A 57,671-nucleotide genomic window follows, 5' to 3' on the forward strand; every position below is an offset into this window, starting at 1 on the left:
ATGGCTTCTTGAAGAGCGTTCCAGCTCGCTTCTGTATACTGGGTTTCTACCAGGTTCTCGGCTGTAATCTCGTCAACCTTTTTTTGCAGTGCCGTTTTATCTACTACTACAAATTGTCTATTCACAGTCTCCGACTGATTTTTATTTATGCTGGCTGTAACATTGATCGTATATGCACCTGAACTTAGGGCCTTATCAACTGGGAGCTCCCAGTTCCCATTCTCGTCGGCGGTCCTCTCCTCAGTGATAACGATGGATGAGTCTGCTGCACTAACGATCTTAATCGTTACCTTCGCAAAAGGTACTGTTACACCGCTTAGCGTCGGTTTTGTCCCTGTAATCTCACCATTGGTACTCGGTTGGCTCAATTCATTCTTAAATAATTTCCATACCAAATCATTATTACCTTCACGATAACTTGCAAGAAGATGACTGTTATCGGAAAACAGATTCTCCAGTCCCACCAAACCGGCTTTGGCTGCTACTCCAAACTTATTCCCCACATTCATTCGATTATGCGCGGTAATACCTGCTTCTCCAGTAAAATCATCGTTTAGAGTAAGGAGCGTATTGCCTTGTAAAATAACGTTTCGCTCGGGTTGGTTCGATCCTTTATTCCCCGTGATATGTGCTGTACCGGAGAGAACGAACCGAGTATTAGTATTCGTACTGAGATCAACCCCTCCGCCACTATTGTCAGTGATTTTTCCTCCGGACATAATGAACTCTGCATTATCAACAATTAAGACCGCACTTGAACCTGAAGACGAATGCTTATTACCTGTGATTTCTCCACCTTTCATTTCTATGGTCGCAACCAATCCACTACTACCGTCGAGATAGATTGCGGTTCCTCCAAATGCGGAAGGACTGTTACGTAAAACAGCGCCTTCTTCAATGATCAGTTTTGAATCATTGTAGACATTCATTATTCTTCCATTGAAGAAATCATTTCCGAGGGTGGCGTCAATGATAATATTTTTTAATGTAAGCTGGCCCTTTTCAAGATAAATAAGTGTGTCTCTATCTCCTCCCACCTCACCGCTTGCCGCTCCCTTGATCGAGCCACGCTGAATCACAGCGGTATCTACGCCAGAGGCCGTAGAAATCGTAACACTCTTGTTTTGACTAAGATGAAGGTACTTCTTGTCGGCCGTGACCAATAAATCGATATTGTTCAAGACAAATATCGTTCCCCCGTCATCGACCTCTTGATAGGCTTTGTACAATGTAGCGTAAGGATTGTTTCGAGTTCCATCACCTGCGGTATCATCGCCACCGCTGGATACATAAATTTCCAAAGATGTCTCTTCTTCAGCAGCATAGCTGACTGGCATTCCTGAGCTTACCCCAATGCCCGTGAAGACAAGAGTAAAAATCAGGAACATCATCCCTATTTTTCGCAAATTAATGTCATTCAGCAATTAGATTCATTCCTTTCCTGAGATTTGATACTGGCAGAAATCATCAATATCGAACTTGCAGGCTCCCGCCATGGAGAAACCACTTGTCACAAGCGCCAACTAAGGCCAGGACGGTAGAGGACGATTCCACCAATTCCGTGGCTTCAAAACGTTTTTATTGCCCTTCCTTCCTCTCCCTCCGGTTTATGGATATTTTGTTAAACTATTTATTTTTATTAGACCTCATCCAATATGTCATCTTAACAGGGCCGCCTCTACAAAACCTCTACAACTTTCCTAGTCTACCTTGATATATTCTTAAGTAAGAGGTGTCCTGAAAATCTTGTCGAAGAGTATTCATTATGAGAAAAAATGATATTCTTCGGATTTGGGGCCTAACAATTTTCTTACTACTATTCATTGAGGGTAATCATTGAAATGAAAACAGTCGCATGGAAATGGACGAAAATGATCGTTGTTGCTCTACTAGTCGTAACAGCCCTTCGCTTACTCTGGATGAGTTTCCTCACCACCTTTGACTACGCTGAAAAACCAGTGGCTGTACAAGGCGTGCTTGATTTGCGTGGATGGGAATTCTCGGGATACCAAACATTACGGTTGGATGGGGAGTGGGAGTTCTTCCCTTCTCAGTTCATAGAGGGAAATGGCCTGAAGAAACCTGAGGGACAGACATACCTCCAAGTACCCAAGCGGTGGGGTGAGGCATTTGTTCATGAGCCGGGAATACCGGACTCCTTCCAATTCGGCACGTATCGACTACGCATCTTGCTTGATCCGGAACAGGAACAGACACTTGGTCTCAGGATCAATGAGCTTCGAACTACCTCGGCTGTCTATGCCAATGGGAAATTAGTCGCCCAGGTAGGACAACCGGCAACCAGCTTCATAGAGCATCAAGCACGCAATATTCCCTATACTGTCAAACTGACACCCGAACAAGGTCAAGTAGAGTTGCTTATCCATGCTTCCAATGATGCCGGGGCAGGAGGAATCACAAAACCTATTCGCTTCGGTACGATAGAAGCTATACAGATGCGGACGATCCTCTCCATCAGTTTGCAACTATTATTACTCGTCGTGTTTCTGATTCATAGTTTATATGCCTTGCTCCTGTACTTCTTGGGCGCCAGAAATAAAGGCTTGGTATATTTCTCGTTGGTTATGATTTGTGGAATATTGACTGTGGTAACAGCGGATGACAAGTTATTATTTGTCTGGTCGCAGTTCGACTATGATTGGACAGTTAAGTTGACGTATCTCGTCTATGTTGGTGCGGTCGCCTTCATACCTCCCTTGTTTCATCATCTGCTTCCTGCTTATCTAAGCAGAAGGATTTTACAAGGTTTCGGTGGCTTGTGCAGCTTATACGCTATGTTCATCCTCTTCGTACCTGCTGGAACTATCTTAGCGATGAGCAGAATGCTCTCTATCGTGATGCTCCTATCCGTCATTATTTCTGCCTACATACTCTGGAAAGCCATTCGGGACAAGGAAGACATTATATTTCTCCTGCTAGCTTGCTTGTTTGTAGGGGTGAATGTGATCTGGACGATTGCTAATGGCATATTAGGCAGAGAATTTGTTCACTACCCCTTCGATCTGATCTTTGCCGTACTTGCTTTTGCGGCATATTGGTTTAGACGATTTTTCCGGGCAACGACTGAGACGAAACATCTTGCGGAGAAATTACAGCAAGAGGATAAGCGCAAGGACGAATTTTTGGTGAATACTTCTCATGAACTGAGAAACCCATTACATGGCATCATCAATATCACTCAAGCGATTATCGAGGATACAAACAATCCCCTTCATGAAGAACACAAAAAGCGTCTGGATATTCTCCTGCATGTCAGCAGACGTCTGACGCTCATGCTAGATGATTTGCTGGATGTAACCCGATTAAAGGAGAACACCATTCGCCTGCACGAGAAAAAATTAAACCTGCAGTCTATCTTCGCTGGTGTTTTCGATATGGCAAAACTGATGCTGGACGGAAAACCGATTGCTTTAAAAGTGGAAATAGACGATTCGTTTCCTTCTGTTCGGGGAGATGAAAACCGGCTTATTCAAATTCTGTTCAATTTGGTGCATAATGCCATTAAATTTACAGATGAAGGAACCATCACGATTCGCGCGACAACGTCTAGGGGATTTGCGCTTATCCAAGTAGAGGATACTGGGGTTGGCATCGAGGAAAAAGCTCTGCAAACCATTTTTCAACCTTATGAACAAGCGGAACTGAATTCAATCAGAGCAAGTGGCGGATTCGGGCTTGGCTTACATATTTCCAAACAGTTGGTTGAGCTGCACGGCGGTACTCTATCGGTTCAGTCCACCCTGGGAAAAGGCTCTGCCTTTACTTTTACCCTCCCACTAGCTACAGATTCCGTTCCAATAGAAGAAAGCAGCGCTCAGACATGGATGCAGACTTCACTAGAAATAGCCGCTGCAACGACTGATCGTATCACCACATCGACAGAAACGGTTTCTTCTATGAATAGAAAAGCAAAAATTATCGTTGTGGATGACGACAGTATTAACCTGAACATCCTTCGCAAAATGCTTGAATCAGATCAATATGAAGTAAGCACGGCAACCAGCGCTCAGCAAGCCCTGTCCATGCTGGAACGTAACCCGGTGGATCTGGTCATCTCAGACGTCATGATGCCTCACGTATCAGGCTATGAACTAACACGCATCATCCGGGAACGATTCTCTGTGTTAGAACTGCCTGTCCTGCTCTTGACCGCGCGCAATCGTTCCGAGGATATTGTAGCCGGCTTTCAAGCAGGAGCGAACGACTATGTTAAGAAACCCGTCGATGCTTGGGAATTAAAGGCCAGAGTAAAAGCCTTAACAGAACTTAAAATATCCTTCGATGAACGTTTGCGTATGGAAGGAGCATGGTTACAATCACAAATCGAACCTCATTTCTTATTTAACGCATTAAATTCAATTGCCGCCTTGGGACTTCAGGACTTCACGAAAATGCAGGCCCTGCTTGAAGAGTTTAGCAACTATTTGCGTTTGAGCTTTGACTTTCACAATTCTGAACCCGTTATTTCGCTTCACGATGAACTTGATCTTGTTCGATCTTATTTGTATATCGAGAAGCAACGATTTGGCGATCGATTGCAAGTGGAATGGGATCTGGACCCTGATCTCGATTTTTGCTTACCGCCCTTATCCATACAACCGCTAGTCGAAAATGCAATCAAACACGGCTTAATGCAAAGCACAAGTGGGGGAACAGTCTGGATTCACATCAAAGACAAAGAGGAATATTTCGAAGTTTCAATCCAAGACGATGGGGATGGGATAACAGAGGAAGATCTGAATCAACTTTTCAGCCAAACAAGGCATGGCAAAAAAAGAGCAAGCGTAGGTCTGCGAAATATTGAACGGCGACTAAAACAACTATATAACCAGGGATTAACAATTGATAGCTCACCTGAACAAGGTACGATTGTCACTTTCAGAATCCCAAAATAAGGAATAAACTAATTGGTTTATTCCTTATTTTTCTGCTTCCAAAGATGATACCATTCTGTAATAGCCGGATTAGGCTGTTCTTGCAATTCGTTCCATAACACACTCGTTAATTGATCATATTGCTTGTGAACCGAAGAGTGCCTTCCCATGTCAGCAAATATTTTCATAAGGTAAAAATAGGCTTCTTCCTCGAGCGGATAACGCTGACAAATGTCCAAACATAGCTTGATGGCTTTGTCCCATTCATCATTGGCGTAATACCAATCCACCATTTTCACGGCGGTTTGCACCCATTGCAGTTGTAATCTTTGACGCTCGCTTTCTGCCCATATGTAATGATGCTCTTGCAAATAATCTCCTTTACACAGAGCTATCGCTTGTTCATACTCGCCAATCGTCTCCCCAGATAAGGATAAGTCAGAGCGAAAAAACCGCTCAAACTGATCTACATCCAAGATGGTTTGTTCTAGTCTTACCTTATACCCTTCTGATGTATTGCTGAGTTGAAAATATTTACTAAATGGCGCCAAAGTTTTGCGAATATGATAGATAGCCGTATACAATTGATGATAGGCTTTTTCCGGTTCTAGCTCTGGCCAGAGCAACTCAATGATCGCCGTTTTATTAACCGACGTTCCCCTGTGTTGAACCAAATATAAGAACAACTGCTGCACCTTGGCAGTTCGCCAGCGAAGTGGGATTTCCTGGCCTCCATCTACAATCATTACTTGTTGAAACATACTCATTTGTAAATTCTCCGACTTCTGAAGGGAGAAGGTCGTATGTTCCTCCATCCTGGATTGAATTCGTTTCATTGTATTTTGCAGACGTTGCTTGCCAACTGGCTTTAAGACATAGTCAAGGGCGTTCAGCTCAAATGCTTTAATTGCATATCTCTCATATGCGGTGACGAAAACTATTTGTAATTGAGGTTTCACTTCCAAAAGCTGTTCGGCCAACTCGATACCGTTTAGCTTTGGTATTTGAATATCCAAAAAGACAATATCAATCTCATTTTTTTCAATCTCTCGTTTGCCGATCATCGGATCCGTATACTTGCCAACAATTTCAAAATCGCCGATATGTAATAACTGATGCTCCAAATAATTTAATGCCAACTCTTCATCGTCGATTAAGATCGCTTTCATCCTGTTCCCCACTTTAATATTCTATCTATTTTCTAAACTATTCCCTCCCTGAACATTTACTAAAACATTCCCGCTCCACTACTTAGGTTACTGCTCAACTTGCCTTTACCTTTCCTCCCCTTGTATCGTTGGATTTTCATTGAGCCGCACTTTATAAGACTCGCCCCATGCTTTCATTGACATAATGACAGGTTCCAGAGTCCTTCCGAAATCAGTAAGGGAGTATTCCACTCTTGGAGGAACCTCTTTATATATTTCGCGATGAATGATGCCATCCCGTTCAAGCTCTCTTAACTGCAAGGTGAGCATAAATTGCGTGATTCCCGGATTGAGGCGCCTGAATTCATTGAATCTTTTCGTTCCGTTCAGGAGCTGATAGAGAATGATCCCCTTCCACTTTCCACCAATAACATCCAGCGTTGTTTCAACCGGACATGCTTGCATATCTGGACTTACTCCATATTTCTTTCTTCGGTCTCCCATCAGTTTATCCCCCAATGGTTTGATTTTTAATACTATACCATAAAAATATGCGTACTTACTTAAAGTAATTGAATCGATTTACAATGCAACTGTACAACATTTCCTATTTGAGAGGATGGATACCCATGAATACTCCCCAAAAAATGAAAGCTGTCGGTGCTTACCGATACCTCCCCATATCCAATCCGGAAAGCCTTATTGATCTGCACTTGGATAAACCGGAACCTACAGGCCGCGATTTGCTTGTACGTGTAAAAGCAATCTCTGTCAACCCTGCAGACGTAGGCGTCCGCGAAAGTCATAACTACGAAGCCGATTCACCGAAAATTCTTGGTTGGGATGCCGCTGGAATCGTAGAACAGGTTGGTCCTGACTGCCAATTGTTTAAACCCGGGGACAAGATCTATTATGCGGGCAGTGTGTCTCGACCTGGCAGTAACAGTGAATTTCACTTAGTTGATGAACGAATTGTGGGAAATATGCCGAGAAGTTTGGATTTCGCTGCCGCTGCCGCCTTACCGCTAACCTCGATAACTGCATGGGAGGGCCTTTTTGATCGTTTAGGAATTAGCGTAAATACAGGTGAAAACAAAAACATACTGATTATCGGTGCAGCTGGAGGAGTAGGATCGATTGCTATTCAACTTGCAAAATTAGCAGGTTTGACCGTCATCGGTACTGCTTCACGTCCAGAGTCAATTCAATGGGTCAATAATCTCGGTGCGGATTTTATCATAAACCACAACACCCCTTTTCACCCTCAACTCAAGGAAGTTGGTATCGACACCGTAGATTATATCCTTTGCTTGAATGATACTGTTCAACATCTTGAAAATATGGCGGAAGTCATTGTCCCCCAAGGTAAAATTTGCGCTATCGTTCCTGCAAACAAGACTACCTGGGCAGGGAGCTTGAAAATGGACTTGCTGTTTTCTAAAAGTGTAACGTTTGTATGGGAGCTCATGTTTACACGGTCCTTGTTTCATACCAATGACATGATCAAACAACACGAGTTGTTGAATGAACTGGCGGACTTAATCGATGATGGGAAAATAAAAACTACGCTGACTGAACGACTGGAGCCCATCAATGCAGCAAACCTACGTTTGGCGCATGAGAAGTTGGAATCTGGACGGACCATTGGAAAAATTGTTTTAGAAAACTTCTGATACGACGAGGACGAAGTAGGCACGTTTGGTTCCAAAACGCGGTAATGTTAATAAACAACGCTAAGGCCCCTTGGTACTATGGGGCCTTTTTGAGTACAACGATATGTGCTGGCGAGACAAATTCTCCCCAGAGTCTTTAAAAACTTGCCTTTACTTGTGGTACGGCTCAGCTTAACGGTGCCAGCTCATCTGCGATCATTTTTGCCTTTTCCGCAAGCTCTCTCATATCTTCCGCCGGAACAAGCTCGGCTAATTCGTAAGCCAGCGGATCACGGGAAAACTTGTACAATTCATCCCGAAGCAGGTTCCTTTTTTCTTCGGAGGCTTCTATATAAAGTTTGCGCGGCTGCCTATCCTCATCCAAATCATGCAAATCGACATAGCCTGATTTTTGAGACTCCAAGACAATGGCTGAAAGATCGATTAGAGCTGAGCAGGCAATATCAAGTTCTGCTCGAAACGTGCCGTTAGCATTTTTTATATCAAATCCAATACTTCCGCCGCTTTTCAAGTCTCCCTCGGAAAGCAGAACATCCAGACCCAAGTCCTTTAAAATCTGATTGAGCGTCACATTCGTTGAATCCAATTGTTCCAAATAGTCTACTAATGCCAGCGAATCATCGGACCCGCCAATTAAATCTCCCCACCATTTGCTTATGTACATGTTCTTCTCCTACTTTCTTTTAAACATTGTAATAATCCCTCAAAAGCATACTTATCCATGCCGCTTTCACCGAGCCACCGTCAGGCTATACCCGCCGCCTTTTGCATACGAATTATCAGCTCCTTGCGCGGTCCCTGCGCCTTGCGAGCCAATGCAGCCAGCTTCTCCACATTGCCCCAGATCGGGTACAGTACCCGCTCAACCTCGTCATCCGACAGAGTCTCTATTTGCTGTACGAATAACGACAGCTTGTCTTCGCTTTCCAGCTCTGGCTGAATCTTCAGTTTTAGCGAATCGTGGGAGCGCAGCAGGCAGGCGATCAAGATGGGAGTCGAGCGTTCCGTTATGCCATAGGTTTCGGCAAAAACCGCTGTGAACTTGTCATGCACCAGCTGATGCTCATCATCCACAAGGTCCATGTAAGCTTCAACAAGCGGAAAATACCGCTCGGACGAAAGCCCCAGCCCGAACACAGCATAACTGCCCGGCATTACGCTTCTTTCGCTATCCGTATCCTCGTACCATTCATACTCTTCCATCGCCTCACGAGCGTATTCCTCCAATAAAGGATGCAGCTCGGAATAAGCCAGAGCATTCGCAAAAAAACGGTGCGTGTCCGATTTAGCTAGCCCCTTGATGGGCAAATACTCCTTCACGCTGGATTTTAACTTGATTTTGTAGCTTTTCGGGAAGTCCTTTCGGAGCAGGGAGAGAATAAACGACATCGCCCGCTCGTACGCCCCGGCTTCTTCCTTGCGAATAACGATTGTGAAGAGAGAAAAAACATCGTTCGCTTTGCATTCGACCAATTCATCGCGCAAATGGACGTCTTCTTGCGAGAAGCTGTCACTGCCCTCCTTCAGCATACGCGTGGCTTTACCGCTGCCAAGCTGCTTCGCCAGCTCCAGAAAAGTCTGACCCAGGTATTTGCTGAATTCCGGCTCGTAACGAATAATCATCACCGCTCCGTACAACAGAAGGTCGATAGGCTGATTCGGCTCATCCTTATTCTCAAGAACAGCATCCGGCTTGATCATATACTCATTGGTCCTGTATTCGGAACGGGTGACGTCATAGTAACGCGGCAAAAATACATTCTCAGCCCAGTCGGTCAAAGCCCATATGATATCTCTTCGATGCTCCGCGAGAGCCTCAACCTGTTCTTTATTCAACTCCTGAATCCGGTCAAATAAAGCTATCGTCTTTGCGGCTTCCGGTTCGGGGAACAAATGCGGATCCAGCAGATGACGTGCCAAAAAGAAGGTTTCCAGCCTGTTTGTCTGGTTAGAGTCCTTCTCCAGTTTTTCCTCGATATAGGACTGAATTCGCTCCAGAAGCAGCCGCTTTTTCTCTTCATATTCAGTTTCCAGCACCGTTAATTCCACCAGCCCGTCCATCGTTGCGAAGGTTCCTTGGAAGGTAAAACGGTAGTTGATCAACGGTGACGTTTCCACCTTATCCAGCCTCTCCCTTACGATTTCCGCCAGCAGGGGCTGAACCTCATTCAATATCTGCTCCCGCGTAAAGGGTGAAGCTTTCATCGACTTTTTACCTGCGGCACTCCCCGCAGATTTCGAACTCTCAACCCTTGTCCTGCCCGGCCGATAATCCAGCTGGACAAAGTTAAAGATGCCTACTTGCAGCGTGGTGCGTAAGACTACTTCCTGTGCGTTCTTTCGAGTTTCCTGTTCGTCAAACCATTTATGAATGGCTGTTTTCATCTCTTCCAGCGCTTCTTTTTGTAATTCGTTCATTGTCTCCCGCCTTTTTGCGTGTTCCATCTTTTCTTAACATAATCATACTATGGAAATGGGAAACTTTGTTGAAACTGTATACCTACCCCTCGGATGGGCTAAAGACTAATCCTAAATAACTTGTATGGGAGTTCATATTTACACGGTCCTTGTTTCATACCAATTACATGATCAAACAACACGAATTATTGAATGAACTGGCGGACTTAATCGATGATGGGAAAATAAAAACTACGCTGACAGAACGACTGGAACCCATCCATGCAGCAAGCCTACGTTTCGCGCATGAGAAGTTAGAATCTGGACGGATCATTGAAAAATTGTTTTAGAAAACTTCTGAAACCACGAAGACGAAGTAGGCACGTTAGGTTCCAACAAGCAGTAGTGTGAATAAAACAACTCTAAGGCCCCTTGCTAACAAGGGGCCTTTTTGAGTACAACGGTATGTGCTGGCGAGACAAATTCTTCCCAAACTCTGTAAAAGCTTGCCTTTACTTGTGATACGGCTCAGCTTAACGGGATGGGCTTAAAATTATTGCAAAAAGCGGTCAAATTGATGGCCACTTTTGGATTGAATTTATTTTAGCTTTCTTGTTATAGATAGGACTTCTACCTACAAGAAGGAGTACCTATACCAGGGACACCTAACCCAAAAGATAATTTAAACTTCCATCAATTTTTTAATAGTTGGTATATCAGCAGGGGCCCATTCCAATTTTAATAGTTCTCCTCGATCAACCCACTCTAGCCTTTCATGCTCTTTTGGAATCGGAACTCCTCCAGTAACTTTAGCGAAATATGTAATCAATCGGACTGCTACTGAAGGATATTCATATACGTCGTCTGCGATAAACTCTCCGACCTCAATTTCACATTCAAGCTCTTCACGTATCTCGCGTACTAGCGTCTGTTCCGGCGTTTCTCCCTGTTCGATTTTTCCCCCTGGGAACTCCCACAATCCAGGTAGAGACATTTGTGATGAACGAAGAGCACAAAGAATTTTCCCTTCCTCATTTATAATAACAGCCCCTACTACATCAACTTTTTTCATGATGAACTCCTTTCAGTTAGCGAACAAAATCAAGGAAGATTTCGTTGGGTAGTTGTTGTTTGAGTCTCCATGTGATGTTCATTGGATTGTCTCCGTGACTTTTAATATACTCCAATTCGCCAACATACATAAAGGGTAGCGTCTTGCCATACATACTCTCGAATTTCCGAACAAAAAGGTGAATGTGAATCCCTCTTTCTTCGTGATGTATATAATCTTTGCCTCTTTCCGAAGAATGAGAAGTCTGATTCGCACTTTGCCAGTGAAAGTGATTTTGGTCGATGAAGTAGTCATGGTAATTGAGGTGTTCCTCTGTATCTTCACCTTTGTTTAGTGTAACAAAGTACAAATAGTGATTATCCACCCTGCTAATACCTTCCCGCCACGAACCTTCCTTAGCTGGTGACTGGAAAAGATACATCAGCTCGTTTCTAGTATAATTCTGATACAATTGCACTTGCTGATTAGATTGAAAGTAAGATTGGACTTGGAAGGTTCTACGGAATTCAGTCAATCCGTACTCTAATCGTTTTTTTAGGTAATCGCTAAGGTTCTGTTGTCCCCACGTACTTTTGATCAAGGGGTCCATGACAAATGTTCCATCATAAACCGATCCGAATGTCCACTCCTGCTTTTTGTAGGTTTCCGTTAACTTTTGCATGGAACGGAGAATGTAACCTTGATGTTTGGACACGTCTATCGCTATTCCAAACTTCTCACCAAGGAACGCTGCTACTTGCGACACATTCACTTGATCATATCGTGTGGCCAAAGACAGAATCGCAAGTTCATAAGGCCATTTCACAGGATAGAGTTGTTCTAGGCGTTGAACGATTTCCAATTCTAATGGAAGTTTAAAGAGTATATTGTCCCATTCATTGCAATCATCCATCTTTTTCTTGGTTTCCACCCAAGAACCGTATTTTTGAATAAAGAAATGCAAACCTGGAGCTACCGGTGAATAAAGAAAATCTTCAATTTCAGGTGACCGACCTAATTCCTTTTTGAATTCATTATAAAGATTAGCAAGCATTTGATTCTGATCCATCCGAATGCTTTGTATCTTCTCTAAAATCTGTTGACGTGTAATTTCTTCAAGATCGACAAAACACCCATCTGGTAAGTTCGCAAATTCGGTTTGAATGGCTACACGTAGTGCATCACGATCAAAAGCACGGTGGTTTGTTTGCCCTGCGAGTGCGAGTGGAATAATAAATGACTTTTGGTAATTACCGATAAAATCTAAGATCGTGACATATTCTTTCCCATCCCACTTTCGTAATCCTCGTCCCAATTGCTGGATAAATATGGTTGGTGATTCTGTAGGTCTTAAAAATAGAACAAGGTTAAGCGAAGGAATATCAATCCCTTCATTAAAAATGTTCACGGAAAAAATGAACTCAAGCGCATCTTGACTATCCTCTAATCTTTTAATCATTTCCCTGCGGTAAACGGGGTCATCCTCACCTGTTAAATTGATTGCTTGATAACCTCTTTGTGAAAATTCCTCTGCCATAAATCGAGCATGATCAATTGAGGCACAAAATCCTAAGGCTCGACGTTTATCACCGTCGTGGCCAAATTTCTCAATCATCTCTAATACATAGCCAACACGCTCATGTGTCTTTAACGCAGTAACTAAGGACTCCTCAACAAACTGCCCATTCTTAGTATCTACTTCTTCATAGTCAACAGTATTGTCCGCTAGTCCAAAATAATGGAACGGTGCAAGTAGATTCTCTTCCAACGCTTGGTGCAATCGTATTTCGTAAACGACATTATGATCACACAAAGCTAATACATCTTTTCCATCCATCCGTTCAGGTGTCGCAGTCAGTCCCAAAAGAAACTTTGGCTTGAAGTACTCAATAATTTTCTTATAGGTATCTGCCTCAGCATGATGGAACTCATCTACAATTATATATTCAAAATGTGTCGGCTGGAATTTGGATAGAACCTCTTCCCGATGCAACGACTGGACGGTGCTGAACAAGTATGGTTTTCCCCACTCTTTTAGAGAACCCGTAACTTTACCCATAAAATCATCAGTATCAAAAACCTTGGCAAACGTATTCTTTGCGTTATCCAATAGTTCTTCCCTGTGAGCAAGGAAGAGCAAAGTTTTTGCTTGAAATTGATTGACGTCAAAAGCCGAGAGATATGTCTTCCCACTACCAGTCGCAGCAATTACGATTCCTTTTGTGTTTCCATTTTCTCTTGTTTCTCTTAGAGCTTCCAACGCTTTTTCCTGCATGGCGTTCGCGGTCAGATTTGTTTTCCGGTTAACAGCATATGTATTATGTTGCTCTGCAACTTTTAAGATTTGCTTTTTTTCGTATTCCATTTGATTCACAGATGGATGCGTTGCCGTATTTTGGGATGTACGAGCTGTCAAATAGATTTCCTCATATTCCAAAAGAAAAGTTTCCGTCAACGGAATAGCACGTTCATCATTCCACAGTTCTTCAAAAAGATGACGAGCTTGTTGATAGATCTGGGTATGTGGAGCATCTGGTAATTTGACATTCCATTCGTATCCTGTGCTGATGGCCGCTTTGGAAAGATTGGAAGAACCGACAATCACGGTATGTAAACTAGATAACCTAGAAAAAAGGTATGCTTTCGTATGAAATGAGGTATGACCAGACTGGAACATCCGTACCTCTACTTTTTCCATTTCCATCAGCCTACGCAAAGCTTTCGGTTCAGTTACCAACATATAGCTAGAGGTAAGGATGCGAATAGTCTTCCCGTTCTTGATAAGTTCATCAAAAGGCCGTAGGAGAAGCTGTAAGCCTGACCAACGGATAAAACTAACCATGAAATCCGCCTGATCAGCTGTTTGCAATTCTGTTTTTAACGTTTTGAAAAAGTTGTTTGTTCCTCTTCCCTGATTAGTGATCAGCATCGGATTCGTAAAAAATAGCTCTGGATAGATGTTAGGAAGTGTTCTGTCGTCATAGCGATAGTGTACGGTTGATAACGGCGAGTGTAGGTCAATTTGAGAATGAGATTCTAGTTTCTGATCGATCTCTTGAACAAGGTTGAACATCTCCATGTACTTCTCATCGCTTGCAAGTTCATGTAGAGCGTTCCCGATTCGCTGAGCCATTAGCTGTGTCAGTGCATTGGCGTAGTTCCGAGGGTGGATCGGGGTTACACGGTTATTTTGCGGATACTCTTTGTTTTTTCGATATAGTTCTTCAAAAAAACCTTCTAGAAACGACATAAAAGGTGCTCCTTTTGTTGGGGTCACCTCTTAGTTTACTATACTTTAGGAAAGTAATGGTATTCAATGAATAGAGGGATTATTTATGATAAGGCACACCGAGTTTTGAACAACGGCAACGAAACCAAACCCTTCAGATTTCGTAACATATAGTATTCTTTTAGTCATGGAGGGATACTATTGTTAAATTTTTTTAGAAGGTTTTTTTCATTTTTAGAGAGCTTTTATAACTGGATTTTTGTCCCAAGTTATTTTGGTTTTCTACGAGGAGCATATGTCATGCTTGGCTCTGCTACCTTAATAGTACTAATGACAAAATTACAACTAGTCCCAAACAAAATAGCTGCCTCTATTCTATCAACTATCTGGATTACAGTTCTTATACTTGGAATGTTTAAATTTAGTCCTGTTAGGCTACCTAAATTTATAATTGGCCCTACTAAAATTCCTATTGAAATTATAAAAATTTTTGGTCACAGATCGTATTTATTCTGTATCAGTTACTTCGGAATTTATATTTCACTCATTATTTACATACCAATTTTATTAGCAGGCGTACATGGAAATGGTCTCGATTTAAAACTTATATTGGCATTAAGTGGGGTCAATACTGTCCTCTGGTTTATGTATCATCTATTGAATGGAACTGCTACAGTAAAACAGGTGAAGGCTAGAGTTAGTTTATACGCCGCAATTTCCGGTACATTCTCTCCATTGCTTGTTGGGAATGTATTTGAAAGTATAACTCCTATTTTAGCCTCTATCGGAATTGGATATTTATGGCTCCAACATTTTACTGAGCAATATGAATTAGAACAAGAAATGATTTCAAATCAGGATACAACTAACCAATAGACATTTAGATTCAATCTTTTATCCAACCGTTTCTGGAAAAATGCTAAAAAGGAGGAACTGAAGTTCCCTTCCTCGATTCACTCATTTTGACTCAATCTTTACCTTACTTTTGGTGAAATATGTATTCATTTGGAATTCATCACACTAACCATTTTGTTATCTACCAAGCGATTTATCTCTTGAAATATTCCAGGTGTGACACTCCTAGCAGCCTGCAATTGTCCGTTTAATTTACGAAGATCCCTTTCGGACTGATACGCTGACATAGATTCACAATTATCTCTAGTTACTTTCTTTAATTTCATGGCTTAATCGTAAATCTTTTTCTGTAATTTATTGGATACCAAAAGCATCTGATTTTTAGAAATAACAACACAAGTAACAAGCTTATTGCCGTCACGGTTACACCGTTCAATTCTGGACAGCAGCCAAACTGTGTAATGAGCTGATGGAGGCGCAATCAGAGAGGCGTTTGCTTCAATGGTTAAAAGGCGATCTAGCCATTGATGAGGTAGGGTTTGTTCCTTTAAGCAAAACAGGTGCTGAGCTACTATTTCAATTCTATGCTGCTCGCTATGAAAAAGGAAGCATGACCCTTACTAGCAATTTGGACTTCGCTAACTGGACTCAAGTGTTCAAAGATGAACAAATGACGGACGCTTTAGTGGATCGACTTACACACCGAGCTCAGATAGTTACCGATTTAAGCAAAGCCTGAAGCAATCGTGATCATGAAAAAGTTACCCACCCGTCGGGTGGAATAAATAGTGTTTATCAAATACAATCTCCTGCCTAATCCTGTGCACCATCACTTATGGTACGGTTCAGCGTAACGGGTCGGACGGTCAATTTTCTTTACGACAACAAAACAATAAAGCCGTAAACCTGATACAAATGCAAGAGTAGCAGATTTACGGATCGTCATTGTACAAAAAGCTATCCTTTATCGTGTTTTGCACTATCTATAAGCTCTGAAGGAATGAGTACAATCTCATATCTATCCTGATCCAAACGCTTCGAAGATTGATTCAGTGGATTCATCCGGAATTACCTCTTTACTGATCTTCTTATTATCCATCTTAGCATCTCTTGAAGCCTTTCAAACGGATATTGATATCAACGCTGATTTTATATCGTTATAAAGCTGATCCACTAGTGATTCCTGATATACCGGGGTTCGCTGTTGAAGAGCTATTTTAACGGTCTGGACAAAGGGGGTGGGAAATCCTTGGTTTTCCACTTCACCAATCAGCTTGTGAAGATTGTTCCACCGCCACTCCTCGATATGAATATCTTGGGTCACGGAAGCATAGTCCTCCGGGGTGTATCGCCAGAACAGTATGTTCCCTGCTCCATAGCGACGCCATAACCGTACGGCCATCTGAAAGCCTTCAGGATCGAAATCTCCTGAATAATGCAATTGACAACCTGCAGATACCAGTCGATCACATAAGGCAAGAACCGCCAGGGAGAACTGGCCGGAAGAACAGACCAAAGGAGGTAACGGTCTCTCTTCAAATTCATGTTCCCATTGATCCAATAATGATGAGAATACTGAGGGATTCTCCACTATCCACACACGTTTGGGCGGTTCTTTCTGCAAATATGGCTCAAAATCCGTGCATCTAACAACAGTGCGAAGAGGAAGGCTAACTACTTCTTTTTTGTTCCCCACCTCACTGCTTCCCCAATCATTTTTACCACAGATCCCGCTGACCACAACCTGTGATGACAGATCATCCCGCAATATACGATGATCGTACAGAATTTGCATGATATCTTCTGAATTGGTTGGAGCGTTTTTCCCTCCTATGTAACAAAGGGCATAGAGCAACAATCTTCCCAATGGTGAGTTCATGTCAAAAGCATGCGGATATCCTGTCATATGCGTAGACAGAACAGGCAGGCGTATATATGCTGTCGGCTCCATGCGATCAAGATAGTGGATCACCTTTACTACTAACAGCAACCATCGCTTGACATCTTGGGGAGACGTATTCCACCATTGCCGAACTGCCATCGCGCCTACTCCTTCGTGTTGAGACAACCCCTGTATCCACTCTTTCGCTAAGCGATGGTTGTAAGCGCTTGTTTCAACCAATACTTCCTCCCAGAATTCATTCCAAACCTGGAGATTCTGGAGTTGTTCCTCTTTTTTACTGACCAGGGATTCGCCGAAATATCCCTCCAAAATATCCTGCAGTGTCACTTCGGAAAACTTGGTTTTCATTAATCCCTGTTCTATATCTGTTACACGGATGGTTTCTGTAGTACCGGTATCAAACGGACGATTCAGCAAGCCTGTCAGCGCCTCCGCCTCTGCCAAGGTCATGCTCCGCAGCGACACTTTCCCACCAAGGTAGCCTAAACTTCTATATTTTCGCTTTAGCTCCCGAAAAAGTCGATCATAGCCTTGGGATTGTGTACGAAAATAAGCCACTGCTTGCTGCAGCAGTTTATCGTCTGTCTTCATCATCCATATTCTCCTCTTCCAGGCTGACAGCGACCTCAGACTGGCTCCAGTCCTCCCACTCTTCGTTCAATACATGCAAGGTTCCGCCATCCCACAGGTATCGAGCTACGGATACGAAAGCGGCATTTTTGGGCCGTATCAATTCGCAGATAGCCAGACGAGAGACCGTGTCATAATCTCCCCAAAGCGCTTGCGAGTTCATGATGTAATTAAAACCTAGTTGTTCAACCAGCATAAACATGTCACGTATGTTGTTTTCGTCCACTCCGGCAAATGCTTCGTCAAGGGAAATGACCCTGGGTGCCTGCGGGTCAGCTTCCGTATATCGGGAATAGGCAGCCGAAAAGAGCGGGATATACATGGCCATTGCCTTTTCTCCGCCGCTAAATGTGAAAAAGATGCGATCTGTCAGCTCTTTGCTTGCTTCTCCTTCCCGCTTGTGGAACAGTTTAAAGGTGAACCAGTGGCGATAATCCAGAATCCTCTTCATGATTTGGTGGAGGGTTTGTCCGCCACCTTCCGTAGAGTCTGTCAGATCTCGCTTTGCCCGCTCGATACGGGAACGGAAATGGTTGGTGATACGCTCGATGTCTTGATCCCTCATCAAGGCTGGGTCTTTTCGCAAATACTCGACCAGCTCAGCCGTATCTATCTGAGACTCGTCTTCCGCAGTGCGGGGTGTCCATTTTAAGGAGAAGGTCAGGCCGCTCGAACTGTTCCGCTGTCCCATCAGTTCATTCATTCTTTCAACCCATTTTTCCGCACGGTTAATTCGATGTTTGATCACCCGTCCAACACTCTGCAGGATTACCTCTTCAAAGATTTTCCGGTCCTCTGCGGTCAGATACAGGCGGTGCAAGTCAATCTCGTAATCCAGCCTTTCCAGCAGTATGTACGGGTGGCATCTCTTTCCTTCATACTCCAACAACACCGTGCGACGTCTTGCTCTTGTTTTCAGCTCGGTCCAAAGATGGGACAGCGACAGCAATTCCGCTTGTTCCTCCCACCCTTCTTCCACCTTGAACTCTAGCGCGTAATCGAGTGATGGCTGATACTCAAGCAAGTTGATTTGCCGTTCTGTTTCAAAGATCCTTTGCAGTTGATTGTTAAAAGTTTCTCGCTCACGACCAGTCATGACTGCTTGCAGCTTTCTCAGCACGCGAAACGCCACGTCATCCAGCCTGTGCATTTCACCTTCTGCCGGATCACCATCTTCGTTACAGTCGTCGAGATAAGCCCAGAGCCCTAGCGCATATTCGTCAGAGAAAACTTTCCACCAAGCGGTCTGCAGTTGTTGGCGCACTTCTGCGACCTTTTCCGCTTCGAGCAGATTTTCCTGAAATTGCTTACGGCTGTTGTTGGCTTCCCCGATCGCCCTCGATGTGGCTTGCAACTCATCGGGCAGCCTGTGTAATCTATCCTTGCAATAGCGGATTCTTTCCCGGATCTCTTCGGCTCCCTGGGTGGCCAGCATGCGTTCAATCGCTTGCAAGCGTTGCTTCTGCTTTTCCACTTCCCCCTCAGCGACATTAACTTCTCCGCGCAACCGATCCCATTCATAGTTCGCTTCTTCCAGCATCTCCTCGGTCTCCCGCTGCCGTAGGAGCAGGTTACATTTTTCGCGGTAGGCGGTTTCCAGTTTGCGCAGATCGTCCATGTAATCCTGCATGGACAGAAGGGCTTGGCGAAGCGTTTCTACTTCCAGCGGGATCGTCAGCCCCTCTGCTGTTTGTTTCAGAAGATCGCGTTCCGTATAAAGCGTTTCAATTGCTTCTCGCACTCTCTGGTTGCGTCTTTGTACTTCCTCCTGCCATACTGTCATCCGCTGTTTTGATTGTTCCACCGCTTGCAAAGCGTCCAGCAAGTCTTTTTCGGAGGGAAAGCCCTGAAATTCTTCGGTAAGAATCTGGAGACGTTTTTCTATATCGCTGATTTTTTGCTCAAGGCTTTCAAATTCCTGATCCAAATGCTCCAAACGTTGTTTCCAGAGCGCCAATTGCTCCTCACGATACCTGCGTCTCGCTTCACGCCCCACATATACCGACTTCTCAATGACAGGAGCGTGTCCACTCAAGACGCCCACTCCAAAGCTTCCACTTGCTGTAACAAACGCAGGTAAGGACGACCCGGCAGTTCTTTCCGCCAAAATTGTATGCAGTACCGCTTCAATCTCCTCTTGAACGATTCCTGTCCCTTCCGCAGGGGTTGGTATCAACCATTCGCTGATCGTATGCGCAAGTAGTTGAGGATCCGGCACGATCACCTTGTCTTTTACATATTCGGCCCAAACATCTATGTGATCCAGATACGACGTGGGAATGATCAATGCGTCCAGCAGTCCCGCTTCCGACAAAGCAGATTCTATTGCAGCGCGCACCATCTCCGGCACTTCCTGTCGAAACTCCACTGCAGCATAGAGCGGCACATGTGGAATTCCCTGCTCACTCAGCCACTCTCTCGCTCTGGTTGTTTGCTCATGGCGGGGTGGTTCCGGATCTTTTCTGGTTTGCCACTTGCGATACTCTTCTTCGGCTTGCTCACGCTCCCGTTGCTTTTCCTGCACCTGCCTTTGCACATCCCCATGAAGATCGCGCATATCCTGGCGCAGTAGCTGATAGGCGTGAACGACCGGATCTCTAACCGTTTCAAAGCGAGCTGACGATTCGAACTGAGCAATCTTCCGAATCGTTTCGCGCACCGTCTCGGGAGATAGCCGAAGTTCACTCACCTCCCCCTGCCATTGGTGCAAGCGGGCGATCAGTTTCTCTTTTTCTTCCTCTACCACAAGTTCCCATTTTTCTTTTCCCCGTTGATTTTCATCCACCTGCTTTTGAGCGTCACCCAGCGCACGCTCCGCTTCCATGCGAATCCGTTCCGCTTCTGCTGTCTTTACGGCCTGATGATGAGTCAGCTGCAGTTGGTTCCGATACTCCCGCGACTCCTTTTGCCACAGTTCCATCGAATATCCTGGCTGCGCCTTTTCAAACTCCCTGCGGGCCATCTCATGAGCTGGAAATTCGTTTTCCTCCACCGCCTGCTCCATATCTTCGAGCAGATCGGCCATTTGATCTTCGGCGTTTTTGATATTCACACCGATATCTTCAATGGTCCGTCGCAACTGATTGACCTTTACCCGTTTGCCATCGTTTTCTTTCTGCTTATCCTCCAAGCGACGCTGTTCCTGCTGTAGCTGCTGCTTAACTTTGATTCGTTCTTCTTCCGCCTTGGCGATGTCGTGATCCTGCAAGCGCTCATGTTCTTCTGCAAGAGTCTGCTGTTCGATTCTGAAGGCATCCAGTTTGGATTGCAATCGAGTTCTTTCATCATCCTTTTGGACTAGCAGGTGCCGGTACTCCTCCACCTTTTTTTGCGCAGCCTGAGCTGCGTTGACAGCATCGGCCAACCCTTTCGCTTTATCGTACCAGATATACCGGTTGTATTCGGTGTACTCCCTAGCAATCCTCGAGAGCGCCTTCTGGTCCCGCTCCAATTGTTCCAGTTGCAGTTTCGTACGGTCCATGGATTCAATCGCCTCGGACAAAGGACGCAGCTCTTCATCAGAGAGGCCCGGCAACGAATTTTCCAGGATATTGTAGATCACAGTCGGTTTAAAGTCTTTGGACAGTTTGGGACTCCTCAGATGAATCAGCAGCTTGATCAAATCTTCATACGCTTCCAGTGAAGGGAACCCAAAAAGAAGTTTGTTCACCATCTCCGCGTAATCGCTTTGCGAGAAAACGACCCTGCCCCCGGGGCCGATCTCCTTCTCCAGTTCCCGTTTACCCAGCGGAATGCGCTCTTGCTCCTGCTTTTCCGCATTGTATACCAGCCGGTACAAAAAAAGGTCATGCCCAATCCTTCTGTTGTCCTGAACGGAAAAGCCCCAGAAGTCCATCTGCGTATTGCGCTTGGCTCTCAAACCGATCCCGATCGTCAAGAATTGGTTGGTGTACGGTTTGCAAAATTCCAGATACAGATAGCCGGTTCTCTCATCACGGCCGGTTACTTCCTTTTCCCCCAGTAAGTAGTCTTCCATCCGCCTTGCCTTGGAACCAAAAGGGTCCAGGCGATCCGGACTTTTTTTTCCGTCCAGTACGACCGGCAGCAAACTTTGCATCGTTACCGACTTCCCAGAACCGTTGGTTCCACGCAGCAACAGCTTGCCATTGGCAAATTCAAAACACTCGTCATCGTAATACCAGAAATTGACCAAACCTGCTCTGGACATCTGCCATCTATTCGCTTCCATCCTGCTGCCCGTCCCCTTCCTTTCGCTTCTTCAGGTAATCTCTCGGATATTGGGACATAATTCTCCCCAATCGTGGCATGATCGCGATTAATTGTTCCCTTTCATCCCGATAAGCCAATCTCCATGCCTCCATCTCTTCCAGTAACTGATGCGCCAACTGCTTGGTCGACATCTCTCGCAACGCTTTTCCCCAACCATGGCCATATTCAGCCTGGCATTGATCCAACAGCATCTCATAATCCACTTGTGTCAAGAGCAGCCGGCCGTCGTTCTGCACGGGAAAAGAGCCTGCTTCAACCGCTGCGCGAACAGTCCCGGCAAAAAAGAAAACCACCTCGCTGATGGCTCTGGTATCAGGATAAAGTGTGTTTCCCAGGCTTCTCCCATGATGCACCAGCATCGCATCCTGTCCATAAATCTCCAAATCAAGTCCCACTGTCTCTTCAAAGTCTCTTGCTATTACATTTCGCTGGTTGCGAAGATATGTCCAATCCCCATCCGCCATCTCTTCCTCTCGTATTCCGGGAGTAAGCAATAATTGACGGTATACACGATGCCTCCGCGCCAATGTTTCGTTTTCGGTGTCAACGATTTTCAATAGATCCTCTGTCGTCTGGAATTGCATCAAATCACGCGGATATGCTCGTAGAAAATATTTCACCAAAGGGGTAGGCTCATACAAGACATCCGTTTGTTCTGAAGCCACAAACCCTTGATCGTCGCCATCCACAACAACCAGCAGCTCCCATTCACGGGCAAGCTGCAGCACGCGGACTAGCGACTTGCGATGGTCGTAATTGGTCCAATCCACCGCACCGGGGCCCGGGTAGGTGACCTTTATTTCCTCGCATATATCGGAAAGCAGGAATTGATCGTCGATGCTTTTTGCCTCCAAATACGCCATCAGCAGAGAAAAAAACGTATAATCCCGGACTTCCGCAAGCCCAGGCAATCCCATCCATGGTTCTATTTTCCTGCCCACGAACTTTTCCAGTTTGACAAATTCGTAATGTATCAGCAGACGAAACCCCAGCTTTTCATTAAAAAAGGGTCTGAGCACATGCTCGCGATCGCGAACAGCCTGATACCAGACCATGTCGCTGCGTGGAATCCAGAATCTCTCCAGTAATTCCCACGCCGCTTGCTGAGCCAACTCATCAAAACGAGGTGTATACTTCGCGTCGGTTCGCTCAAACTGGCTCATCTCTTCACCTTGTTTTCATCCAGAAAGTAAAGCACATAATCGGGCATTTCCAGAATGCCGTCTGTGCACCGCAAACGCACCCGCTCTCCTGTACCAGACTCGACCACTTTGAACCGTCTGCCGTCGTCTGTCTTTCCTTCTCTTGCTGGTGACGCCATACTTTTGCCGATCCATTCAAGTAGGGTTTGCCGTACAAATGGTTCGATGACCGGAAGCTCCCGCACACTCACCCGATACCCTGCAAATATCTGATTCAATCTGGCTTGCCGCTCTGCCTTCTGTTTCAAATATTCAGCCAGCATTGCTTTTTTCTCCTCGTCTTTCGATTCGATTTTGCTTGGTCTCGTTCTCTCGCGGTATTCCTGCACGCGCGGCTTCACCACATATTCGGCTGGCTGCATGTCCCAGATGGTGGAGTAGATGTCTTCCGTCACCTTCGGTGTATCTACCCACATATGCCTCATCCGGGAAATACCGAATACCGCTGCCGATAAACAATGGGCCTCTTTCACATCTCCCAAAGAGGCAAACCATTTTGCGAGATACAGATAGTCTGCCCTGCGGCTCCGCATGCTGGATTGCCGTTCCCCCTTGCGCTGCGCATAACGGGTGATGCGGCGTATCGCTTCAGTAGTCTCCCGCTGCAAGTCTTCCAGATCGCTGCCCCGGCCGCTTCCGTCTCCCAGAAACCATTGCCAGATTCCTTCCCACTGATCGTAATAGCGCTTGACAAGCTCCTCTTTTATCAGGGGTGTCGTTTCAAAACGAGGGATAGAGACATCGTAACCTGCTATCCTATGGAAAATGTCGTTCAATAAGGCCCGATTCACTTGTACGAGCAAACCTTCTATCTGGTAAGAGCTTCGCTGCAATCCCATCATGAAGCGTCTCAGGTAGTCGGTCACTTTATCTTTGTAAAGGAGGAACTGCTCCGTCATCATTACATCTTCAACTTGAACGCTATCCAGGTTCGCCATATAGTCCCGGGCGTTATTGGTCACCTTGCGAAACAATTCGTACAATTCCGTCCACCAGTGGTACAGTTTCTCATCTGTCCAATCTTCTATCTCAAAACGCGGGCGCTCTCCGGGTTTGTGAAAGGAGACGCGAGCCAGTCGTGTCAACAATCTCAATGTTTCTACAAGTTTATCAAACTGGGTAGACTCCAGGGAGCCACCGTATGTATCTCCCATTTCTTCCAGCTCTTCGATCAACCTCTCGAACTTAATGGTGTACGGGCTCGCTTGATAGCGGTACCTTTTTTTCTTGAAATCTTCTATTTTGCTCACCTTGCCCGATTGTTTTCGCTGCAGGTTTCCCCAATCGTGCAACTGTTGCAAATCCAACTGAAGCAAGTCTTCGGTGTATACGGATGCCTCGCTTGGCTCCATCCGTTCTTTTACCGCTTGCAAAATTTCTTCCGGTCTTAGCCAGTAGCGAAGTCGCTGTTGTTGCTCGTAGAAATAGCGCAAGATTGGTCGGTAGCGGTATGCGTTTTCTACTGACAGGTATTTGGCTTCGGTTATGGCTTTGTAGTTGCTAAGGGAATGATTATTCGACAAAAGAGTACCTCCCCCAAGAATTTCTATATAAAGTAACCCATCTGGTTGGCAAGCTTTCTTCTGTTATTATTGTCAATGTGTATCTCTTTTTGTTGCATAGCTCATTCTTATCATACCATCTCTCCTAAAACTGCTGGATGATTTTCCAAGGAAATACTTGGAATAATTGGATAACAGGTTTACAATGAAACGAAAACACATGTTCTATATTATTAACGGGGGATTTCTACTATGGCAATTGGCGAACGGTACAAAATAAGTTTCACCGTAACTGGTCGGACGGTCAATTTTCTTTCAAACCCTAAACTTCGTTCCAAATTACGCAGTACAGTTTTTTAATTACTCATCAATACTAAAGAAACTAAAGCCTTAGTACCATCAGTTGATACTAAGGCTTAACATATGTTAAAAGCGATATTGTTATTTACTCGGTTCTATCTTCCGACCAGAGTTCGTATCCTAAATTGTTTATTTCAGTTCCCTCTGAACGTAAATCATCTATGCTTTTATTTAACCTTGGAAGCACAATATTTAATAAATGCTCCCCCACTTCTATACCTATATAACGTCTGTTTAATTGTTGTGCAACAACTGCCGTAGTACCGGAACCTAAGTAAGCATCTAACACTAAATCACCTTCGTTGGTACTAATCTCTATAATTCGCCTAATCAGTGCTTCAGGCTTAGGAGTATCAAAAACTGTTTGGTCCTTAAATAATTTTTTCAAATGTTTCTTGGCTTGATTTGTTGTGCCTACCTCTTCGGCACGCCAAATTGTTTCAGGCGTTAACCCTTTTTTACTTTCACTAAGAAACTTTTTTATTCGTGGAACTCCGTTACCATCTTTCCCAAACCAAATGTTGTTATGTTTAATTTCATCTAACATACGTTGTTCATTATAAACCCAACATCTTCCCAGGGGTGGATCATGCCTTTTTCCATTTGGGGCAATAATAGTATAAAATTGTGATGCAACTGCATGCCCAGATTGAACATGAGCAGTAATTGATTGCCAATCACCTCTAGGGTCATTGTCAGGATTCTTAAATCTTGTTAATAACGCTTTGTCTGCGATCAATAAGTTTCTACTTTTCTTAAACTCATTTGGATTTTTAGCGTACACTAGTATATATTCATGATTATTAGAAAATGCTCTACGGTTTTCTCGAGAAGTTCTATGTTCCCATATAATTGTGTGAACAAAGTTCTTTCTTCCGAAAATTTTATCCGCAGCAACTTTTAGATAATGTACTTCTCCATCGTCTATTGATATCCACAGACTTCCCTTATCACTCAAAAATTCAAAAAGAAGTGGAAGTATATTACACAGTTTTTCTATCCACGCATCAAATCCATCCGAATCATCGTAGTGTACATATTCTTCATCATTGTTATACGGTGGATCAATATATATACAATCTACCTTACCTCTATAGGAGTCCATAAGATAGTTTAAAACTTCTATATTATCTCCTTTAATAATTTTATTTGTGACACTTCCCATTCCATAGCTTAATGTTTTTCTATATTTCATTACTTGCCCCCTCCGGTTGGTTCTGTACAAATTACCAGAATTTCTGCGCCAGTAGGTATCTCAAAATTTTTATCCACAGCGTTTAACTTAGAATGGACAAAACCCTCAATTGAAAATAATTCCACTCTCTTAAAATATTGACTAGCCATTTCTAGTAGTTCACTAACAGTCTGAACTCGCGGTGTACTTTCTTTTTCAGTATCATAAGGCGAATATGAAAGAATTAAGCTAACATTTCTCTCACTGACCTTACTGAATAAGGTTTTAAAAGCTTTTCTAGCCATTGTTTTAATTGAAAATGGAGATTGGTGACGATCAGTTCTGTATAAACCTCTACTCATTCTTAATTCCCCATTAAATTGAACCTTAGTAATCTCAGGGTTATCTCTTAAACACATGGTTTCCAAAACGTGGTAGTATCTGCTATAGTGATATCGTGTGTACGGTGGATCAGCATAAACTACCTTTGTATCATTTGTTAAATTATCCAAGGCATCAGAGTAATCACAACGGAGCGATATATGATTAAAATTCCCCTTTTCTAATGATAAATACTTATTAATCTCTTCCTCAAATTTTTGATACACATCAATACTTCTATCTTTATTTATTTTTGAAACTAATGACTTTTTAGGGTTACCTTTTGAATCGATAGCTTTAAGTGGTTGAGCGAATTGTTTGCCAACGGTATTAACAATTTCACTGGCAGTACTTAAAGTCGCGGCAATTACAATATCTTTTAGTCTTCCTTCAAATGTACTAGCCATATTTAATAAATTATCTAACTCACTAGCTTGTTGGAATGAAAAATATGTCCCTCCAAAGTACCGTGTCGTGATAGAATCGACTGAATCCATTAAACCCATTTCATTAAGATTATCCACAGTTTTTTGTATAACTGCTTTCAAATCATCAGACACATTTTCTCTCTCTTTATTTAAAAATGGTAAAAGTGCACCATATTCGACTAACTCACAAATTTCATAAACCTCATTTTTATTAGCCTTATCAAGAGCCCATTCTTCATATTTAACTAATGGTTCTATACATTCCTGTAAAGTCGTTACCTTAAAATACGATAACTTACTTTTAATTTCTATTAGCTCTTTCTCACAAAAAGGCTGTAAAACAGCATTTGTTAGAACCCTTGAGTATTCTTGAATATCAACCGATGTGACAGGCCTTCTTTTTCCTAAATAGTAAGAAACTGTGCCTGACCCCGAAAAAATATCATAGACCCTACCAAAAGTAGGGTCTATGTCATCAATGATATCCGAAATGGTTTCCAGAATTCTTAATTTACTACCTAAATAGTGAATTGGTCTAAATGCGACTTCTTCCTCAAAAAGAGCTAATTGTTTATTTAAATTAAATACCATTTTTTACCATTCCCCAATATATTAAATTAACCAAAAACCCAAGTTCGGACAATTTCTCCTGAGTTCTTCAACATTTGTCAAATAACGTCTCATCCTATTACCTACTCTTGGCTGAGAATTATTTAGATATCCTAGAACTTCATTATAATTTAGATCATCAGGCATCACAAGTGAATAAATAAATGTGCGTGTTGATACTTTAATGAAAACCCCAATGGGTCTTTCATCACCATTAGGATATTCTAAACCGGCAGCAGCGTTCAACTCAACTCTGTAGTTTTGACTTCTTACCGACACTGTTTGTCTAACTTCTAGTTCTTCTAAATTACCGGTGGCATCTACATGTCTTAACAATATTCGCCGTTCTTCATTTACTCCTGCAATTCCGCCAAAAAACCCCTCAAATACATCCACATTAAAATTCGCCTGTTTCCACCTATTACCGCTATTTGGGATCTCTGCTACAAGAACTTCAAAATTATTCTCTATAGTCCAAGCTCCATAATCTTCAACCTCTAAAATTTCCTGGGTCGCTTCTGGCTGTTCAACCTGTACCTCAGCTTCTTGATTTATACCTTCCGTTGCAGACTCATTTGTAATCGCACCAGAAATATTAATTTCTTCATCTTCTGGTTCAACTTCCCGTCTACGAGCCGCTCCAAATCTTACTGCATTTTGAGCTGCTCTTCTAGTTACTCTTTCATCATCTAAATCGTATAGATTCTCTTCATTTTCTCTAATCCATAAATTCCAATAATCTTCAAAGTCACTTATTGCTTCATCTGTATAGCGACTGATAGTAAATGCTTCTCTATTACGTCTTAGGCCTCTTTCAGTTAAATTACCCGAACCTGTTATAAGCCTAATTTCTCCATCAATTTTAAACCAAACAAATTTCGGGTGAAAAATTGAATTTAAATCATTATGACAAAATACTTTAACCTCTAACTTAGGCTGATAAACGTCCCTTAATTCACACAACTTCCTCAAAGTGTTAGTATTAGTAATATCATCTATACCAACAATTAGAGTAAAATTACAAATAGACAAAAAATTCCTTAGAACTCGGTCCTCAAATACTAGAGAAGCACCACCAGAAGTAGCAAAGGCAAACACTCCTGCGCCATAATTCATTGTGTTGTTTGAACCTGTTGCAACAGTTAGTATTGCCTCATGAGTTGTTAGGGATTGACTAAAATTACCGTCCTGGATATAGAACATATACGGACCCCTTTTCGAAATATTCAAAGGAACCTATGTTCTTATTTTAGTCCAACAAGAAATTTTTGTCAATCAGAGCACCTTCTTTTTCTTCCTCCTTACTTCCCGTTACCCTTGAAATAATGCCAAATAAGCAGAACATTGCGCTTTGTCAGCACTAAGGAGCTAATGTATAATGAGAAATTTATTAAGTTCCCTGGTTTTTTTGTGCATATTGAAAGTACAATTCCGAACGCTTATACTTAATTTGTCCTCATTAGTTGTGAAACCTTTCCTATTCGCTAGGATTTTATCCAGCGAAGGACGTTGGTCCACTAATACTAGTGAGGAGGTAGAAAATCCATGAAATTTGAGATTTCACCAAAAACCCTTGAGTTTTTGTTAGTGGTCTTAATGATGTGGTTTCTACGCTAAAAAGCATCCGGTTGGATGCTTTTTATTTTTTAAAAGATTTTATTAATGGATGTCTTTTATATCGTCTACTGAATAGTCTTTATATGGATCAAGTATGAAAGGTACGGAAGACAGCCTTCCTTTTTTGCACATTTTGTAAAGCATATGACCTACTTCAGTAAAACAACCGATTAGAAAATCAAAGGTAACATATTTTATTGGTTCTCCATTTTTAAAATTGTATGTATTTCCCTTGAAAAGAATCTCTTCCCCCTCTTTATTGGGATTAAAATATACTCCATTGTTATGGATAGTGTTCCTTGTACATCTTAGTAAATCAAGGACGGGTTTATACTCTCGTAAATTTAATCGAATTAAGAGAGCTAAATAAACACTCTCAAATTCCGCATTACCTTTATTACAGGCCTTAGGATCTAATGCTCTTAATATGTTACGTAGTCCACTTTCAATTGATGAGAAGTATATTAGCTGACATGATAACTTTGTGAACATAAAGTATTCCTTGGCATAGTGTAGCTTATCTCCTTCCTTAATCCTTATATTGTTAAACTCCATATACCAAGAGTCTCTTTTTAAATTATATTCAAAATGTTGAAGAGATAGAAATGTATTGCTGAATACATTACAGCACTTGGCAAATGTAGTTAACCTTGCGTCCAACTCATCAAGCTTGTACCTGTCTTTTATATCTTGCAAATAGCTGAAGTAAGAGCCACTTAAAAACTTAAATTCATCAACATACTCCAATACTTTTGAATGTTCGTTCATACCTAACCACCTTTTTTCAACAGTAAGAGTTAATAAAGGATTTTGTACAATTTCTCTAAGCGATAATCCCTTTATATTATAAGGTGATCTTCGTACTGTATAAACAATGGTTCCTTCATCTGTTTTACCCATGCCAGTGCATGTGGGATAGTACCTCCATGAAACTTCGGCGCTCCTTCGACCCAAACTTCTTCCCATATAAAATCAGCAGTTTGTTTTTCGACATCAACAACCAGATATATGTCTGTTCCATCAACATATGACGAAATGTCAGCCAGTGTACTCATACCAAGAAGAACTCTGACGATGTGTGTCGGAGTTCCCTCGGACAAATAATATTCTCTTGCCGGAACGTCGTTTTTCTCATCGTAATACTCCGCTCCCTTAATGGTATATGGAAGGAATGCTGAGTTTTCAATACTTTCTTCGAAGGGAATGATTGCAACAGCGATGACCCAGACATTTGTATCAAATTCATTACTGTCCGGTTTCAATTTATTCTGCTCAAATTCAGCCTTAATCCGCTCGATAATTAACTCCTGTGCTTCTTTCAAAACTCTTCTCTCCTTTATAATTGTTAGCGCAAAACAAAAATGATCCAAACAAAAGTGCGTCTGGATCATATAAACCTCGGTTATTTTTATTGAGCTATATCCAAATCAATAATCTCCACATTAACACTTGCCACACTCATGTCATCATTTTCAATATAAGTACCGCCATCTTTATATTCGCCAACCGGTATATCGTTAACAAAGCCCTCAGTTGAAGTCACAGGGTTATTATCAACATCTAATAGAGTTACCTTTAGTCGAATCGATTTAACCCGAGCTTGGGAATCATTTTTTATCTTATATCCGATGTCAAATGCACCGTTTTTCTTTTCTGCTTTTAGGTCAAGAATTTTGAGGTTACTCCTTATCGAATCCTTTGGACTGATAACCGGACTGTTCTTTTCATATGACTCATTGATAGCCTGGTCCAGAAGCTGTTGCGCTTCTTGCAGCATCTTTTTCCCTTTTTCGGTTTGAGGCTTTAAGTCTGTGATCTTCATTAATCCCACAACTGCTTCGTCGTATTTTTCCTCTTTTACTAGCTGTCTTCCTTTATCCAATCCTTCCTGAATTGGCTGTAGCTCTTTTTCAAGGGCCTGTGCTTGAGTGAGAAGCTCCTTTGCTTCTTCCACTATCTTTTTCGTCTCGTTATCTTTTGGCTGTTGATTAGTCAATGATGAAAGCGTCGCAATTGAATCCTTGTAATTGCCATCGACAAAGGCTTTGTTGGCACTATCAAATTGCTCTTTCGCATGATTTCTTGCTTCAACAATTTTTGTGGCTTCATCGAACAACTTTTTTGCTTCCTCATCTTTTGGCTCTTCTTGCAATGCAACAGTAAGCGCAGTGACCGCTTGATCGTAGTTTCCTTCATTGATTGCTTTTTTTCCCGCTTCCATATTCTCTTTATACTTGGCGGAACTGCATCCGGTTAGCAAAAGTACAACAATCACGAAAAATATGATTTTCTTCATTGTTTATTCTTCTCCTCCTGATGTTTTTTCGGTCCAGACTGTTTAGACGAAAGTTGCTTTGCACACAGTGCAAGGTTCCCGCTTTATCAAAGTTTAGGGAACAGCGTTTTCAATTCTTTCATCTTGTCTTGTCCTTGCTTTTGCAGTGCGGAAATCTCCTCGGAAAATGTGGCTGCTTCTGCCTTCATGCTCTCAATGTCTTGTTGTAACTCCTGATATTCCTGCCTAATGTCCGGGTCAATCTCGTCTAGCTTTTCAAAATCACCTGAATCCCAGGTCTTTTTCCATTTCTTCTCCACTGTCAGAATGGATTGGTATTTATCTGCGATTTGGATGTATGTTTTATGGTACTGATCCATCTTGGCCAATAATTGCTCTAGGGTTTGTAATACCTCAGTTGTTTGAAGTGCTTCTTTATAGGTCGGATCAATTTCGGTTGCCTTTGTAACGTTCTTTTTGCTTGAATCTACTGCATCCTGCATGACCTCAATGTATTCTCTTGCCTGCTTATGCAGGGCTTCATTCTTCCCAATGGATTCCTCCCGTGAAACAAGATCACCATAGGATAGAATTGTAGAAGACCCAATAGCCTGATTGACTTGTTCATATCCACTCATGCTTGCTACAAAAGGATACAAATTTACTAGCCCGTAATACAATTGTGCTTGTGCAATGTTTGGGTCTATTTCAACCACCTGCTCAAGCAGACTTCTCGCTTCTTTGTAATTTTCTTGTTCGTACAGCACGATCGCTCGTTCCAGTTTGGTTTGTACTACCTGATGCGAAAGCTCCTTGATCTTCGACTGTGCTGCATGATAGTTTTTAGTGTCTTCCTCGACTACCTGTTGAAAAGCAGCTAGAGCTTCCTCATACCTTTTGGCTTCTAAGGCTGACTGCCCCTGATTAAAAGCAAGCTGAGATGCTGCTAACTCTTGTTTTACTTTGTCTGGATCGGGCGGAAAGTTGAGTACACCAATCACAAACAACACAAACGATACTCCTACCCAAGCCAGACACTTCTTCCATAACCGATTTCGCTTAATCGCGAAAATAATGGTTCCAATTGCACAAAGGATAAAACCGAAAAAGCCTGTGTTAGCCAGCAGGTCCCACATTATTGACAATCCCCTCTTTTGGTTTTGTTACGTTGAGTCAAGCAATACATAGTAGTTCTTTATTTTAAAAAGTAACACTATAGATAGTAAAATCTTACTAATTATTATCTATGAATGTTATGATCCGGTCAAATAACATCTTCCGTGTGTTAAAATGCTGGAATCTCTGCTTTAAGCTGAGTAAGAGGTGGTACAAGAATGGACGATCTCTTGCAAAAGCTGGGCGAACGGTTGCGCTTTCTGCGTAAGCAAAAAGGGTGGAGTCAGGATTACTTGGCTGAACAAGCTGGCTTACACACCAATTACATTGGACAGATTGAGCGCGGCGAAAAGAATCTAACCATCGAGACACTTTACAAAGTAACGTTGGGACTTGGTACCTCACTTGAAGAGCTGTTTCAATCCATTGACCCAAAGGTTCGACAAACCGGTCTTTCCTCGATTATCGAGCTGCTGTCTCAACGATCAGAAGAAGATCAAGCAATGGCACTCCACTTGATCCAAACCGTGTTTCAATGGAATGACCGCCATACAAAGTAAATCCTCCTTCCTGAGCATGATCAGAAGGAGGATTTTTCATTTTTGAAGCCGACTAGGTAGGACTCTGCGAGCCACTGTGAATTCAAGCTTAGAACAACATACGTTCCAAACCACAAAAAGGAGAGCTTGCTATGCAGGACTTAGTGCAAAAATATGAGCAAACAGTATCCGAAGAAGATCAACTGATACGAAGCATTCAAACATGCGAGGAGGTCATTACTCTATTGGTCGATTTCATTTATGCGCAAAATCAGGATTGTCAGGCTGAAATCATTCGTGAGGCCATTGAAGCGATTCACCAAACGGAGAGTAGACTGCGAGGTAATTTGTTGCACACTAGGATTGAAAAAACGCTCTTGTCCGCCCAAATGAAGAAGTACATTCCACCTGTTCTCACCTCCTAACACTTATAGTACAAGGGTGAACCGTTTTGGCTTTGATGTAAACGCAGCTTGCTGTTTCGACAAAAATAACGACCCTTCCGCTTTGCGTGCGGAAGGGTCTACCTTTAAAAAAAGCGTCTGCATTTGTTCATCAAAAGCCAGTTCAATCGACATTATCTCTCGTTTCTCATTGATATGAATCTCGTTAATCATCTGCCGGAGCAAGGTCTTTTTCTGTTCAAGGGTCGCTAGCTCCACAAGGGCGTCAAATTGCTTCAATATCTGCAAAATATAATCCGCAGAAATTGGCTCGGCACTGTCTGTTCCCAACTCGTATTCGATTTCTGATTGACGACGATGCAGCATTTCCGTCTCAGTCGTGAGCTGATCCAAGCGGGTCACAAACATCTCGCGGTCGATTGCATCTTCTTCATATAAGGCAAAGTATTTCTTTCGCTTGTCCTCAATTGCGGCGAGGCTTGCCTCGATACTGCATTTCTCTTTTTGAAGCGGTACTATCGAGTTCGTTTTTCGATTGTTAATGGCGTCAACAAGATTTTGCAGAAATTGCGGGTTGGAAATCACGTAACGGATACGATCCAACACGTATTGCTCTGCATAGTCCGCTCCTACACTGTTCGCATGGCATACAGCCGTCCCTTTGTTTCGGAAGTTGCTGCATGAATAGTACCTGCGTATGATCACCGTTCCATTCTTCAACTTGTTCTTAGTGCGATTCGCTACCATTGGTGCTCCACACTCTGGGCACCGAATAAGACCGGTTAGAAGGTATTGGCCATCAAATACACGAGGATTGACCTTGGATTTCTCCGCATGCAGAATCTGAACCTTCTCCCACAGCTCTCGCGGGATAATGGCTTCATGGTTGCCTTCCGCAATAATAGTATTGTCACTTTTGCCCTTCCGCCTATGTTCATTCCAGTTCTCGAAACGGTTGTATCGGATAATCCCCGTATAGAGTGGGTTGGTCACAATCTCCTTGATCGCGGTCGTACTGAATGGATTTCCTTTTTTGGTTTTATATCCATCGTGGTTAAGTTGATTGGCGATGGCTCGGAGACCTTTGCCAGAAGCGTACAAGTCAAATATCCTGCGAACCAAAGTCGCTTCTTCTGGCACGATCTCCAAACTTGTGTCTCGGCTTCGTTTGTCCCCTTTGGACACGCTTCGGTAACCCAGGGCTACACCTCCATTATGGCTGCCCGTTCTTGCCCGTTGCTTCATGCCCATTTTTACGTTCTCGACAATTGTATTCCGTTCCAGCTCGCCGACAGCCCCCAGCATTTGCAAGGCAAACTTGCCCATCGCTGTTTCTGTTTCAAAATTCTCGGTGAAGCTGCGAAAGACTGCCTTATGTTTGCTAAAGTGATCGACCATTTTCAAGAGGTCTATCATTTTACGCGCAAGCCGGTTTATTTTCCATACGACAATTTCATCAATATGTCCGTCTTCCACATCTTTGAGCAGCCGCTGCAATTCAAAGCGACCCTCAATTGACTTACCGGAAACACCGCGGTCTACGTATTCCTTGTATATGATCTTGTTGTTCAGCATGCAATAATTTCGGAGTGTTTCGATCTGTGCATCTATACTATAGCCATGTTCCGCCTGTTCTTCCGTACTTACGCGAGCATAAATGGCGACACGAACATTTTTTTCAATCATGCTATAATCTCCCTTCTAAGCTGGCTGCTCCAGTTGCTTTCGTAATGCATCCCCGATATGAAGTGTGACACTCTCCATTTCCCGTCGAATGTTGATGGTGATTTTATCGACCAAAGAACGTAACAGTGTAGTCGTTTCGGTCTGATCCGATGCCAACAAGTGGACTTTCAGTTGGTTCAGTACATCCTGAATAGTATTTACGGGCAGGAGCTTGCTCTCTTTTTCACGGATTTGTTGGAAGAGCTCATGTTGTTGACCCGAAAGCACTTGTAGCTGCTCTTTCAGTTCCCGTAAACGAATGATCAACTCGCTTTTTTCCAGATCGTCTTCTTCAAACAGGACAAGATATTTTTGACGACGCAACTTCACTTGCTGCAACTCTTTTTCTGCTTTTTCCAGTTCAAGTCGTAATGGGGCTATCATTTGTTCCTGTTTGCGGTTCGTATTCTCAACAATGTCGCGGATCAGTACAGGATTTGAGAGAAACTCTCCGATCCTTTGCAAAACTACTTGTTCAATGACATCAGCCCGAATGTTGTTTGGTTTACATACACTACTGCCTTTATTGGTGTACCGATTACAGCTGTAGTAATGATAATATTTGAATCGATTTCCCATCCGTTTTTTGATGTGCTTAGCAACCATGCTGCCGCCGCATGCAGGACACTTTAATATACCCGTAAGTGGATAATCCCGCTGGACAGCCTTTTCGCGCTTCTTTATTGAACCAGAATACTTATCTTGAACGCGTTCCCACAGCTCAAGAGGTATGATTGCCTCATGCAGACCGTCACTAGTAACAACCTGCCCCTCCAGTGAGGAATATCGCACCTTGCCAATGTAGACAGGATTTCGGAGGATGGACCGTACTGTTGAAACGGAAAATGGTTTTCCTCTTTTCGTGGTGTACCCTTCACGATTCACCTGATTTACAATGGCCTTTAACCCTTTTCCTTCGTCATAAAGTTGGAACAAGTAGCGAACAATGCTTGCCTCCTTCTGCTGAACAGAAAAGCGTGTCTGACCTGTTCCCTCTGGAACAATCTCATACCCCAGTATTTGCGAATTGCAGTAAAAGCCATCTTTCGCCCTTTGCAGCATCCCCAGCTTTGTATTTTCGATAATGGTATTTCGCTCTAATTCCGCTGTCGCGCCAAGCATATGCGAAATAAAAGATCCAATAGGTGTCCGGCTGTCAAAGCTCTCGCTGAGGGAATGCAACGTGCCCCCGTTTGAGTGAAGAGCCTCCACAATGGCCAGTAAATCCACAGCATTACGGGCAAGGCGGTTGACTTTCCAAACAATTACTTCCGTAAAACACCCAGCTTTGACATCGCTTAGAAGTGACTGCATCTCTTTTCTGCCTTGAACCGACTTACCGGATACCCCCGCGTCAATGTACTCTTTGTAGACCATTTTTCGATGAAGCTGGCAATATTGACGCAATAACTCCAATTGAGCCTCGATGCTATATCCATGCTCTGCTTGCTCTTCTGTACTTACCCTGACGTAGAGGGCAACACGGTCTGGTTGATTGGGCAGTATCATCTCCATCAGGCAACCTCCTCGTAGTCGTGAGTACCAAGCAATTGAGCCGTTAGCTCTCGGTTCATTTCATCGTCTGCCTCTTGATCTAGCTTCTGGAGAAAGAAACTCCAGTCTGGTTGCGGATTCTCTACGACTTTGTCTTTTGGTACAAGTTTGCTTGCATGGTTCAAAATCATGTCAGAGAGGATATCCAGCATGAGAGCATATCTTTGGTTTGGGCTGTGTGTATGAGTAATCAAGGTGCATTCTCCTTTCGGCTAAGCGCTACCCTCCTGTATTTCACAGAAGGGCAGCTACAGCTTGTTACACTGTTGCAGGTTTATAGGTTGCTACTTTCTCTTTGCATACCACCTGAATAATGATCTTCACTACCAACAGCACAATTCGCATGATCAAGCAAAACATATACTCACCGTCCTAGTATTCATATGGGTATAGCATCATGTAGCAGTCTCCATCATCAATGATCCATATTGTAGTCTGGATAGGAGACTCGATCTGAGGGGTAACGAGTTCGACTTGCAGGCAGGGCTGCTCTTGCCTGTTGCACACACGCTGTATGGCTTGTCCATTAATGAAAATAACGCTTAATTCAAACACTTGCAGGTAATCCAAGGCATGACCTTGCTCGATACGGTCATCGAGCATCTCCCATAACAGGCGTTGGATACTTACCCCTACTTCTTCAACAATAGCGGCTGTCGCGTAACGTTTTTTCTCTCGCATCTCTACAGCACCATTCCTTGTTCCTTGAAGCTATAGTAGGAGCCGGTACCAACAATGACGTGATCGAGGACGGAGATACCAAGCGCTTCACCTGACTCTACAATCCGTTGGGTAACCTCTTTGTCTTCAAAAGAAGGTGCAGGATCACCCGATGGATGATTATGAACCAGAGCAACAGAACTAGCCAGAAGCCGAACAGCAGGTGAAAAGATTTCTCTTGGTGTGATTACCGTTGCGTTTATCGTTCCTTGTGTAATGGTCTCCATGTGCATGAGTCTGTTTTTCGTGTTGAAATACAATACACGAAATTGCTCGACTCGTAGCAATTGCATATCTGAAACGAGGTCCATAATGTCTTTGGGTGATCGTACAAAGATTTTTGTCTTCTGCTCTCCTTGTATGATTCGGGATACCAGTTCAGCAATTGCTTTTAGCTGGGATGCTTTTGTTTTCCCGATGCCTGGAATCCGTTCGAGCTCCTGCTGATAGGTGTAGAGAAACACTTCCTTTAGATTGCCGTACTTGTTAAGCAAGTATTGTGCTGATGTTTCAGAAACAATGGATGCAAGCAACTGGTCATCGCGCATCTGAGAGTAGCAGAGTTCCGTAGCAGCCTTATTGCATTTCATCAGCCTTCACCATCCTCTCGCTCTGATTTACCTGTTCTTGCAACCAAGTTTCCGTTTCAACGTCATGGATACCGACCATCGAGTAAAACAACATCATAAAATCATTGTCGTAAAGGACACCGATCCGGTAGATGAGTTGTTTGCCTGCTTCGACCAGTTCCACAAACTCTGGCATGGTCTGGCGTAATCCATACCGGAGACCGACTGGCTGTAGGTTGTTATCGCCCGCTTCGATGACGACCATGTAGCCATCTCTGGCAAGAGACCAACCATCTAATGTTTCACCGCATCCGAGAGCTTGATAAAGGCCGAGAAACTCTTCTTCCAAGTAGTTCATGTAGTCAAGTGGTAATGCATTGGCCTGACGCAACATGGCGACGTCAACAGTTGTCATAATAATCCTCAAGGAAATCCCCCCTGTTCCGGTATTAGAACCAGATTCAAGGTAATATTAAATATCTGAATATTCTTTTATTTCGTTTTTTTTGGAACTATGGTGTCATCAGCCTGTACCCAAGCCCTTAATCAGTGGTGATGCCCACCAATTTCTCAGCAATGGACCACTATTCTTCTCTGATACTTTATCAAGCTGTCCCTTCGTGTGCCCCCCGCCCCCCCTGCCGCCGTTGTAGAGTGGGGATTATTTCGTCAGGGGGAGGGAGTATTATTTATTGTATTTATCAATTTATTGGGGGCTTTTGGGGCGGAATCACTCCAACTCCTTGACCTGTATCGAATAGTTGACGCCCCATGATTGCTAGTGCCAAGGGGCATTGCCCCATTATTGGTTGTCGAAGAGTTGCTCCATTTCAGGCGACTGGTGACCGGGAATGGGTCTTTGGCTCCCTCTTTTAACAGTTCGCCTACCTGCTTCATCGCCTCGAATGTGATCAGCCTTGAGCCAAAGCAATCTGGGACGATAATTGTTGCCTACGTTCTTTTTGATTAGTCGGCGTGTTCTCGCTTTTCCGTCCGTTTCCTCTTCCTCTACACGGATAATTCCCTGCTGCTCCAGCTGTTGCCAGAGTGTGCTAGATGTTACAGGGAGATGTTCTCCCTGTCTAGCCAGAAAGCTAGAAACCGTGTTGTAGATCACATCAGGGAGGAAATAGTAGTAGTCTCTGTCGTGCCATCCTACCTGTGTGCTGTTAGACGGAACAATCGAGAGATCATCAGCCCTTGCTTCAGTTGACAGAGTATGGATGGATTTGTTTACAAGTAGTTCAGAGATTACGCTGAGGAAACGGGTACTTGGCATTACACCTTTGACCTGCTCTCCTTGCTGCTGAGAAAGGGTGAGAAACGTTTCCCAACCTTCATCCAACAAGTGTTCTTTCTCTAAAGACCCTATTGCACCAATGCTATGGGCGTACTGAAGTCCGAAATGCAGCCCCAGAAAGAGCCAAGCTGTGGCCTCTGCCAATCTACCGTGTTGTTGACTAGGCAGAGCCAAATTTCTTCTTGAATTGAAAAGTGAGACTACTTCACTATTTGGTACTTCTTCCATAGCTTTTGCCAGCCATGCCAAGTATCCATGCATGGCCTGCCCGAGCAGGCCTGATTGAGACTGTGCCTCGCTTAGTTTTGCTAGATCGATTTCGTTTGGGCGAAGTTCTGTTTTGACATAGCGAGCGTTGCTGGATTGGCCCCCAATTAAGTCTTCTCCCGTTATGAGAGCCATCCCCGGGGAGGGTAATCTCGTCGCAACGAGGTGTCCTGCCGCATTCTTCCTCTGCTGACCCGATCCCCGTAGCTCCGCATCAGTTGTTGAGCAATCTGTTCCATCTTCTTGGCTTCTTGTGGATTACTTGCTGGATGGTAGTCGTCCACCAAGAGAATGGAGTCTTTACACTCGAACGTTCTTTTTTCCAAAGAATTCATTGTATCCTTGAAACTAGCCGGAGGAGTTTTAGTAGAGAAAATACCGAAATGACATAGAAACAAGGCAGCTAGCGATGACTTTCGTGACCCTGTTTCTCCATGTAGCCAGATTATAAAAGCTGGTTCCAGATCCATAGAACGGAGCCACTCGCATAATGGGGCTAGGAAGCTCAGAGCAAACAAAGGCAAAGTAACCTTCTTAGGTGCAGGATCCAACAAACTGAGGCTTGCTTTCATGGCTGCGATTGGATCATCCACTTTTTCAGGCAATTTGTACCTACTAAGTCGATGATCGATTTCCACTTTTACATCACCTACTCCAATACATCCACCCGCATGAAGGTAACACCACTTGTCATTGACTTTCCGCCATCCTAAATGGGTATATACTTTTTCTTCTGTAATATCCTGTGAAAAGGATTGAATGGCATGCCGAACCTGGTCTTTCGCCAATTGGCCAGGCTCAATGTTAGGAGCGAGTCCCCATTGATGAAGCCAAGTCATTCCTGGAAAATCAACAGTTGGTACTAGAATAGGAGAGAGCTTCTGTTGATTTGAGAGTATTACTCCCTCCAATTCGTAGTGCATTTTCCTTTCTTCCCCATCATCCTTGCAAACTTGCTTCGTTGCTCTCGCCAAAAAATTTGCGATCGGTGTGCGTTTTTGAGAGCCATCCTTCTTGAATGAAATCACGCACAAATTGCCATGTTCATCAATTTGGTATTTTGTCTTTTTCGCAATTTCAATCCACTTCTCAACTCCTCGTGAAGTGGATTCCTCTGTTTTTTGTTTGAAGAAAAGGGCAGGGCTGTTTGTAATTTCATTATGTTTATTGGTGCTAATTTTCCCAAAGCAGCGTCTAATCTGAGATTCATCACAACCAAATGTTGAGCAACGTGTTGGTCCGTACGTCTCATTACCCGAACACTTTAATTCTGCTACTCGATTGTAACTGCGCTCATCATGTTTGTTTGATGTTTTAGAGAAAAGTAGAGCATCTTCTGAATGTCCAGCTTTGACAAGCAGTGTAACCCAGAGAAACCACTCTTCTTCAGATAAGCCCGTCTCGTTTTGTGTTTGCAATGCCTGCTGAAACATAGGACACTTATCTGATAAGGTTTGAATGGCGTCAATTTCCACTCGGTCCTGTTGTCCGGTCGATTTATTGGCTGACGTTTGTTTTTTCGTCATCTTCTGAATCAACCATTCAGGTGCTTGGGCACATTCGATGTCCCACAGAGCTCTGCCTTCCACCCATTCGTAGCTACCTCCGTTTTGGTGAATGGAAGGCGGAACAACTGTTTGCTGGCCTTCCCCAAGCAAAGCACACTCTTCGTGATTCTTGCTGCGATCTACCTGAGAATGTTTTGTCAGTGTAATTCCTTCAGGGATAGCAAAAATCAATCTGCGCCCACCGCCTGGAGTCGTAAACTCCCATGTGAGGGGTAAATCACCTTGACTCCAATCATCCAGCGTAAGTTCTCCAAACTCTCCATCTACATCAACAGCGACCAAGCCCGATATGCTGCCTAAAATAAGACCTATGTTTGCTTTAGGCCAGTATCGATGCCATTTTTCTATCTCTTCTAAGGAAGGTACTTCTCGCTGTGACCAACCTTTCAGTAGTGGTGTTTTTCCTGGTTTACTGCAAACGCTGATGTGATGATCGCTCATACCAACATGATCATGAGGGCATAGTGGTATGATGGGAAAGTTTTGTTCGGCATACCAAGTTGCATAGGATTGGAGTGTAGAATTAGAATTATCTGGTTCATAGTTGGTTGTTTTGTTGTTGTTTGAAATGTCATCTTCAAAGATATTTTGATCCATTGTGATCCCTCTCTGTTACATCGTGTAGTTAGGGACAAAGGGGAATGTGCCCCTTTGCCAAAGTCCCATAGATACTTATATATAGACAGATTTTCACAAGCCTTATCCTATACACCCGAATTTGAAAGTGATGCAAGGTAGTAAAACAATCTTTCAGCTTGTATTACATTTGTTCCAGCCCATTCTACGATAATCTCATTTTTCTGGACTTCAACTGAGATAGGCTTCTGCTCCAGTCGTTCGAGGAACTCGAGAATTTGGTTTTTCCAAATTTCTTTAGCATCAGCTGGTAGATCGGCTATGTGCAAACCCCTAAAGGAATCAATTCTTGAACAAATTCTAATTTGCTTCATGTCCTCCAGAAGATTTTCAATTGGGACCGGCCGGATATAGTATGGTTTGCATGGAAATGTAGCCTTCTCATGATGCACTACCAGTTGAAGAATAACTTTTGCTTCAAAGTAGATATCTACAGACAATTTACTCACTATATCTGCAAAGAGATCGATCAGCTCTTTTTCAGAGTGAACCCTAACCTGCCCAGTGAATTCGAAAACTGCTTTTACGCTTTCTTGGTAGTTCTCGGGAATTACAATTGCTTTCGGAACGTGGTTTGTTCGGTAGAAGTAGTTTCGGAACTCTTTTATGCCTTCAGGCGTTGAAAAGCAACCTTCCAAAAGACACTCGAACCCTGTAACTACTAATTCGCCTTGTTTTAGGTTTTCATCAAAAGCTATAAATTCAGCATGTGTTAGTGGAACTGTACTGAGTACCGAGATACTTTGTTTCATTAGTCGACCTTCCCTTAATATTGGAAATTCTCTTTATTTGTTGAGTTCATTGATATTACCGTTTGCGTTAGATATTCATAGAGCTTATCTGCATATGATGCATCCTTGAACTCCCATGAAATATTAATGGCGTCGTCTTGGACTTCAATGGAAGCTGGTTTTTTATCGAGTTTTTGAATATATGAAGAGATATGATTGATCAAGACGGATTGCTCACCGTTTGGGATGTTTGTTATTTTTATGTGAATCATCTTTATTACTGTAGTCATGGGTTTACCCTCCGTTTATCATAATGGTCTAGGGTGACTGGAAGTAACATGGTGTAAATTGGAGTGGTGAGTTGAGTTGCCGCTCACCACTCGCTACTCCTCTAATGAGCATTGATGGAGTCCGATGTTTTCAACTTTCGCCTGGAAAATTTTTTGTCTAATTAGCGAGTTTTGTCAGTTAGGCGGAAAGAATGAAAAGTACCCTCTTTGCCTGAAAGAAAATCTTGAGAAGCTATTCTTCATCGTCACAACTAAAATCATTAACATCCTCGTCTAATTGGTTAATCATAAATTGCAACTGATAATCCTTAACTTCCAGACGTGACAATTGTTCTTTGATATCGGTCCCAAAATGGTCTGTAACCGCTTTTACGTGGTTTAGAGTAATAACAGGCATTCCTTCGTAAGCTTCGCAATGGTAAGTGATTAAGCCATTTTCAATTTCAACATGGTGGAGGGTTAAAGCCCTCTTTATCTTTTCTGTAAGGATTTCACGTTGTAATTCATCCTGTGGGTCCTGGACAAGAATGCGATAGTAGGGCATAAAGTATGCTAACGTGTCTACATACTTCAATCCAAGCCAGAGGTTAAATTTGATCCTGTATTCTTTCACGAAATCTTCGATAAATTTTTCAGCGCCTTCGACACCATATTTATTGATCAGAACAGAAATTTTCATTTGGAAATTACCCCTTTTCTAAACTAATTTATATCCAGAAATGTTTTGCATGGAGTAGTCAGCTCGCTGCTCACCACTCCGATATTAAATGGCAATAAACTCGACTGATATTCTGGCTTTAACTCACTGTTAGGGCTTCCACTTTGTACTCAAAGTCAATGCCAAGTAAATTATTGTGGACGATAGGCAAAAAAATGTGTTTCTTTACATAGTCATCTCCATAGGTAGTAGGGTCAGTCATAACCATCAAACTTACGTCGTCAACCATAAGCAGCTCGTTATGACCAATAAAATGCTTTGCGTTAATCTCGATAGTTTTCTGTTGATCCAGAGTTAAACTTTTTATGTTTATAGGTCGGGTTAGTATCCAACTGGCAACAACCTCCGTTGCAGTCTTTTCAACAGATGTTGCATATTTGATATTTTTTAGAAAACATGCAGTCTTTTGCAGTACTGAATCTTTTAATTCGCCTTCACCGAGCTCACTAAATTTGTAACCGTTGTAACCATTAATCTGAGCAAAAACCTCCACTAGGTATTCACTTTCATTGATAACCACACTTGTTATCTCATTAGCCAGCATATTACCCAGTTTCTCTAATTCAGTTATTTCTTTATTTGCTTTTGGCATTAGGGTACCCACCTTTTTGTAATTTGGTAAAACTTATTTAGACTATCATTAGTCAATAACGACTGAATTTTCTGGAATCCAGAAGGCCAATAGTGAATCCTCGCTCTTACTAAACAGGCGGACAGACAACCACCCTGAACCATCGACCTCGGCACGAACGACATTCACATCATTTCCCCATAAATTAAAGAACACTTCGTTAATCTCTTTTTCTAATGCCAATTGAATTGTATCGAGCAGGGTGAAATCGCCATCAACATAGACATGCTCAGCAACACGTTTAATCGCAAAGTCCAATGCTTGTTCTAACTGGATTACATTTTCAGCCAAACAATAAATAATCGGAAGTTCACACGTTATTTCATGGACAGTAGTGTCAGCATTAATAGTTGCCACAGGATGATGGCAAATTGTTACAGATTTAACTCTAAACTTGCCCACCCTACCAATAACGGTTTTCGTAACACACTCGATCTGATGGTCGACATAAGTAAGTACAGGGAGAGTCTCCATTTTCCAACTCGTGGATACGCGAGGGTTGCCATCGAGCATTTCGTATGTGCGTTGCTCTACTTTACATTGAACCTTGATGGTAAATTTAACTTGTTTTTTCATAATAGATCCTCCTAAAATGGTTGCCGTTCCTTTTGTATTTGCCTATTTCGTCTGCATGTGCCCCGGGTTTCACTTGAAACTTAATAGGCGTTTTTTCTTCGACGATACTTTGATTAGTTGTCCGTGAATAACTTACAAGTATTATCATAAAGGTAATCACTTTCGGGTTTTTATATCGTCCAACATGTTTTTCTGAGTTGGACAATATACAAAAGAGAAGGCACATAATGTACCTTCCCTCTCATTTTTCCGTGTTGGATTTCAAATTCGGAGCAACCAGTTGCGCAAAGAAAGAACTTGAAGCACGATCATATTTCTTTGAATGCTCTTTTACTCGTGCACAGAAGTTTAGATAATCTTGTTGCATTGCCCTTATAATCTCAGGATCACCCTGCAAAAATTCATCCTCTTGTTCAAGCTGCTCTAGCTCTTCCTTACAGTAACTAATCGTATCAAGTAGCTCTTGCCGACGTTTTTCCTTTGCCGCTCTTCTTTCCTGGTCTAGTTCTTCTCTGGAAAATTGAACTTTACTTTCTAGTATGCGAGCGATATTTGATTCAGCGGTTAGTTCACGATATTTGCAACGCTTGATACTGTTTATTATATTGGACAAATGTTCTTTATGTTCTTCAGGTATGTTTATCAGTTGTTCGTACATCAGATCATACCATTGCCTGTCATCCTCTGGGCTATATTTACCTTGAGATTCATTGGGACTAAAAACAGCCACTATTTCTTGACTTTTTTTATGATCCTTTGATGATGTACTAATAATTTTAGCTTTAAGCAAAAAATTGAGAAGTTCGTTTAAGTCGCTTACTTTTTGATATTGACTCAAATAGTCTTCTTCTTGAAATAGTTGCTTAATAAGTTCTTTACTTTGTCCACTTTGTTTTGACTTTAGATACATATCTTTAAAAATATTCTCATTTTCGTTCTTATACTGCCTCTTTGCTAAATTGAGCATATAATTATTTGTAAATGCATTATAAATCCATTCGTCTAATTGTTTATAAATTGCGACCATTAGATCAGGTCGCTCTTGTTGTGTAATTATTTGCATAGCACTAATAAATTCAGCTAGTTTCTGGGCGATGTCGGATAATACATACCGTTCTTTTAAGGTATTCTGATATGCTAGATGAGTTTTAATTTCGTGTTGGATATAATCTGGGATCTCCTCTATATTATTAAGCAATTGACTGTAATAATCGGTAATTTCGTCCAACACTATGTTTTCTACTTGTCGGTTACGTTGAAAAAATGGATGTTTATCATTATCTTTAAACAAAGCCTTAAAGACAGGGTACCATTCCCATTTAAACTGAAATTCTGTATTAGGATTACTTGGGTCTGTCTTGAATGGATTTTCTGTAGACACATCATATCCGTACATCTCGCAAAAACGAGCAAACTTAGTATGAAAACTGCTTCTACTTTTTTGATTAACCTCTTGTAAATACTCCTTCAGTGTAACATCAGCTGACCTGTCTTTATTACCTTTAGCCAAGAATTTCACCCCAAAAATTAGTGCATTTTTCTTTGTAATTCACAAAAAAATTATCCGTCACTTGTGATACGGTTCCCCCCGACTAATCCGAAACGCCCGATAAACCTGCTCAAGCAGTATTAACCTCACCAACTGATGCGGAAACGTCATCTTCGAAAACGACAGCAACGCATCCGCCCGCTTCAACACCTGATCGGACAACCCCAACGACCCGCCAATCACAAACGCCACCTGACTGCGTCCATGCAAAGCCAGCTTGTCCATCTCCGCAGACAGCTTCTCCGACGACCACATTTGCCCATCAATCGCCAGCGCAATTACATACTGATCCTGCTTGATCTGCGCTAGGATACGCTCGCCTTCCTTGCGCTTCACCTGCTCCATCTCCGCCGCACTCATCTCTTCCGGCGCCTTTTCATCATTGACCTCGATCACTTGCAGCTTGCAGTAAGCAGACAGGCGCTTGCTGTATTCATCAATGCCCTCACGCAAATACTTCTCCTTCAGCTTCCCTACCGTAATAATCGAAATTTGCATGATCCTACATTCCCTTCTCTTTCAAAAGCGCAATCTGCCCAGGCTCTCCACATTCCCGACAACGCTTGTCTACTCCATCACCCTCAATCGCCTGTACCGCATACGTATCCGGCGCCGCCTCAAAATCGTTTACGTAATCATCCAACTCCTGCTCCAAATGCTCCATGCAAGCAAACCGCACCGGATACTCCGCCAACAGCTCAACTTCCTTACCTTCTATTTGAATGCTCTTCATCTTCATGTCCATATCAAATACCTCTTTTCCGTTCAATAATGTCGCTTCCTATTCTACCCCAGAACAGCAACAAAACAAATGAATCCACCAAAAAGACATCGATGAGTTTCCAAGCATAATCCTCTGTATTTTATAGCTTTTGTTTTTTAACCTTCGACGGACATTGAAAGCTGTAGAGAGAAAAAAGAAGAAAAAAGCGAAAGTCTTTGGGATACCAACCGAAGCGCAATGGAAAAAAAGAAACCTGCCTTTAGCGTCCACCTCTGAGATACTGCGCAGCTGCGCGACTTTGGACGCGGGTTTCTTTTTTTACATGGAGCTGGGCAGAACCGCCTCCCGGCAGGTATCCCAAGAACTTGAGCGTTTTCTTCTTTTTTCTCTCCCCCACCGAAAGCTCGATCGACCAACAAAAAAAGAGAGCGCCGTATCAGCTCGGCGCTCTTAAGAAGGGATCTATTTAAAAATAGATAGAGGGGGGAACTTCAGATACTGCATATATGCAAACGGGACAAAATGCATCCCGGAATTGCCCGTCAAAGTTTGTTTCCTTCACATGCCTCCCACAAAATGGTCAGTACCTCTTACTGCTGTGGCGGAGCGGTCAGCTTCACTTTGGCAGTCTTCTGGATACCGTCACGATAGTACGTAACGTCCATCGTATCGCCCGGCTTTTTGCTCATCGTCAAATACTTGCGCAGCTGAGCGCTGTTGGAAATGTCCTTGTTGTCCAGCTTGACGATGACATCGAATTGTCTCAAGCCTGCTTCACCCGCAGGAGAGAATTTGCCTACCTCTGTTTGCACGACGACGCCGGCTTTCACACTGTCAGGCAGATTCAAGGTTTCTTTCCATTCGTAGCGCGGCACATTGGCCAAGTCGAGTGGCTGCACACCGAGGTAAGAACGCTCTAGCGTGCCTTTTTCCATCAGCTGGTCCACGATCACTTTGACATCATTGATCGGGAGGGCAAAACCTAACCCTTCGACCCCTGCTTTGGAAATTTTCAAGGTGTTAATCCCGATGACCTGACCCTCGATGTTTACGAGAGCACCACCGCTGTTACCAGGGTTGATCGCTGCGTCTGTTTGAATGACATCCAGCTCCCAGTCATCCTGACCATCTTCGTTAAAGTCCATTGGCATGGAGCGTTCCTTGGAACTGATGATACCTTGTGTGACGGTCCGGGAGAACTGCATACCCAGCGGGTTCCCGATAGCAATGGCTGGTTCGCCCACCTGCAAGGTAGAAGAATCACCAAACTCAGCAACGTCCGTAACCTTGGAGGCGTCGATTTCCAGTACGGCCAGATCGTTGTAACCATCGGCACCGACCACTTTCGCCGGTACTTTTTCACCTGTTGGCAGGGCGACCTCCAGCTTTTGCGCCTTATCGATTACGTGGTAGTTGGTAACGATGTAGGCTTTTCCGCCCTTTTTCTCAAAGATGACACCAGAGCCTTGGCCCTGCTCGACATCCATCGTATTCTGCATCCAACTGCTTCTGCGCTGACCGATGTTGATGACACCAACGATCGCATTTTCTACTTGTTTCACCGCTTCTACTGTACCCGATCCTACACTTACAGATACTGGCTTAGCAAACAGGCTAGAAGCGGAGGACTTGCTGTTGCTTAGCGCATTTTCTGTTCCAGGCTCAACCATATTAATATATCCCGCATTGGAGAGAGTCGGCAGCGTGAGCAGGACGACCATCCCCCCAATTACCGCGGACGTTACAGACGTCACGACCATACGTCCAATGTTAGAACCGCGTTGTTTTTTTCGCTCCACGTGAGTTAAATCATCATAAAAACCCATGATTCATACTCTCCTTTCTAACTTCTACCATTACTAGCTTTGCAGGTTTTTCATGCTCGTATACACAATGACATGCACCGTAATTGGTTTGCATGATGAATTCGTTGATGTCTGTTTCCTTTTGACACCCTTAGTATACGACCCGCTTTCGGCAAAATGGCGTGAGAATTATGGAAAGGTTGTGGAATAGAAAAAAGCTCCCGGAATATTTCTCCGAGAGCACGGATATGATAGATTAAAAGCTTTTCCTGACAAACCAAATAGAAAGGATTGATAGACTTGAAAGAAGTCCACCTCATCGCCAAGCTGGCCGACCTACAGGAAGTAGACTACCACAATACGCTTGTCCTGCATGCCCTTATCGAGCTGCTAGTTGCCAAAGGACTGCTGACACATGACGAGCTGACTGCCAAAGTGAATGAGCTCGATACACAATTGACCTTTCAACTCGATACGTACTCTAAGCTCACAGAGCGCATCGCCAGTCGTCAAGCAGGGATCAAACCAATCTTATAGCTCTTCCAGCTTGGTAGGTCGATCCGGGTACGTATCGCGCAGATGCACATCGTCACCAACAGACAGCCCCCGCTCCTCCAAGATGTTTTTGACCGTCAGTCGAGCCAAATCAATCATGTTGTTTTCCTTACTCAAGTGGGCGAGGTATACGCGTTCTGCTCCACCTGTCAAACAATCGAGCAAAGCATCGCCCGCCGCTTCATTGGACAAGTGCCCGACATCACTCAAGATACGTCGCTTGATGCTCCATGGATACTGGGACATGCGCAGCAGCTCAACGTCATGATTGGACTCGAACACATACGCATCTGCTCCACGGATCGTCTCCTTGATCCGATCGCTGACATACCCCAGGTCAGTCGCGACACTGAGCTTTTTCTTGCCGTGATAAAAACAGAAGCCCATCGGCTCGGCGGCATCATGCGAGATTCCGAATGACTCGATGCCCAAGTCCTCCAACTCTTTCTTTTCCCCCACAGAAAAGAAGCGTCGCTGATCTTCTTTGATCGTCCCGATTTGCCCATCCAGCTCCGACCATGTCTTTTCATTGGCGTAAATCGGCAATCCATATCGCCGCGCCATGACGCCGACTCCTTTAATATGGTCGACGTGCTCATGGGTGACGAGAATGGCACTCAGCTCCGCTGGATTGACGCCAATGGTCTCCAGTGCCGCTTCTGCCTGCTTTCCTGTAATGCCTACATCGATCAATACAGAAATACGGTCTGTTGCCACGTAAATGGCGTTGCCCGTACTCCCGCTTGCCAACACACTAAATCTCACCGAACATCCCTCTTCCCGTATCTTTCCCAGGCTGTCTATCTATTCAACGCTGCGTTACCATCGGACGCTCCAGCGCTCCTGTAATCGCGTTGACAAAATGCCATTTGCCATCGTGAACCACGCGCCATACAGGCACCAGCGTCTGAATATCCGCATCGTAAGAACCGTAATAACCCAGGCTCACATTCTCAATCCGTTCCCCTGGTGAAATGATTTGCTTGTCCACCAGAGAGCGTAGTGCCGCATAACCAGAGATCACCTGTCGTTCCCCCTGCTGCTTGCGAAGGTGGAAAAAGGTCTGCCTGTAGCCCAGTATTGTTCCGTTGTCCAAATACATTTCCAACGGCGCGACGAATACTGGCATTTTATCATAGACCTGCCAATACAAGAGCCGCGCTTGATTTGATTGATACGGATCGGCTACGTATTGATCGGAATAAATCAGCCTCGGCCCAATTTGACGCAAGAGCTCCTGAGGATTCAGTTGACCACGAATCTGCATCGGTGGGTCCAGCTTGGCAGCCAGTGCCATCTTTTCTACCGTCGCCTGAAGTCCTGATATCTCATGCAAGGAAATCGGATTAATTCCGATATACTCCGCATCCAAATTGGACATTTCCGGTGTATCCTGCGGCACTTCTGTATCCAATGTGATATTTTGCTGATTCAAGTACAGCTCTGTATTCCATTTCTCGCTCTGCGCGACTTCCTTGTCATTCCACAGGCTAATGCGCGTCACGTACACCTGATACAGGAGAAACAAATCGAGGAGTAGAAAGGCCCAGATCAGAATCGTCTTCGTCCTACTCCAATCCATGCGCCTTCCCTCCTCCCTGATTGGTGTGCGCAGAAATATACAGGTTCGCCTGATTCGCCAATTCCACAACCCAGATTGGCATCAGGTCCACGTATCCTTCACCTACTTTGGTCTGGTAAGCCAAATAAGCATTGGTGATTTTTTCTGTGTCCGCCAGCTTTTTGTCGCGGATATATTGATACAGCTCCGGGCCAGACATAACCGTCCACTCTTTGTTATCGATATACTTGTCCAAATCCAGCAGCGAACGACTCATCGTCACAACCTGACCTGCTTCTGAGGTAATTTGGATCGTATCGATTTGCTTGTCCTCCCCTACACTGATCAAGGGATACGCCCCCAAGTACTGGCGGAACGTGATCAAGTCTTTTTCATTGTAGCTCTTCTTGATTCGTTCAAAATGGTAGTCATCAAGCCAGCCCAAGTGCTTATTCATGAAGGTAACGGCACTCTGCACTTTTTCTTCATCAGACAGCTCCTGATCCCGCTGTTGATACGCCGGATCAGTAAACGTGAACGCCTGCTGCTCCGATCTTAATTGAATCGATCTGCTGCCATCTGTAAAAATAACCGTTTTGTCCCGCTCCATGATTTGTCTGACGAGCGATTGATCGATAAAGTAGGACTCGATCAGTCTATCGTTCGTAACAGGTACATAGCTGTAACGGAATTGCTGCATGCGCATCTGATTCTTGGGCAAATAATAGGTGTTCCATATCGGTACAGGCCCTTCCATATCTACGAAACTTCGCTCTGGTTTGACGATTTTCATGATTTGCTCAGGCATTAAATCACCAGAAGCCAAATACGATTCTCGCAAATCCTTAGGGCTGATTGACGTTCGAGAACGCATCATTCGACCTTCCTCAGTCGACAAAAATAACGCGTAGACGACATCCTCGTCCTTCTCGTAGTACAACCACAATCGGTCAATCCCTTTCATTCGGTTGTCAAACTCATCCCGAAAGGTTACCAGCCGACCTACAATTGACAAGGGAACCGTGCTCCGAAAGCGCACTTCCAAACCCATCTTTTCCCGGGCAATATCTTCCCATTTCTCATTGGAGATGGTGAGCGGAGAAAAATCGAGGAAGATCCATTTCGACATTTCTCGCACGATCAAACTGTAAGGAGCATCGGTTGCGGATGCTTTCGTATGGCGATCTTCCCCATAGTGAAAAACAACGGATTCCGGCGTAACGAGCTGTTCGAGTTGTTTTTCCTGAACGGGCTTTGACTGCGTATACTCTGCCGGCTCAATAAATTGAAGGTTGGGTTGATTTGACCACAACATCGCTGTCAAAACAAAGCTGGCTAGCACTAGCAGATTGAGTAAGACGGTCTTGGCAGGCTCTAGCATCCGCTTCATCCCGTTTTTCCTCCTTGGGCAAATGGCACCCAGAACGTGACTGTCGTTCCTACGTTCCATTCGCTCGTAATCTCGATATCTGCACCGTGTGCCTGTACTAATTCGCGGGCAATCGCCAATCCCAGGCCTGTTCCACCCTGACCACGCGAACGCGCCTTATCTACGCGGTAGAAGCGCTCAAAGATTCGCTTCAAATCGCGGCTGGGAATCCCGATTCCTGTGTCGGTAATGGAGATTTGGACCCGCTTTTGCTTGTGGTTCTCTTTTGCCATGAGAACCACGGTGCCTCCTTGAGGCGTATACTTGATCGCATTGGACAAAAGATTATCCAATACTTGATTGATCGCATCCAAATCAATATAAACCGGCGGAAGCTTGCTCGGCATATCCAGGCTGAGCTGAACCTCCTGCTGCTCACTGAACATGGAAAAACGATCGGCAGCATAGCGAAGCAATCGATTGATGTCCGCTTCCTTGCAATGCAGACGAACCCCCTGCGAATCAAAACGTGATAGCTGCAACAAATCGTTTACCAAGCGAATCATGCGCTCTGTCTCCGACGAAGTAACCTTCAAGAACCGTTGGGACAGCTCTGGCTCTTCCACTGCGCCATCCAGCAGCGCTTCCACATAGCTTTTAATAGTCGTCAACGGTGTCCGCAGCTCATGCGACACGTTCGCCACGAATTCGCGGCGCTGCTGCTCCAGTCGCTGCTGCTCTGTCACATCTGCTACGACAGCGATGATCCCACCCATTTTTTTGCTATCGTGCTGCAAGGGCGTAAACGTCACACGCAGGATCACTTCTTCCTTATTGGGCAGCGTCATCTCAATGATAAGCGGTTCTTCCTGCGCATAGAGCGACATCTCATCCTCTGGCGGCAGACCCAATAGATCGTACAAGGTACGTCTCTTGAGAAGGACGTCAGCCATCGTCACCTGCAACATATCTTCTGCCGCCCGATTAAACAGGATGATCTGTCCATTGCGGTTAGCGGCAATGACACCATCCGTCATGTTGCTCAAGATTCCCGCGAGCTTCTCACGCTCTTCCTCTTGCTGCAAGATGGCTTCCTGCAAACGCAAGGTCATATGATTAAAGGCCATACCGAGCTGGCCTATTTCATCATCGCTATAGACACGTACACTACTGTTAAAATCCCCATCTGCCACCAATCGTGCCTGACGGGTCATCTCCTTCACAGGCTTGGTGATGGTGCGGGCCAACACGACCCCGAGCACCGCCGTAATGACCATTGCGATCATCGTACCTGTCCCCAAGATGCCGTTCATTTTACCAATCGTCGCATAAGTGCCTTCCATCGAAGCGATCATGTAGACCGCACCGTATACGATCTGATCGCCCTTAACAGGTAGTGCCAATACTTTCACCCGCGCCCCCGTCTTCGGGTCGATCCGCATCGATTCACTGCGCGTCCCGAGCAGGGCAACCGTCACTTCAGGCTGCGAGGTCCGCTGTCCAATTGTACTTTTGTCCTCCGTCGTCGCAACCACCGTTCTTGTCTGATCGATGACCTGCACATTCGCTCCATTGATTTTTACCAGGTTGTTGATCAGGTTATCGATGTCCAGGCGGTTTTGTTCGGCGTTTGATTCCTTCCCGTCATGCGGACGCAAATCGCTTTCCAGCAAACTCGCTAACAAACTGGCTTGTCCATTCAAGGCCTCGGAAAAGTTGTTGATGTAGTAGCTCTCGACTTCCCGAGCAAAATAGGCGCTAATAAATTGCATCGCAAGCAAAATCAACAGCATGTAAATGATGACCATTTTCCACTGAACGGTTTTGAACAGCCGCCTCATCCAGGCTGGCCTCCCATGCCGGGATTGCGTAATGTATAGCCCAAACCACGCCGCGTGATAATGTACTTCGGCTGGCTTGGATCATCCTCGATTTTTTCCCGCAAACGACGGATGGTCACATCTACCGTCCGCACATCGCCAAAATAGTCAAATCCCCAGACCGACTGCAGGAGATGCTCTCGCGTCAATACTTGGCCCTGATGGCGAGCGAGGTACACCAGCAGTTCAAACTCACGGTGCGTCAGCTCTAATGCTTCTCCCACCTTTTCGACGGTATACGAGTTCAAATCGATTTCCAGCTCATACACACGCAGTACATGCTGGCTATCCTTCTCTTCCACTTTCGGGCGGTTACGGCGCAAATGGGCCTTTACGCGGGCTACCAGCTCACGCGTACTAAATGGCTTCGTCACGTAATCGTCCGCGCCCAATTCCAGCCCGAGTACTTTATCCAATTCAGAGTCTTTGGCAGTCAGCATGATGATCGGAACATCATACGTTTGACGAACGGTTCGGCATACGTCCATTCCGTCTCTGCCTGGAAGCATAACATCCAATAAAATCAGATCCGGTCGTTCATCCTTGACCACGACAAGTGCCTCATCACCATCGTAGGCGCATACGACCTGATATCCTTCTTTTTCAAACGTGAATTTCAAAATATCTGCAATCGGTTTTTCATCGTCAACTACGAGGAGTTTTGCCATCCTGCGCCCTCCTTTTTCTAAAAGTACGTGTTCCAACAGTCGCCTGTTTCCTCTTAAACTGCCTCTTCAAGGATTCCACTTCGACTATCACTATTCCTCTACAATACACCATGTACGCCATGTAAAGAAGGGCTTGGCATTCAATCCCTGCCAGCAAAAAAAGGGCCCCTCCTAAGAGTTGCCCTTTCTCATCCAGAAATTACTAGTCTAATTTAAGTAACGAATCGGGTTCTGGTTTCGTCCATTTTGTATAACCTCAAAATGCAGGTGGACGCCGGTCGATTGTCCAGTCGAACCCTTTACGCCTATTTTCTTTCCTTGGCTAACGACATCGCCGACTTTCACACTAATTGTGCTCATGTGACCGTACAATGTCTTCATTCCATTGCCGTGGTCGATGATAACCGATTTTCCATAGTCACCATTCCAACCAGCGAATGTGACACGTCCATTGTCTGCCGCCATGACAGAACCAGAACCGGCAATATCAATTCCTTTATGCATGCTGCCCCAGCGCTTGCCGAAGCCGCTGCTGATATATCCGCTAGCAGGCCAGCTCAAACGGCCTGTACCGCGCGATGGGATAACTTTTGTACCGCGCTCCATAATTTTGGTTACAGGCTGCACAGTTACATCTTGTTTGATGACTTTGCGATTGACTACTTGTCCATTTTCTTTCAAAACTTCGTACTTAACTGTTTTACTGCCGTTTTTACCTTCTTGTACGACTTTTGTTTCGCCTTTAGGAATCTTGTCATTGTTGTTAATTTGGGTATTAAAAGCAATAACCTCTTGCTGATCCACTTCTTCTTTGACTTGTACAGTAACCAGCGGACGCACTGCGGTTACATTGATTTCTTGTCCCAATTGAAGGACGGTATTTTCCGTAACACCTGGGTTGTTGGCGTAAATATCCTTTGATGTAATGCCGTATTTCTTCGCGATGCAACCGATGCAATCGCCTTCTACGACCGTGTGCTTCATATCCTTGAAGGTGCCTTTTACCAGCAACTCCTCGAGTTTATCGGCAGACAAAATTTGAGATGCATCGACTGTTTCGGTTTGCATCTCTACGTTTTCTTTAAATGCGACTTCTTTTACCGGATTCGGTTTGACTGGGACTGTGGATGCTGCTGCTACAACAGCCTTTTTCCCTGTCGTTGCAGGAACTCCGGAAAATTTTTGCTTCACTTCAGCCAGTACTTGATCAGCCGCTTGCTGGTCTGGCAGGTACCCTACTACTTTGCCGTCAATCGTCAGCTTAACGCCCTGAACCTTGAGATCCGCTACGGATGCCAGAGCTTGTACAGCGGCATCGTTATTGAACGGTGCCTTGAATTCACGCTCTTCTTCAAATGTGATATAGTCAGCCATTTGCAAGTTAAGGCCTGTTTTTTCCTTTTCCTCTTCCAGCTTGGCTGCTGTCCAGTTATGAATCACATTTGGATCGTTTACCACGCCAATCTCTTTGCCGTTCACACTGACATGGTAGACAGAATTGACATTGCTTGTGTAATAGTATTGTGCAGATGCTCCAGCAGCAATCGTCAAAACTAGACCTGCCGCAACTGATAGCGATTGTTTTTTATGCGACTGGATGTAAGAGCTTGTACGTTTCATTGTACGTTTCGCCAGATCACTGCAATCTCGAACGATTCGTGATGACCGTTCCTGCAGCTTGGCCTTCCATTCTGACCAATGCATAACTTGTCCCTCCTGAAAACAGATACAACTTGCTCGTTCCATTTCCTGAAAATTTTTAATATATTGACTAGGTCGAATAACCCATAATTTAGTTTCCATTTATCTGCCAAATTGCCTAAAGAAACCAACTATGTCGACTTTACCATAAGATTAACGACAACATCAAGTGTAAATTGCTGTCGAATAAAAAAATAGACACAGAGTCACTATATGTACAAACAATTGGTAGCATTTATCATATCTGGAGGCTGATATGCGTGAAGGAACGTAACATTCTTGCAGGATTTCACACCGAAGAGGATGCCAAAAAGGCAGAAAAAGCACTTCGACAAGCTGGTTTTTCCGTCATTCAGATCGACAGAATCGGACAATTCCCTGGTGACGGGAATGAACAGATCCTGAATCCCATATCCGGAGATTTTCCCAGCTTGGGTAACCTTACACTGGCAGCTGACTTCCCAAGCGGCAGGGATGCAAGTGTCATGGCAGCAGTAGATCCTGACGCCAGCGGCATGGCAGACCGGGGCGATGACAATTTGAATCGCAGTGTCTTGTTAACGGCAGTCGTACCAGAGGAACAAGGTGATCTTGCGACTGAGATCATCCGATCGTATGGAGGCATGATTTAAAATAAATATAGCCATCTTCCTAAATGACTAGGAAAGATGGCTTATTTCGTTATGGGCATCGGGGACTCACACCTCTTGCATCGAGGTAACGTCTTTTAACGCAAGTCTGCGTATTTTCGTTTTCTCGGCGTCGTTTTGTTGTTTGTATGTGGTGATAAAGCATAGGTAGCCATTGTTGAAATGAGTCATGGTTCCCTTGATGACGACGCCATTGATCATTTTCACCTGTACATTTTTGCCCAGCAGCTTCATGGCCTTTTGGTCAAATCCAAAACCCATCATCATGATCACCTCTCCATTTCT

51 protein-coding genes are annotated in these 57,671 nt (G+C 43.9%); 9 read left to right on the top strand and 42 right to left on the bottom strand.

What is annotated here, in order from left to right; genetic code table 11:
* A partial coding sequence (locus tag FB479_RS30650; RefSeq protein ID WP_185746420.1) for an Ig-like domain-containing protein occupies positions 1 to 1,424 on the bottom strand: 1,424 nt, incomplete at its 3' end.
* A 417-nt stretch (positions 1,425 to 1,841) separates the two neighbouring features.
* Between FB479_RS30650 and FB479_RS25325 the strand changes: the two genes are divergently transcribed.
* Positions 1,842 to 4,916: a hybrid sensor histidine kinase/response regulator gene (locus tag FB479_RS25325; RefSeq protein ID WP_142067146.1), complete on the top strand. Its 3,075-nt coding sequence runs from the start codon at positions 1,842 to 1,844 to the stop codon at positions 4,914 to 4,916.
* A gap of 17 nt (positions 4,917 to 4,933) precedes the next feature.
* Here FB479_RS25325 and FB479_RS25330 read toward each other — a convergent pair whose 3' ends face one another.
* Positions 4,934 to 6,064 carry a response regulator gene (locus tag FB479_RS25330; RefSeq protein ID WP_142067147.1) on the bottom strand — a complete coding sequence of 377 codons (1,131 nt, stop codon included), beginning with the start codon at positions 6,062 to 6,064 and terminating at the stop codon, positions 4,934 to 4,936.
* Positions 6,065 to 6,169: 105 nt separating this feature from the next.
* Complete coding sequence (locus tag FB479_RS25335) at positions 6,170 to 6,547, bottom strand: winged helix-turn-helix transcriptional regulator (RefSeq protein WP_142067148.1); 378 nt, start codon at positions 6,545 to 6,547, stop codon at positions 6,170 to 6,172.
* Positions 6,548 to 6,672: 125 nt separating this feature from the next.
* Here FB479_RS25335 and FB479_RS25340 point away from each other — a divergent pair, with 125 nt between their 5' ends.
* Positions 6,673 to 7,716, top strand: coding sequence for a zinc-binding alcohol dehydrogenase family protein (locus FB479_RS25340; RefSeq protein WP_142067149.1), 1,044 nt, complete (start codon positions 6,673 to 6,675; stop codon positions 7,714 to 7,716).
* Positions 7,717 to 7,882: 166 nt separating this feature from the next.
* Here the strand turns inward: FB479_RS25340 and FB479_RS25345 are convergent, their stop codons facing one another.
* Together FB479_RS25345 and FB479_RS25350 are read right to left on the bottom strand one after the other, a co-directional pair.
* On the bottom strand, positions 7,883 to 8,380 hold the full coding sequence (locus tag FB479_RS25345; protein ID WP_142067150.1) for an imm68 putative immunity domain-containing protein: 498 nt from the start codon (positions 8,378 to 8,380) through the stop codon (positions 7,883 to 7,885).
* Positions 8,381 to 8,460: 80 nt separating this feature from the next.
* Positions 8,461 to 10,134, bottom strand: coding sequence for a DUF6138 family protein (locus tag FB479_RS25350; protein ID WP_142067151.1), 1,674 nt, complete (start codon positions 10,132 to 10,134; stop codon positions 8,461 to 8,463).
* 167 nt (positions 10,135 to 10,301) lie between these two features.
* On the opposite strand from FB479_RS25350, the gene FB479_RS25355 reads away from it, so the two are divergent.
* Positions 10,302 to 10,463 (top strand): zinc-binding dehydrogenase, encoded by a 162-nt coding sequence (locus tag FB479_RS25355; protein ID WP_142067152.1) that lies wholly within the window; start codon positions 10,302 to 10,304, stop codon positions 10,461 to 10,463.
* A gap of 332 nt (positions 10,464 to 10,795) precedes the next feature.
* Here FB479_RS25355 and FB479_RS25360 read toward each other — a convergent pair whose 3' ends face one another.
* Positions 10,796 to 11,185: a (deoxy)nucleoside triphosphate pyrophosphohydrolase gene (locus tag FB479_RS25360; protein WP_142067153.1), complete on the bottom strand. Its 390-nt coding sequence runs from the start codon at positions 11,183 to 11,185 to the stop codon at positions 10,796 to 10,798.
* Positions 11,186 to 11,201: 16 nt separating this feature from the next.
* On the bottom strand, positions 11,202 to 14,414 hold the full coding sequence (locus FB479_RS25365) for a DUF3427 domain-containing protein (RefSeq protein WP_142067154.1): 3,213 nt from the start codon (positions 14,412 to 14,414) through the stop codon (positions 11,202 to 11,204).
* A 180-nt stretch (positions 14,415 to 14,594) separates the two neighbouring features.
* Between FB479_RS25365 and FB479_RS25370 the strand changes: the two genes are divergently transcribed.
* On the top strand, positions 14,595 to 15,269 hold the full coding sequence (locus FB479_RS25370; protein WP_142067155.1) for a hypothetical protein: 675 nt from the start codon (positions 14,595 to 14,597) through the stop codon (positions 15,267 to 15,269).
* Positions 15,270 to 15,717: 448 nt separating this feature from the next.
* Positions 15,718 to 15,987, top strand: coding sequence for an ATP-binding protein (locus tag FB479_RS25375; protein ID WP_304488798.1), 270 nt, complete (start codon positions 15,718 to 15,720; stop codon positions 15,985 to 15,987).
* 381 nt (positions 15,988 to 16,368) lie between these two features.
* Here the strand turns inward: FB479_RS25375 and FB479_RS25380 are convergent, their stop codons facing one another.
* From FB479_RS25380 to FB479_RS25430, 11 genes are all read right to left on the bottom strand, one after another.
* Positions 16,369 to 17,742 (bottom strand): TIGR02679 domain-containing protein, encoded by a 1,374-nt coding sequence (locus tag FB479_RS25380; RefSeq protein WP_185746421.1) that lies wholly within the window; start codon positions 17,740 to 17,742, stop codon positions 16,369 to 16,371.
* Positions 17,726 to 21,991, bottom strand: coding sequence for a TIGR02680 family protein (locus tag FB479_RS25385; RefSeq protein WP_142067158.1), 4,266 nt, complete (start codon positions 21,989 to 21,991; stop codon positions 17,726 to 17,728). Before FB479_RS25385 ends, FB479_RS25380 begins: the two co-directional genes overlap by 17 nt.
* The gene (locus FB479_RS25390; RefSeq protein WP_142067159.1) at positions 21,978 to 23,195 is read right to left on the bottom strand and encodes a TIGR02678 family protein; all 1,218 of its coding nucleotides are present in this window, start codon (positions 23,193 to 23,195) and stop codon (positions 21,978 to 21,980) included. The genes FB479_RS25385 and FB479_RS25390 overlap by 14 nt, the downstream gene beginning before the upstream one ends.
* Entirely contained in the window at positions 23,192 to 24,757 is a 1,566-nt protein-coding gene (locus FB479_RS25395) for a TIGR02677 family protein (protein ID WP_221629586.1), read from the bottom strand. Before FB479_RS25395 ends, FB479_RS25390 begins: the two co-directional genes overlap by 4 nt.
* Positions 24,758 to 25,181: 424 nt before the next feature.
* On the bottom strand, positions 25,182 to 26,291 hold the full coding sequence (locus FB479_RS25400; RefSeq protein ID WP_221629587.1) for a site-specific DNA-methyltransferase: 1,110 nt from the start codon (positions 26,289 to 26,291) through the stop codon (positions 25,182 to 25,184).
* A complete protein-coding gene (locus FB479_RS25405; RefSeq protein WP_142067160.1) occupies positions 26,291 to 27,670 on the bottom strand; it encodes a DNA adenine methylase in 1,380 nt (459 codons plus the stop codon). The genes FB479_RS25400 and FB479_RS25405 overlap by 1 nt, the downstream gene beginning before the upstream one ends.
* A gap of 21 nt (positions 27,671 to 27,691) precedes the next feature.
* The gene (locus FB479_RS25410) at positions 27,692 to 28,891 is read right to left on the bottom strand and encodes a phospholipase D family protein (RefSeq protein ID WP_142067161.1); all 1,200 of its coding nucleotides are present in this window, start codon (positions 28,889 to 28,891) and stop codon (positions 27,692 to 27,694) included.
* Positions 28,892 to 29,347: 456 nt separating this feature from the next.
* Positions 29,348 to 30,073, bottom strand: coding sequence for a hypothetical protein (locus FB479_RS25415; RefSeq protein ID WP_142067162.1), 726 nt, complete (start codon positions 30,071 to 30,073; stop codon positions 29,348 to 29,350).
* A 71-nt stretch (positions 30,074 to 30,144) separates the two neighbouring features.
* On the bottom strand, positions 30,145 to 30,627 hold the full coding sequence (locus FB479_RS25420; RefSeq protein ID WP_142067163.1) for a hypothetical protein: 483 nt from the start codon (positions 30,625 to 30,627) through the stop codon (positions 30,145 to 30,147).
* A gap of 86 nt (positions 30,628 to 30,713) precedes the next feature.
* Positions 30,714 to 31,601 (bottom strand): hypothetical protein, encoded by an 888-nt coding sequence (locus FB479_RS25425; RefSeq protein WP_142067164.1) that lies wholly within the window; start codon positions 31,599 to 31,601, stop codon positions 30,714 to 30,716.
* Positions 31,602 to 31,687: 86 nt separating this feature from the next.
* Entirely contained in the window at positions 31,688 to 32,716 is a 1,029-nt protein-coding gene (locus FB479_RS25430) for a tetratricopeptide repeat protein (protein WP_142067165.1), read from the bottom strand.
* A gap of 198 nt (positions 32,717 to 32,914) precedes the next feature.
* Here FB479_RS25430 and FB479_RS25435 point away from each other — a divergent pair, with 198 nt between their 5' ends.
* Both FB479_RS25435 and FB479_RS25440 read left to right on the top strand, forming a co-directional pair.
* The gene (locus FB479_RS25435; RefSeq protein WP_106657646.1) at positions 32,915 to 33,256 is read left to right on the top strand and encodes a helix-turn-helix domain-containing protein; all 342 of its coding nucleotides are present in this window, start codon (positions 32,915 to 32,917) and stop codon (positions 33,254 to 33,256) included.
* A 131-nt stretch (positions 33,257 to 33,387) separates the two neighbouring features.
* Complete coding sequence (locus FB479_RS25440; RefSeq protein ID WP_142067166.1) at positions 33,388 to 33,660, top strand: hypothetical protein; 273 nt, start codon at positions 33,388 to 33,390, stop codon at positions 33,658 to 33,660.
* A gap of 3 nt (positions 33,661 to 33,663) precedes the next feature.
* Here FB479_RS25440 and FB479_RS25445 read toward each other — a convergent pair whose 3' ends face one another.
* The 17 genes from FB479_RS25445 to FB479_RS25525 all read right to left on the bottom strand — a co-directional run bounded on the left by FB479_RS25445 (position 33,664) and on the right by FB479_RS25525 (position 49,023).
* The gene (locus FB479_RS25445; RefSeq protein WP_142067167.1) at positions 33,664 to 35,325 is read right to left on the bottom strand and encodes a recombinase family protein; all 1,662 of its coding nucleotides are present in this window, start codon (positions 35,323 to 35,325) and stop codon (positions 33,664 to 33,666) included.
* 15 nt (positions 35,326 to 35,340) lie between these two features.
* The gene (locus FB479_RS25450) at positions 35,341 to 36,879 is read right to left on the bottom strand and encodes a recombinase family protein (protein WP_142067168.1); all 1,539 of its coding nucleotides are present in this window, start codon (positions 36,877 to 36,879) and stop codon (positions 35,341 to 35,343) included.
* Positions 36,879 to 37,112, bottom strand: coding sequence for a hypothetical protein (locus FB479_RS25455; RefSeq protein ID WP_142067169.1), 234 nt, complete (start codon positions 37,110 to 37,112; stop codon positions 36,879 to 36,881). The genes FB479_RS25450 and FB479_RS25455 overlap by 1 nt, the downstream gene beginning before the upstream one ends.
* 178 nt (positions 37,113 to 37,290) lie before the next feature.
* Entirely contained in the window at positions 37,291 to 37,599 is a 309-nt protein-coding gene (locus tag FB479_RS25460; RefSeq protein ID WP_142067170.1) for a DUF960 family protein, read from the bottom strand.
* A gap of 2 nt (positions 37,600 to 37,601) precedes the next feature.
* Positions 37,602 to 38,228 (bottom strand): RadC family protein, encoded by a 627-nt coding sequence (gene radC, locus FB479_RS25465; protein ID WP_142067171.1) that lies wholly within the window; start codon positions 38,226 to 38,228, stop codon positions 37,602 to 37,604.
* A complete protein-coding gene (locus tag FB479_RS25470) occupies positions 38,215 to 38,634 on the bottom strand; it encodes a hypothetical protein (protein ID WP_142067172.1) in 420 nt (139 codons plus the stop codon). Before FB479_RS25470 ends, radC begins: the two co-directional genes overlap by 14 nt.
* A gap of 375 nt (positions 38,635 to 39,009) precedes the next feature.
* Positions 39,010 to 39,909 (bottom strand): hypothetical protein, encoded by a 900-nt coding sequence (locus tag FB479_RS25475; RefSeq protein WP_142067173.1) that lies wholly within the window; start codon positions 39,907 to 39,909, stop codon positions 39,010 to 39,012.
* A complete protein-coding gene (locus tag FB479_RS25480; protein ID WP_142067174.1) occupies positions 39,897 to 41,939 on the bottom strand; it encodes a bifunctional DNA primase/polymerase in 2,043 nt (680 codons plus the stop codon). Before FB479_RS25480 ends, FB479_RS25475 begins: the two co-directional genes overlap by 13 nt.
* Before the next feature lie 107 nt (positions 41,940 to 42,046).
* Positions 42,047 to 42,730 carry a hypothetical protein gene (locus FB479_RS25485; RefSeq protein WP_142067175.1) on the bottom strand — a complete coding sequence of 228 codons (684 nt, stop codon included), beginning with the start codon at positions 42,728 to 42,730 and terminating at the stop codon, positions 42,047 to 42,049.
* Between the two features lie 14 nt (positions 42,731 to 42,744).
* The gene (locus FB479_RS25490) at positions 42,745 to 42,999 is read right to left on the bottom strand and encodes a hypothetical protein (protein ID WP_142067176.1); all 255 of its coding nucleotides are present in this window, start codon (positions 42,997 to 42,999) and stop codon (positions 42,745 to 42,747) included.
* Positions 43,000 to 43,231: 232 nt separating this feature from the next.
* Positions 43,232 to 43,678: a hypothetical protein gene (locus tag FB479_RS25495; RefSeq protein WP_142067177.1), complete on the bottom strand. Its 447-nt coding sequence runs from the start codon at positions 43,676 to 43,678 to the stop codon at positions 43,232 to 43,234.
* Between the two features lie 118 nt (positions 43,679 to 43,796).
* Positions 43,797 to 44,309 carry a hypothetical protein gene (locus FB479_RS25500; RefSeq protein ID WP_142067178.1) on the bottom strand — a complete coding sequence of 171 codons (513 nt, stop codon included), beginning with the start codon at positions 44,307 to 44,309 and terminating at the stop codon, positions 43,797 to 43,799.
* A 48-nt stretch (positions 44,310 to 44,357) separates the two neighbouring features.
* A complete protein-coding gene (locus tag FB479_RS25505; protein WP_142067179.1) occupies positions 44,358 to 44,924 on the bottom strand; it encodes a hypothetical protein in 567 nt (188 codons plus the stop codon).
* Between the two features lie 241 nt (positions 44,925 to 45,165).
* A complete protein-coding gene (locus tag FB479_RS25510; RefSeq protein WP_142067180.1) occupies positions 45,166 to 46,434 on the bottom strand; it encodes a hypothetical protein in 1,269 nt (422 codons plus the stop codon).
* A gap of 57 nt (positions 46,435 to 46,491) precedes the next feature.
* Entirely contained in the window at positions 46,492 to 46,971 is a 480-nt protein-coding gene (gene rlmH / locus FB479_RS25515) for a 23S rRNA (pseudouridine(1915)-N(3))-methyltransferase RlmH (protein WP_142067181.1), read from the bottom strand.
* A 4-nt stretch (positions 46,972 to 46,975) separates the two neighbouring features.
* Positions 46,976 to 47,218: a CxxH/CxxC protein gene (locus FB479_RS25520; RefSeq protein ID WP_142067182.1), complete on the bottom strand. Its 243-nt coding sequence runs from the start codon at positions 47,216 to 47,218 to the stop codon at positions 46,976 to 46,978.
* Positions 47,219 to 47,787: 569 nt separating this feature from the next.
* A complete protein-coding gene (locus tag FB479_RS25525; protein WP_142067183.1) occupies positions 47,788 to 49,023 on the bottom strand; it encodes a S1C family serine protease in 1,236 nt (411 codons plus the stop codon).
* A 279-nt stretch (positions 49,024 to 49,302) separates the two neighbouring features.
* On the opposite strand from FB479_RS25525, the gene FB479_RS25530 reads away from it, so the two are divergent.
* On the top strand, positions 49,303 to 49,539 hold the full coding sequence (locus tag FB479_RS25530) for a hypothetical protein (protein WP_106656839.1): 237 nt from the start codon (positions 49,303 to 49,305) through the stop codon (positions 49,537 to 49,539).
* Here FB479_RS25530 and FB479_RS25535 read toward each other — a convergent pair.
* The 6 genes from FB479_RS25535 to FB479_RS25560 all read right to left on the bottom strand — a co-directional run bounded on the left by FB479_RS25535 (position 49,534) and on the right by FB479_RS25560 (position 56,739).
* Positions 49,534 to 50,322, bottom strand: a complete 789-nt coding sequence (locus FB479_RS25535; RefSeq protein ID WP_047070261.1) for an MBL fold metallo-hydrolase — start codon at positions 50,320 to 50,322, stop codon at positions 49,534 to 49,536. The two genes, FB479_RS25530 and FB479_RS25535, sit on opposite strands and share 6 nt — an antisense overlap.
* Positions 50,323 to 50,365: 43 nt before the next feature.
* Positions 50,366 to 51,139, bottom strand: coding sequence for a two-component system regulatory protein YycI (locus FB479_RS25540; protein WP_106656840.1), 774 nt, complete (start codon positions 51,137 to 51,139; stop codon positions 50,366 to 50,368).
* Positions 51,126 to 52,508, bottom strand: a complete 1,383-nt coding sequence (locus FB479_RS25545; protein ID WP_142067184.1) for a YycH family regulatory protein — start codon at positions 52,506 to 52,508, stop codon at positions 51,126 to 51,128. Before FB479_RS25545 ends, FB479_RS25540 begins: the two co-directional genes overlap by 14 nt.
* Positions 52,505 to 54,328 (bottom strand): cell wall metabolism sensor histidine kinase WalK, encoded by a 1,824-nt coding sequence (gene walK / locus FB479_RS25550; protein WP_142067185.1) that lies wholly within the window; start codon positions 54,326 to 54,328, stop codon positions 52,505 to 52,507. The genes FB479_RS25545 and walK overlap by 4 nt, the downstream gene beginning before the upstream one ends.
* Positions 54,325 to 55,035, bottom strand: coding sequence for a response regulator YycF (gene yycF / locus FB479_RS25555; RefSeq protein WP_142067186.1), 711 nt, complete (start codon positions 55,033 to 55,035; stop codon positions 54,325 to 54,327). Before yycF ends, walK begins: the two co-directional genes overlap by 4 nt.
* A gap of 207 nt (positions 55,036 to 55,242) precedes the next feature.
* On the bottom strand, positions 55,243 to 56,739 hold the full coding sequence (locus tag FB479_RS25560) for a LysM peptidoglycan-binding domain-containing M23 family metallopeptidase (RefSeq protein ID WP_142067187.1): 1,497 nt from the start codon (positions 56,737 to 56,739) through the stop codon (positions 55,243 to 55,245).
* Between the two features lie 173 nt (positions 56,740 to 56,912).
* On the opposite strand from FB479_RS25560, the gene FB479_RS25565 reads away from it, so the two are divergent.
* Positions 56,913 to 57,368 carry a hypothetical protein gene (locus FB479_RS25565; RefSeq protein WP_142067188.1) on the top strand — a complete coding sequence of 152 codons (456 nt, stop codon included), beginning with the start codon at positions 56,913 to 56,915 and terminating at the stop codon, positions 57,366 to 57,368.
* 66 nt (positions 57,369 to 57,434) lie between these two features.
* On the opposite strand, the gene FB479_RS25570 is transcribed toward FB479_RS25565, so the two are convergent.
* Positions 57,435 to 57,650 (bottom strand): hypothetical protein, encoded by a 216-nt coding sequence (locus FB479_RS25570; RefSeq protein WP_020477510.1) that lies wholly within the window; start codon positions 57,648 to 57,650, stop codon positions 57,435 to 57,437.
* Positions 57,651 to 57,671: the final 21 nt, after the last annotated feature.

Source organism: Brevibacillus sp. AG162 (assembly GCF_006715575.1).
Classification (GTDB): Bacteria; Bacillota; Bacilli; order Brevibacillales; family Brevibacillaceae; genus Brevibacillus; species Brevibacillus brevis.

Coding starts and splice junctions, on each gene's coding strand:
- FB479_RS25325 (WP_142067146.1), top strand. CDS start 1,842: ATGAAAACAGTCGCATGGAAATGGACGAAAATGATCGTTGTTGCTCTA.
- FB479_RS25330 (WP_142067147.1), bottom strand. CDS start 6,064: ATGAAAGCGATCTTAATCGACGATGAAGAGTTGGCATTAAATTATTTG.
- FB479_RS25335 (WP_142067148.1), bottom strand. CDS start 6,547: ATGGGAGACCGAAGAAAGAAATATGGAGTAAGTCCAGATATGCAAGCA.
- FB479_RS25340 (WP_142067149.1), top strand. CDS start 6,673: ATGAATACTCCCCAAAAAATGAAAGCTGTCGGTGCTTACCGATACCTC.
- FB479_RS25345 (WP_142067150.1), bottom strand. CDS start 8,380: ATGTACATAAGCAAATGGTGGGGAGATTTAATTGGCGGGTCCGATGAT.
- FB479_RS25350 (WP_142067151.1), bottom strand. CDS start 10,134: ATGAACGAATTACAAAAAGAAGCGCTGGAAGAGATGAAAACAGCCATT.
- FB479_RS25355 (WP_142067152.1), top strand. CDS start 10,302: ATGATCAAACAACACGAATTATTGAATGAACTGGCGGACTTAATCGAT.
- FB479_RS25360 (WP_142067153.1), bottom strand. CDS start 11,185: ATGAAAAAAGTTGATGTAGTAGGGGCTGTTATTATAAATGAGGAAGGG.
- FB479_RS25365 (WP_142067154.1), bottom strand. CDS start 14,414: ATGTCGTTTCTAGAAGGTTTTTTTGAAGAACTATATCGAAAAAACAAA.
- FB479_RS25375 (WP_304488798.1), top strand. CDS start 15,718: ATGGAGGCGCAATCAGAGAGGCGTTTGCTTCAATGGTTAAAAGGCGAT.
- FB479_RS25380 (WP_185746421.1), bottom strand. CDS start 17,742: ATGAAGACAGACGATAAACTGCTGCAGCAAGCAGTGGCTTATTTTCGT.
- FB479_RS25385 (WP_142067158.1), bottom strand. CDS start 21,991: ATGGAAGCGAATAGATGGCAGATGTCCAGAGCAGGTTTGGTCAATTTC.
- FB479_RS25390 (WP_142067159.1), bottom strand. CDS start 23,195: ATGAGCCAGTTTGAGCGAACCGACGCGAAGTATACACCTCGTTTTGAT.
- FB479_RS25400 (WP_221629587.1), bottom strand. CDS start 26,291: ATGAAATATAGAAAAACATTAAGCTATGGAATGGGAAGTGTCACAAAT.
- FB479_RS25405 (WP_142067160.1), bottom strand. CDS start 27,670: ATGGTATTTAATTTAAATAAACAATTAGCTCTTTTTGAGGAAGAAGTC.
- FB479_RS25410 (WP_142067161.1), bottom strand. CDS start 28,891: ATGTTCTATATCCAGGACGGTAATTTTAGTCAATCCCTAACAACTCAT.
- FB479_RS25415 (WP_142067162.1), bottom strand. CDS start 30,073: ATGAACGAACATTCAAAAGTATTGGAGTATGTTGATGAATTTAAGTTT.
- FB479_RS25425 (WP_142067164.1), bottom strand. CDS start 31,601: ATGAAGAAAATCATATTTTTCGTGATTGTTGTACTTTTGCTAACCGGA.
- FB479_RS25430 (WP_142067165.1), bottom strand. CDS start 32,716: ATGTGGGACCTGCTGGCTAACACAGGCTTTTTCGGTTTTATCCTTTGT.
- FB479_RS25435 (WP_106657646.1), top strand. CDS start 32,915: ATGGACGATCTCTTGCAAAAGCTGGGCGAACGGTTGCGCTTTCTGCGT.
- FB479_RS25440 (WP_142067166.1), top strand. CDS start 33,388: ATGCAGGACTTAGTGCAAAAATATGAGCAAACAGTATCCGAAGAAGAT.
- FB479_RS25445 (WP_142067167.1), bottom strand. CDS start 35,325: ATGATTGAAAAAAATGTTCGTGTCGCCATTTATGCTCGCGTAAGTACG.
- FB479_RS25450 (WP_142067168.1), bottom strand. CDS start 36,879: ATGGAGATGATACTGCCCAATCAACCAGACCGTGTTGCCCTCTACGTC.
- FB479_RS25460 (WP_142067170.1), bottom strand. CDS start 37,599: ATGCGAGAGAAAAAACGTTACGCGACAGCCGCTATTGTTGAAGAAGTA.
- radC (WP_142067171.1), bottom strand. CDS start 38,228: ATGAAATGCAATAAGGCTGCTACGGAACTCTGCTACTCTCAGATGCGC.
- FB479_RS25475 (WP_142067173.1), bottom strand. CDS start 39,909: ATGGCTCTCATAACGGGAGAAGACTTAATTGGGGGCCAATCCAGCAAC.
- FB479_RS25480 (WP_142067174.1), bottom strand. CDS start 41,939: ATGGATCAAAATATCTTTGAAGATGACATTTCAAACAACAACAAAACA.
- FB479_RS25485 (WP_142067175.1), bottom strand. CDS start 42,730: ATGAAACAAAGTATCTCGGTACTCAGTACAGTTCCACTAACACATGCT.
- FB479_RS25490 (WP_142067176.1), bottom strand. CDS start 42,999: ATGACTACAGTAATAAAGATGATTCACATAAAAATAACAAACATCCCA.
- FB479_RS25495 (WP_142067177.1), bottom strand. CDS start 43,678: ATGAAAATTTCTGTTCTGATCAATAAATATGGTGTCGAAGGCGCTGAA.
- FB479_RS25500 (WP_142067178.1), bottom strand. CDS start 44,309: ATGCCAAAAGCAAATAAAGAAATAACTGAATTAGAGAAACTGGGTAAT.
- FB479_RS25505 (WP_142067179.1), bottom strand. CDS start 44,924: ATGAAAAAACAAGTTAAATTTACCATCAAGGTTCAATGTAAAGTAGAG.
- rlmH (WP_142067181.1), bottom strand. CDS start 46,971: ATGCAAATTTCGATTATTACGGTAGGGAAGCTGAAGGAGAAGTATTTG.
- FB479_RS25520 (WP_142067182.1), bottom strand. CDS start 47,218: ATGGACATGAAGATGAAGAGCATTCAAATAGAAGGTAAGGAAGTTGAG.
- FB479_RS25525 (WP_142067183.1), bottom strand. CDS start 49,023: ATGGGTTTTTATGATGATTTAACTCACGTGGAGCGAAAAAAACAACGC.
- FB479_RS25540 (WP_106656840.1), bottom strand. CDS start 51,139: ATGGATTGGAGTAGGACGAAGACGATTCTGATCTGGGCCTTTCTACTC.
- FB479_RS25545 (WP_142067184.1), bottom strand. CDS start 52,508: ATGAAGCGGATGCTAGAGCCTGCCAAGACCGTCTTACTCAATCTGCTA.
- walK (WP_142067185.1), bottom strand. CDS start 54,328: ATGAGGCGGCTGTTCAAAACCGTTCAGTGGAAAATGGTCATCATTTAC.
- yycF (WP_142067186.1), bottom strand. CDS start 55,035: ATGGCAAAACTCCTCGTAGTTGACGATGAAAAACCGATTGCAGATATT.
- FB479_RS25560 (WP_142067187.1), bottom strand. CDS start 56,739: ATGCATTGGTCAGAATGGAAGGCCAAGCTGCAGGAACGGTCATCACGA.
- FB479_RS25570 (WP_020477510.1), bottom strand. CDS start 57,650: ATGATGGGTTTTGGATTTGACCAAAAGGCCATGAAGCTGCTGGGCAAA.